This is a genomic window from Massilia sp. TWP1-3-3 (assembly GCF_049897805.1).
Taxonomy (GTDB): Bacteria; Pseudomonadota; Gammaproteobacteria; order Burkholderiales; family Burkholderiaceae_D; genus Telluria_A.
On record NZ_JAFCWX010000003.1, the window covers coordinates 228,295 to 284,927 of the forward strand.

The 56,633-nt window shown below is 63.5% G+C and carries 51 protein-coding genes (2 of these 51 only partly in view); 24 read left to right on the top strand and 27 right to left on the bottom strand.

The window, feature by feature from the left end:
* On the top strand, window positions 1-891 hold the 3' end of the coding sequence (locus ACP7D4_RS04295) for a prolyl oligopeptidase family serine peptidase (protein ID WP_426207877.1). Its footprint begins 1,170 nt before the window's first position; 891 of the gene's 2,061 nt are visible here — the last part of the coding sequence; the start codon falls outside the window, past its left edge; the stop codon is at window positions 889-891.
* On the opposite strand, the gene ACP7D4_RS04300 is transcribed toward ACP7D4_RS04295, so the two are convergent.
* Together ACP7D4_RS04300 and ACP7D4_RS04305 are read right to left on the bottom strand one after the other, a co-directional pair.
* On the bottom strand, window positions 888-1,214 hold the full coding sequence (locus ACP7D4_RS04300) for a hypothetical protein (RefSeq protein WP_426101204.1): 327 nt from the start codon (window positions 1,212-1,214) through the stop codon (window positions 888-890). The two genes, ACP7D4_RS04295 and ACP7D4_RS04300, sit on opposite strands and share 4 nt — an antisense overlap.
* Window positions 1,215-1,225: 11 nt before the next feature.
* Window positions 1,226-1,597, bottom strand: coding sequence for a hypothetical protein (locus ACP7D4_RS04305; protein ID WP_426207878.1), 372 nt, complete (start codon window positions 1,595-1,597; stop codon window positions 1,226-1,228).
* A gap of 159 nt (window positions 1,598-1,756) precedes the next feature.
* Here ACP7D4_RS04305 and ACP7D4_RS04310 point away from each other — a divergent pair, with 159 nt between their 5' ends.
* A complete protein-coding gene (locus tag ACP7D4_RS04310) occupies window positions 1,757-2,797 on the top strand; it encodes a hypothetical protein (RefSeq protein ID WP_426207879.1) in 1,041 nt (346 codons plus the stop codon).
* Window positions 2,798-2,844: 47 nt separating this feature from the next.
* On the opposite strand, the gene ACP7D4_RS04315 is transcribed toward ACP7D4_RS04310, so the two are convergent.
* Window positions 2,845-3,432 (bottom strand): acyl-homoserine-lactone synthase, encoded by a 588-nt coding sequence (locus ACP7D4_RS04315; protein WP_426101210.1) that lies wholly within the window; start codon window positions 3,430-3,432, stop codon window positions 2,845-2,847.
* A gap of 136 nt (window positions 3,433-3,568) precedes the next feature.
* Between ACP7D4_RS04315 and ACP7D4_RS04320 the strand changes: the two genes are divergently transcribed.
* Window positions 3,569-3,856 carry a helix-turn-helix domain-containing protein gene (locus ACP7D4_RS04320; RefSeq protein ID WP_426207880.1) on the top strand — a complete coding sequence of 96 codons (288 nt, stop codon included), beginning with the start codon at window positions 3,569-3,571 and terminating at the stop codon, window positions 3,854-3,856.
* On the opposite strand, the gene ACP7D4_RS04325 is transcribed toward ACP7D4_RS04320, so the two are convergent.
* Window positions 3,831-4,568 (bottom strand): autoinducer binding domain-containing protein, encoded by a 738-nt coding sequence (locus ACP7D4_RS04325; RefSeq protein ID WP_426101214.1) that lies wholly within the window; start codon window positions 4,566-4,568, stop codon window positions 3,831-3,833. The two genes, ACP7D4_RS04320 and ACP7D4_RS04325, sit on opposite strands and share 26 nt — an antisense overlap.
* Before the next feature lie 422 nt (window positions 4,569-4,990).
* On the opposite strand from ACP7D4_RS04325, the gene ACP7D4_RS04330 reads away from it, so the two are divergent.
* Window positions 4,991-6,838 (top strand): putative bifunctional diguanylate cyclase/phosphodiesterase, encoded by a 1,848-nt coding sequence (locus tag ACP7D4_RS04330; protein WP_426207881.1) that lies wholly within the window; start codon window positions 4,991-4,993, stop codon window positions 6,836-6,838.
* Between the two features lie 111 nt (window positions 6,839-6,949).
* Here the strand turns inward: ACP7D4_RS04330 and ACP7D4_RS04335 are convergent, their stop codons facing one another.
* Complete coding sequence (locus tag ACP7D4_RS04335) at window positions 6,950-7,573, bottom strand: glutathione S-transferase family protein (RefSeq protein ID WP_426207882.1); 624 nt, start codon at window positions 7,571-7,573, stop codon at window positions 6,950-6,952.
* 24 nt (window positions 7,574-7,597) lie between these two features.
* Window positions 7,598-8,302, bottom strand: coding sequence for a glutathione S-transferase family protein (locus ACP7D4_RS04340; RefSeq protein WP_426207883.1), 705 nt, complete (start codon window positions 8,300-8,302; stop codon window positions 7,598-7,600).
* Window positions 8,303-8,389: 87 nt separating this feature from the next.
* Here ACP7D4_RS04340 and ACP7D4_RS04345 point away from each other — a divergent pair, with 87 nt between their 5' ends.
* Both ACP7D4_RS04345 and ACP7D4_RS04350 read left to right on the top strand, forming a co-directional pair.
* Window positions 8,390-9,406, top strand: coding sequence for a type II secretion system F family protein (locus ACP7D4_RS04345; RefSeq protein ID WP_426207884.1), 1,017 nt, complete (start codon window positions 8,390-8,392; stop codon window positions 9,404-9,406).
* Window positions 9,403-10,092 (top strand): YceI family protein, encoded by a 690-nt coding sequence (locus tag ACP7D4_RS04350; protein WP_426101223.1) that lies wholly within the window; start codon window positions 9,403-9,405, stop codon window positions 10,090-10,092. Before ACP7D4_RS04345 ends, ACP7D4_RS04350 begins: the two co-directional genes overlap by 4 nt.
* Before the next feature lie 22 nt (window positions 10,093-10,114).
* On the opposite strand, the gene glpD is transcribed toward ACP7D4_RS04350, so the two are convergent.
* Together glpD and ACP7D4_RS04360 are read right to left on the bottom strand one after the other, a co-directional pair.
* Entirely contained in the window at window positions 10,115-11,605 is a 1,491-nt protein-coding gene (gene glpD / locus ACP7D4_RS04355; protein ID WP_426207934.1) for a glycerol-3-phosphate dehydrogenase, read from the bottom strand.
* 157 nt (window positions 11,606-11,762) lie between these two features.
* Complete coding sequence (locus tag ACP7D4_RS04360; protein WP_426207885.1) at window positions 11,763-12,677, bottom strand: sulfurtransferase; 915 nt, start codon at window positions 12,675-12,677, stop codon at window positions 11,763-11,765.
* A gap of 99 nt (window positions 12,678-12,776) precedes the next feature.
* Here ACP7D4_RS04360 and ACP7D4_RS04365 point away from each other — a divergent pair, with 99 nt between their 5' ends.
* Window positions 12,777-13,355 (top strand): phosphohydrolase, encoded by a 579-nt coding sequence (locus ACP7D4_RS04365; RefSeq protein WP_426101227.1) that lies wholly within the window; start codon window positions 12,777-12,779, stop codon window positions 13,353-13,355.
* A gap of 28 nt (window positions 13,356-13,383) precedes the next feature.
* On the opposite strand, the gene ACP7D4_RS04370 is transcribed toward ACP7D4_RS04365, so the two are convergent.
* Complete coding sequence (locus ACP7D4_RS04370; protein WP_426207886.1) at window positions 13,384-16,029, bottom strand: bifunctional diguanylate cyclase/phosphodiesterase; 2,646 nt, start codon at window positions 16,027-16,029, stop codon at window positions 13,384-13,386.
* Window positions 16,030-16,334: 305 nt separating this feature from the next.
* Here ACP7D4_RS04370 and ACP7D4_RS04375 point away from each other — a divergent pair, with 305 nt between their 5' ends.
* Window positions 16,335-17,249, top strand: a complete 915-nt coding sequence (locus ACP7D4_RS04375; protein WP_426207887.1) for a PAS domain-containing protein — start codon at window positions 16,335-16,337, stop codon at window positions 17,247-17,249.
* Window positions 17,250-17,361: 112 nt separating this feature from the next.
* Here the strand turns inward: ACP7D4_RS04375 and ACP7D4_RS04380 are convergent, their stop codons facing one another.
* Entirely contained in the window at window positions 17,362-19,452 is a 2,091-nt protein-coding gene (locus ACP7D4_RS04380) for an ATP-dependent helicase (protein WP_426101234.1), read from the bottom strand.
* Window positions 19,453-20,001: 549 nt separating this feature from the next.
* Window positions 20,002-20,229, bottom strand: coding sequence for a hypothetical protein (locus tag ACP7D4_RS04385; protein ID WP_426207888.1), 228 nt, complete (start codon window positions 20,227-20,229; stop codon window positions 20,002-20,004).
* A gap of 228 nt (window positions 20,230-20,457) precedes the next feature.
* Here ACP7D4_RS04385 and ACP7D4_RS04390 point away from each other — a divergent pair, with 228 nt between their 5' ends.
* From ACP7D4_RS04390 to fghA, 3 genes are all read left to right on the top strand, one after another.
* A complete protein-coding gene (locus ACP7D4_RS04390; protein WP_426101238.1) occupies window positions 20,458-20,634 on the top strand; it encodes a hypothetical protein in 177 nt (58 codons plus the stop codon).
* Between the two features lie 304 nt (window positions 20,635-20,938).
* A complete protein-coding gene (locus ACP7D4_RS04395; RefSeq protein WP_426207889.1) occupies window positions 20,939-21,496 on the top strand; it encodes a DUF1353 domain-containing protein in 558 nt (185 codons plus the stop codon).
* Between the two features lie 98 nt (window positions 21,497-21,594).
* Window positions 21,595-22,434 (top strand): S-formylglutathione hydrolase, encoded by an 840-nt coding sequence (gene fghA, locus ACP7D4_RS04400; RefSeq protein WP_426101406.1) that lies wholly within the window; start codon window positions 21,595-21,597, stop codon window positions 22,432-22,434.
* Between the two features lie 33 nt (window positions 22,435-22,467).
* Here fghA and ACP7D4_RS04405 read toward each other — a convergent pair whose 3' ends face one another.
* A complete protein-coding gene (locus tag ACP7D4_RS04405) occupies window positions 22,468-23,046 on the bottom strand; it encodes an HdeD family acid-resistance protein (RefSeq protein ID WP_426207890.1) in 579 nt (192 codons plus the stop codon).
* Window positions 23,047-23,286: 240 nt separating this feature from the next.
* On the opposite strand from ACP7D4_RS04405, the gene ACP7D4_RS04410 reads away from it, so the two are divergent.
* From ACP7D4_RS04410 to ACP7D4_RS04420, 3 genes are all read left to right on the top strand, one after another.
* A complete protein-coding gene (locus ACP7D4_RS04410; protein WP_426207891.1) occupies window positions 23,287-23,769 on the top strand; it encodes an Hsp20/alpha crystallin family protein in 483 nt (160 codons plus the stop codon).
* A gap of 106 nt (window positions 23,770-23,875) precedes the next feature.
* Window positions 23,876-24,553 carry a phosphoribosyltransferase gene (locus ACP7D4_RS04415; RefSeq protein ID WP_426101246.1) on the top strand — a complete coding sequence of 226 codons (678 nt, stop codon included), beginning with the start codon at window positions 23,876-23,878 and terminating at the stop codon, window positions 24,551-24,553.
* A 38-nt stretch (window positions 24,554-24,591) separates the two neighbouring features.
* A complete protein-coding gene (locus ACP7D4_RS04420; protein ID WP_426207892.1) occupies window positions 24,592-25,812 on the top strand; it encodes an SRPBCC family protein in 1,221 nt (406 codons plus the stop codon).
* Window positions 25,813-26,286: 474 nt separating this feature from the next.
* Here ACP7D4_RS04420 and ACP7D4_RS04425 read toward each other — a convergent pair whose 3' ends face one another.
* Window positions 26,287-26,625: a hypothetical protein gene (locus tag ACP7D4_RS04425; RefSeq protein WP_426101250.1), complete on the bottom strand. Its 339-nt coding sequence runs from the start codon at window positions 26,623-26,625 to the stop codon at window positions 26,287-26,289.
* Between the two features lie 109 nt (window positions 26,626-26,734).
* Between ACP7D4_RS04425 and ACP7D4_RS04430 the strand changes: the two genes are divergently transcribed.
* Entirely contained in the window at window positions 26,735-27,070 is a 336-nt protein-coding gene (locus ACP7D4_RS04430; protein ID WP_426207893.1) for a zinc ribbon domain-containing protein YjdM, read from the top strand.
* Between the two features lie 44 nt (window positions 27,071-27,114).
* Here the strand turns inward: ACP7D4_RS04430 and ACP7D4_RS04435 are convergent, their stop codons facing one another.
* The 9 genes from ACP7D4_RS04435 to ACP7D4_RS04475 all read right to left on the bottom strand — a co-directional run bounded on the left by ACP7D4_RS04435 (window position 27,115) and on the right by ACP7D4_RS04475 (window position 38,930).
* Window positions 27,115-29,808, bottom strand: a complete 2,694-nt coding sequence (locus tag ACP7D4_RS04435; RefSeq protein WP_426207894.1) for a molybdopterin-dependent oxidoreductase — start codon at window positions 29,806-29,808, stop codon at window positions 27,115-27,117.
* A 48-nt stretch (window positions 29,809-29,856) separates the two neighbouring features.
* Window positions 29,857-31,131, bottom strand: coding sequence for an NAD(P)/FAD-dependent oxidoreductase (locus ACP7D4_RS04440; RefSeq protein ID WP_426207935.1), 1,275 nt, complete (start codon window positions 31,129-31,131; stop codon window positions 29,857-29,859).
* 23 nt (window positions 31,132-31,154) lie between these two features.
* A complete protein-coding gene (nirD, locus tag ACP7D4_RS04445; protein WP_426101256.1) occupies window positions 31,155-31,502 on the bottom strand; it encodes a nitrite reductase small subunit NirD in 348 nt (115 codons plus the stop codon).
* Window positions 31,503-31,514: 12 nt separating this feature from the next.
* A complete protein-coding gene (nirB, locus tag ACP7D4_RS04450) occupies window positions 31,515-34,049 on the bottom strand; it encodes a nitrite reductase large subunit NirB (protein ID WP_426207895.1) in 2,535 nt (844 codons plus the stop codon).
* Window positions 34,046-35,386: an MFS transporter gene (locus ACP7D4_RS04455; protein WP_426207896.1), complete on the bottom strand. Its 1,341-nt coding sequence runs from the start codon at window positions 35,384-35,386 to the stop codon at window positions 34,046-34,048. The genes nirB and ACP7D4_RS04455 overlap by 4 nt, the downstream gene beginning before the upstream one ends.
* A 259-nt stretch (window positions 35,387-35,645) precedes the next feature.
* On the bottom strand, window positions 35,646-36,293 hold the full coding sequence (locus ACP7D4_RS04460; RefSeq protein WP_426101262.1) for an ANTAR domain-containing response regulator: 648 nt from the start codon (window positions 36,291-36,293) through the stop codon (window positions 35,646-35,648).
* A 103-nt stretch (window positions 36,294-36,396) separates the two neighbouring features.
* Complete coding sequence (locus tag ACP7D4_RS04465; RefSeq protein WP_426207897.1) at window positions 36,397-37,209, bottom strand: crotonase/enoyl-CoA hydratase family protein; 813 nt, start codon at window positions 37,207-37,209, stop codon at window positions 36,397-36,399.
* Between the two features lie 9 nt (window positions 37,210-37,218).
* Window positions 37,219-38,511, bottom strand: coding sequence for an LVIVD repeat-containing protein (locus ACP7D4_RS04470; RefSeq protein WP_426207898.1), 1,293 nt, complete (start codon window positions 38,509-38,511; stop codon window positions 37,219-37,221).
* On the bottom strand, window positions 38,508-38,930 hold the full coding sequence (locus ACP7D4_RS04475; RefSeq protein ID WP_426101270.1) for a hypothetical protein: 423 nt from the start codon (window positions 38,928-38,930) through the stop codon (window positions 38,508-38,510). The genes ACP7D4_RS04470 and ACP7D4_RS04475 overlap by 4 nt, the downstream gene beginning before the upstream one ends.
* Window positions 38,931-39,142: 212 nt before the next feature.
* Here ACP7D4_RS04475 and ACP7D4_RS04480 point away from each other — a divergent pair, with 212 nt between their 5' ends.
* Window positions 39,143-39,592 carry a YbaK/EbsC family protein gene (locus ACP7D4_RS04480; protein ID WP_426207936.1) on the top strand — a complete coding sequence of 150 codons (450 nt, stop codon included), beginning with the start codon at window positions 39,143-39,145 and terminating at the stop codon, window positions 39,590-39,592.
* Between the two features lie 173 nt (window positions 39,593-39,765).
* Here the strand turns inward: ACP7D4_RS04480 and ACP7D4_RS04485 are convergent, their stop codons facing one another.
* The 5 genes from ACP7D4_RS04485 to ACP7D4_RS04505 all read right to left on the bottom strand — a co-directional run bounded on the left by ACP7D4_RS04485 (window position 39,766) and on the right by ACP7D4_RS04505 (window position 46,740).
* Complete coding sequence (locus ACP7D4_RS04485; protein WP_426207899.1) at window positions 39,766-41,883, bottom strand: putative bifunctional diguanylate cyclase/phosphodiesterase; 2,118 nt, start codon at window positions 41,881-41,883, stop codon at window positions 39,766-39,768.
* On the bottom strand, window positions 41,880-42,317 hold the full coding sequence (locus ACP7D4_RS04490; RefSeq protein ID WP_426101274.1) for a response regulator: 438 nt from the start codon (window positions 42,315-42,317) through the stop codon (window positions 41,880-41,882). The genes ACP7D4_RS04485 and ACP7D4_RS04490 overlap by 4 nt, the downstream gene beginning before the upstream one ends.
* Complete coding sequence (locus ACP7D4_RS04495) at window positions 42,301-43,464, bottom strand: sensor histidine kinase (RefSeq protein WP_426207900.1); 1,164 nt, start codon at window positions 43,462-43,464, stop codon at window positions 42,301-42,303. Before ACP7D4_RS04495 ends, ACP7D4_RS04490 begins: the two co-directional genes overlap by 17 nt.
* A gap of 262 nt (window positions 43,465-43,726) precedes the next feature.
* Complete coding sequence (locus tag ACP7D4_RS04500; protein WP_426207901.1) at window positions 43,727-44,380, bottom strand: response regulator; 654 nt, start codon at window positions 44,378-44,380, stop codon at window positions 43,727-43,729.
* Window positions 44,380-46,740: a PAS domain S-box protein gene (locus tag ACP7D4_RS04505; protein ID WP_426207902.1), complete on the bottom strand. Its 2,361-nt coding sequence runs from the start codon at window positions 46,738-46,740 to the stop codon at window positions 44,380-44,382. The genes ACP7D4_RS04500 and ACP7D4_RS04505 overlap by 1 nt, the downstream gene beginning before the upstream one ends.
* A 299-nt stretch (window positions 46,741-47,039) precedes the next feature.
* Here ACP7D4_RS04505 and ACP7D4_RS04510 point away from each other — a divergent pair, with 299 nt between their 5' ends.
* The 8 genes from ACP7D4_RS04510 to eutC all read left to right on the top strand — a co-directional run.
* Window positions 47,040-47,579: a heme NO-binding domain-containing protein gene (locus ACP7D4_RS04510; protein WP_426207903.1), complete on the top strand. Its 540-nt coding sequence runs from the start codon at window positions 47,040-47,042 to the stop codon at window positions 47,577-47,579.
* A gap of 175 nt (window positions 47,580-47,754) precedes the next feature.
* A complete protein-coding gene (locus ACP7D4_RS04515; RefSeq protein WP_426207904.1) occupies window positions 47,755-49,569 on the top strand; it encodes a bifunctional diguanylate cyclase/phosphodiesterase in 1,815 nt (604 codons plus the stop codon).
* 432 nt (window positions 49,570-50,001) lie between these two features.
* Window positions 50,002-51,228 (top strand): metal-dependent hydrolase, encoded by a 1,227-nt coding sequence (locus ACP7D4_RS04520; RefSeq protein ID WP_426101286.1) that lies wholly within the window; start codon window positions 50,002-50,004, stop codon window positions 51,226-51,228.
* Window positions 51,229-51,366: 138 nt separating this feature from the next.
* Window positions 51,367-51,894, top strand: coding sequence for a porin family protein (locus ACP7D4_RS04525; RefSeq protein WP_426101288.1), 528 nt, complete (start codon window positions 51,367-51,369; stop codon window positions 51,892-51,894).
* Window positions 51,895-51,994: 100 nt separating this feature from the next.
* On the top strand, window positions 51,995-52,948 hold the full coding sequence (gene bla, locus ACP7D4_RS04530) for a subclass B3 metallo-beta-lactamase (RefSeq protein WP_426101290.1): 954 nt from the start codon (window positions 51,995-51,997) through the stop codon (window positions 52,946-52,948).
* Window positions 52,945-53,877 carry a cytochrome P450 gene (locus ACP7D4_RS04535; protein ID WP_426207905.1) on the top strand — a complete coding sequence of 311 codons (933 nt, stop codon included), beginning with the start codon at window positions 52,945-52,947 and terminating at the stop codon, window positions 53,875-53,877. Before bla ends, ACP7D4_RS04535 begins: the two co-directional genes overlap by 4 nt.
* 720 nt (window positions 53,878-54,597) lie before the next feature.
* Window positions 54,598-55,992 carry an ethanolamine ammonia-lyase subunit EutB gene (locus tag ACP7D4_RS04540; protein WP_426207906.1) on the top strand — a complete coding sequence of 465 codons (1,395 nt, stop codon included), beginning with the start codon at window positions 54,598-54,600 and terminating at the stop codon, window positions 55,990-55,992.
* On the top strand, window positions 55,989-56,633 hold the 5' portion of the coding sequence (eutC, locus tag ACP7D4_RS04545; protein WP_426207907.1) for an ethanolamine ammonia-lyase subunit EutC. 135 nt of this gene lie beyond the right edge of the window; only the first 645 of its 780 coding nucleotides appear in the window; it begins with the start codon at window positions 55,989-55,991; the stop codon falls past the right edge of the window. The genes ACP7D4_RS04540 and eutC overlap by 4 nt, the downstream gene beginning before the upstream one ends.

The window sequence follows — 56,633 nt, forward strand, 5'->3', positions numbered from 1 at the left end:
AATGACTTCCTGACGCCGACCAGCCTGTACCTGGGCCGCGCCGGCACCGATGAACGCGAGCTGCTCAAGGCCTTGCCGGCGCTGTTCGACGCCTCGCGCCTGACGGTCAGCCAGCAGCATGCCGCCTCGCGCGACGGCACACCGGTGCCGTATTTTCTGGTCATGGACAAGGACACGCTGCTTGACGGCAGCGATCCGACCCTGCTGTACGGCTACGGCGGCTTTGAAATTTCCCTGAAACCCAGTTACAGCGCCGTCACCGGCGCGGCGTGGCTGAGCGCAGGCGGCGTGTATGCGCTGGCCAACATTCGCGGCGGCGGGGAATTCGGCCCGCGCTGGCACCAGGGGGCGCTCAAGCAGCACCGGCAAAACGCCTTTGACGACTTCATCGCCGTGGCCGAAGACCTGGCCGCGCGCAAAGTCACCAGCGCGCGCCACCTGGGCATCATGGGCGGCAGCAATGGCGGCTTGCTGGTGGGCGCCGTCATGACCCAGCGCCCGGAACTGTTCCAAGCGGTCGTGTGCCAGGTGCCGCTGCTCGACATGCGGCGCTACCACCGGCTGCTGGCAGGCGCCTCATGGATGGGCGAATACGGCGACCCGGACCTGGACGCGGAATGGGACTACATCGCCCGCTATTCGCCCTACCATAACGTGGCGCCGGACAAGCGCTACCCGCGCGTGCTGTTTACCACGTCCACCCGCGACGATCGCGTGCACCCCGCCCACGCGCGCAAGATGGTGGCGCTGATGCAGCAGCAGGGCCACGACGTGCTGTACTGGGAAAACCTGGAGGGCGGCCATGCCGGCGCGGCCGACAACGCCCAACAGGCGCGCATGTGGGCGCTGACCTATGCGTTCCTGCAGGCCGAGCTAGGCCGTTTGCCCTAGTCCAACTGGGCACGCAGCACCGGATCGGACGCAATGACCTGGGCGATCCAGGGAAACACTTGCGCGCCCTCGCGCCGCAGCTCGGCGAACTGCCCGAACTCCATGTTGACCAGCGCGTCGGCGTAGATGCGGGCCAGCGCCTGGCGCGCCAGGACTGTGCGGCTGGAAGAGCGCGACAGCGCGCGGTACAGCCGGGCGCTGGCGTGCGGATCGGCGCCGCCCTGGCACAGCGCGCCGGGGTCGCACGTCTCGGCCCACTCGGCAAAAATGTCACGCAGCGGCGCGGGCACGCTGACCTCCAACCGCTCTTGCATGCGATTCATCGCGCTTCTCCTCAATCGTAGAATGGGGCGACCAGCGCCGGCCAGCCGGCGATGTCGATCTCGTCGTCGCCATCCTGGTCGCTGCCGTCGTCGTGATCCTGGTTCCGAGCCTCAGTTTGGGCCTGGGTCTGAGCTAGGCTCGGAGCCTGGTCGCCACTCGGGTCCAGATTCGGGCCGTGGGCCTGGCTTTGCTCCTGGCTCTCGCTCTGGCCGCCCTGGCTCTGGCCCAACGGCGGCGTCAGCTGCGCTGCGCTGTGCACCACGGCGGCCACCACCGCCGCCCCCAGCGCCGGGCTGCGTTCCTCGCCGCAAGCGCCCCATGCATGCCTGCGCAGCCAAGCGGCGGCGCGTTCCACGTCCCATTTGCTCTTCGGTGTCGCCATAGTTCCTCCATTGTTAGCTGTCAGACAACCCGGCCGCCGCGCCGTTCGGGCTCTAGCGTAGGTGCTTGATCCCGATCAAGAGCCGAAAAGCATCGTCACCTACTATCGATTTGCACAAGCTGCCGCTTGGCAAATATCACGACCGGACAGGAGAATGGCATGAGCAACAGCACAGCACAGCAGCCGCGCCAGGTGGGCGCCGCACGTCCGAGGGGCTTGCCGTTCGAAGGCCAGCCGGGCCCGGACGGCGCATTCTGGTGCGGGGCCATCGGCGCCGGCGCCTGCATCATGGTGGAGCTGGCGTTCCACGTCGACTTGCTCTCGCGCGCCATCGTGCGCCTGCCGGAAACGAGCGCGGTGGCGCGCCCCGCCGTCACCCGCTACCTGGCTACCGTCAAGACACTGGCGAGCAACTGGAGCCGGCACACCCGCCCCGCCCTGCTCGAGGCGGTCGAAGCGCTAACGCACGTGGGCGCCAGCCTGGCCCGGCCTTTCACCATGGAAGCGCTGGCCAACCGGCGCGTGGACGGCGGCCAGGCGGCCACGCGCGTGGTGCAGGCATTGCTGCGGCGCATGGGGGCGCCGGCCGCGTCGCTGCAAATGCTGGCCGCCGATCTGGATGAGCAGTTGGGGAACATGGCCGGCGCCACGCGCGAACTCGAGTCCGATACTTTGCTGCTGAGCGAACGCTTGCAAGCGGACCACGTGCATACCTTCCTGCTGTCGCAGCAAGCCAGCACGCTGCAAAGCAAGCTCGACGACGCCACCATGCGCCAGGACGCCTACTGGCTGCAAGGCCCCCACGCCGAGCAGATTCGCCAGGAAATCGCCTTGCACCGCAGCGCCCTTGAAGGCGTGCGGCGCCAGCTCGACTACCTGCAGGCAAAACAGGCGTCCAACCGTGGCGAAGCGCACTACCTGCAAAACTTGATGCCCTCGCTGTCCGGCTACCTGAATGCGCTGGAACGCATGGCGGGGGGCATTCGGGCCGCCCAGGCCGGCGCGGCCAGCATGCTCTACGAGCTGCACGAGCTGAAACGGGTGCTGGCCGAGGAGCCCAATGGCGTCGGCCCGGTCGAGGCCCAGCTGCGCACCGCCCTGACGCAATGGCGCGCGCTGGCGGCCAGCGCGGACAGGCTGCGCCCCGGCCAGGCGAATGCACCAGCAGGTGCACGGCAAGGCGCCAGGAAACGACGCTAAACCGGACGCAAAGACCGAACGCTAAAACCGGACGCCAAGACCGGACGCTAAGACGCGAGGCGGGTGTCGAACATGACGGCGTGGGTGGCGCCCACATCCACATACAGCGCGACGGCCTGCTCAACGCCAATTTGCAGCGGCGCCCCGAAGCGGCGCGTGACCACCCCGGCGCGGCGCAGCAGGCGCTCGATGGCCGTGGTAGTGACGGTCACGTACTGGTCGATGCCGGCGTGGTAGCCGTAACTGATGATTTCGCCGATCGATTCCATGGTGATCTGGGAAAAGCCGAAGCGGGCGTCGCCGCCGGTTTCGATGGCGAACCGGCTCAGCTCCCAGATGCGCTCGTCCTCGGGCGCGCCCTGGCCGTGCAGCAGCTGCGCAAACGAATCCTTGAGCATGTACGGGCCCAAAGTGGGCAACAGGCGCCAGCAACCGCGCAGCGTTCCACCGCCGGGTTCGCGGATCATCATGTACCACGGCTCCAGCGCGTCGTAGCCATCGATCTCCATGCCGCTCATGACCGGCACTTCCCAACCGAGCCGGTCTTTGAACACCTTGGCCCGCAAGGTGTGCATTTCCCACAAATCGCGGGATTTAAAGTCACGTCGTGGTGCAATTCGTATGTGCAGTGCCATAGTGAAGCTCCCCAGTTGAGTTATGCCGCCCGCATAAAGAATCATGCAAAAAGGATACGAGCATAACTAGCAGTGTTGCTAGGTGGCTGCAAATGGCGCTGGGTGGAATACTGCATTTTTGTTCGAGGGGAAATGTATGGCAAAGGACGATGACTTCACGTACCAGGCAATTGCCGGCGTCGACACGGCAGCGGCCAGCGGGCACGACAGCCAGGCTGCCTCGACGGCGTCGACCCTGCATGGGGACCTCAAGAAATTTCGCATCAGCAAACGCGAGAGCCAGGAAAAGTTTTGGGGCCGTTTTGGCGTGACCCAGTCGAGCGGCAGCCGTTTCGAGACCGGGCTGGGCATCCCGCCGCCGGTGGCGATCCTGGTCAAGCTGTACGTCAAGGGGCGCCTTAGCGATGGTGATCTTCCGGGGTAAGGATTCCCATGCTGATGGCCTTCACCAGGGCTTGCTGGCGGGTATTGACGTTGAACTTTTGCCGGATGTTCCCGATGTGAAAGTTCACCGTCGCCTCCGAGCAAACGGTGATCTTGGAAATTTCCCACGACGATTTACCCACCATGACCCAGTTGAGCACCTCCAACTCGCGCTTGGTCAGGCGCGGCGCCGGCTCGGCGCTGTTCTGGGCGTGAATGAACTTGAGCGACGATTCGAACGCATAGTCGCGGATCAGCGACAGCGCCGGCATCAGGTTGATCAGGTTGTCGTCGAAATCGGCGTTCGGCTTGGCGTCGGTGGCAAAACTGACCACCCCAAATTCTCCGCTTGGCCCATGAATGGGAAATGTGATGCCGCAGCGGATGCCATGGCCGCACGCTTCCTCATAGAGATTGCGCTGCGCCGGGGTGCAAAAGGTGTCGGGCTCCCACACAATAGGCACTGAACTTGCCAGGCAGTGCGCCACGGTCGGGTCGACATAGGCCAGCTTGTCGGCGTCATAGCGTTCGCGCCACGCGCTCGAATAATTGCTATGCAAAAAAGCATTTTCCAGCTTCGCATGTTTCGACGCCACGGCGCCGTACAGCACTTGGTCGAAGCCCTGGCTTTGCGCGAGCGAAAATAACGACGCTTGCCAAGCCGCTTCGGTACTACTCTTTAACAGCGTCGTCAGCTGACCTAGCTCAACCATACACCCATCCTTTTTACACTTTTCACAAATAAGTGATGTACTGAGACCAGATCGTAATTGCATTTACACCATAACTCAATAAATTATGACTAACAATCACGTTATCAATTGACCAAAACTACGCCACTTGAACAAGTAAGACGCCTATTGATCTTACAGCAAGTAAATGTTGGTCGTTCTCTCACTCATTCATTGACGTCGACGTTGGAATAGTGCAACGCAACATGCATGGCAAGCGTGCGTTAGGAAACTTAATTGGCAATATCCTCGGGCGAGGAGATCCTTGTTTCGCCAACCATCTTGCACGCAGTTTTTCCAAAATGCACTATTTATTACCGCATGGAAGCTGAAATGCGCGTCGGTGCTTGCCATCGTGATGTAACATTGTGATCCGCAACCCAACTTCAGCGATCCCATCCGCCGTGCATATTCCCAAAGTCCTTCTGGTCAATGACGATGCCGCGAGCCTGATGGCGCTCGAGAGCGTGCTGCTGGCTGCGGCCGAAGCCAGCCAGTACGCGTTGATCACGGCAACCTCGGGGCAGGAAGCGCTGCGCCAGGTCCTCAAGCATGAATTTGCCGTCATCTTGCTCGACGTGAACATGCCGGGCATGGACGGCTTCGAGACCGCCGACGCGATCCATTCGCGCGAACGCTCCAGTACGGTGCCCATCATTTTCATCACCGCCCATCATGCCGACGAGATGCACCGCCTCGAGGGCTACCGCAAGGGCGCGGCCGACTATCTGTTTACGCCGGTGATTGCGCAGGTGCTGCAGACCAAGGTGGCGGTGTTCGTCGAACTGACCAAGCGCAACCTGGAACTGCAGGCCAAGACCGACGAACTGTCGCGCCTGAACCAGGATCTGCGCGTGCAGCGCTTGCAAGACCTCGAACGCATCAATGGCGAGCTGCAGCAGGAAGTCGCCGTGCGCAAGACGGCCGAAGAACGCGCCCACGCGCTGTCGATCCGCGATCCGCTCACCAACCTGGTCAACCGGCGCTCGCTGATCCAGCAGCTCGAGCATGCAGTGGCCACCGCCGACCGCGGCAAGAGCGAGTTTGCCCTGCTGTTCCTGGACCTGGACAAGTTCAAGTCGATCAACGACACGCTGGGCCACGAAGTGGGCGACGAACTGCTGCGCCAGGTGGCCGCGCGCCTGCTGGCAGCGGTGCGCGTCTCGGACGTGGTGGCGCGCCTGGGCGGCGACGAATTCGTGGTGCTGCTGGCCGGCGCCGGCGCGGCCACCAATGCGGCGCGCGTGGCGCGCAAGATCGAACAGGCCCACCACCACCCGTTCGACATCAACGGCCACCGCGTGCACACCTCGACCAGCATCGGCATCGGCCTGTACCCGCAAGACGCGGGCAATGCCGCGCAGCTGATGAAAAACGCCGACACCGCGATGTACCACGCCAAGCAGAACCGGCGCGGCAGCATCGAGTTTTTCCGCGAGGAGCTCAACGCCCGCGAAATCGAGCGCGCGCGCTGGGTCAGCGAACTGCAGCTGGCGCTGGCCGGCGCCGAACTCGAACTGCACTACCAGCCGCGCGCCTGCCTGCCAGACGGCGCCCTGTGCGGCGTGGAAGCGCTGCTGCACTGGCGCCACCCGCAGCACGGCCTGCTCGCCGCAGGCGTATTCCTGCCTTTTATCACCGAGCGCGAATTGCTCGCCCAGGTCTGCGAATGGAGCATTGGCGCTGCCTGCGCCAAGTTCGGGCAATGGCATGCGGCCGGGCTGAATCTGGCCGGGCTGTCGATCTCGGTCGAACTGGCCGCGCCGGCCTTGTGCGCCGAGCTGGCGGCGCGCGTGCTGGCCCATCTGCGCACGTGCGCGCTGGACCCGGACTGGCTGGAATTGTCCATCCCCGAATCCTTGCTGGTGGGCGCGGGCGACGTCGGACCGGTGCTGCGCGAGCTCAAGGACGCCGGCGTGCGCCTGGCCGTCGACAATTTCGGCAGCGCCGGCACCTCGCTGGCCACCTTGCGCAACCTCTCGCTCGACCTGCTCAAGATCGATGCCGCGTTCATGGCCCAGAGCGGCGCTGACGGCGGCGCCGACATGCTGGCCGCGATCACCCACCTTGGCCGCGCGCTCGGCATGCGCGTGCTGGCCAAGGGCGTGCACCGGGCAGACCAGCTGAGCGTACTCACCGCGCTCGGCTGCGACCAGTACCAGGGCGAACTACTCAGCGCTCCCTTGCAGGCCGACGGCATGCTCGCGCTGCTGCAGGCGCACCACAATCTGCAAGGTCCCACTAGCACTTGAGAGACCGGCGGCACGCGATGTTTCCAACAGTAGGCCGCCACTAAGCGGCCACTAAGCGGCCACTAAGCGGCCACAAATGCGCGGCCACCAATGCGCGGCCAGGAATACGGCCTACTTCACCAACGCGGAAGGCCGCTCGGCAATCCGGTCGCGCCACGCCTGCAAATGGTGCAAGCCTTCGGCGCCCGGCTTGAACTTCATGAGTCCGCGCCCGAACTCCAGTGCGCAAAACGCCGTGATATCGGCCACGGTAAAGCGTTCGCCCGCAATATACGGCTGCGTGACCAGCTGCGCGTCGAGCCAGCGCGCATTCTCGCGCATCTTGTCGCCTTGCGAAACGCCAAAGTCGGCAAACTGCGGCTGCTCCAGGTGGGCCAGCGCCGGGTGCGTATGGCGCACGCAGTTGGCAATGCCGAGCAGCAGATTGAGCTCCGCCCGGCGGTCGGCCATCTCGATAAAAGCGCGCTCCTCGAAGCTTTCGCCCATCAGGTTAGGCTGCGGATAGAGCCCTTCCAGATAACCGCAGATCGCGCGCGACTCGGACAGTACGCGCCCGTCGTCGAGCTCCAGCGCGGGCGTGCGCGCCATCGGATTTTTGGCGCGGAAGCTGTCGCTCTTGTGTTCATTGGCGGCCAGATCGACGTGAATGCTCACGATGCCGGGAATGCCTTTTTCGGCGATGAACATCGCCACTCGACGCGGGTTCGGTGCGTAGTTGCTGACGTAAAGCTTCATGCGGTTCTCCTGTTATCGTTATTGTTATCGTTTGGCCGACTGGCCCGTTTCAAGCATGCTGCGCGCCTTTTCGGAAAATTCCCTAGCGGCCTCGCCTTCAGCTTTTTCGAGGTCGCGTTCAGAGGCCGGCATCAAAATCCCTTTTTGCACCGCCGGGCGGGCCCGGATCGCATCGACCCAGCGCTGCAGGCTGGGCAAGCCGTCAAGCGAGACGCCCGACCATTTATGGGTGCGCACCCAGGCCCAGTTGGCGATGTCGGCGATTGAATAGTCGCCCGCCAGGTATTCGTGCTCTTGCAAGCGCGCGTCAAGAACGCCAAACAGGCGCCGGCTCTCGCCCTGGTAGCGGTCGATGGCACTCTGGATTTTTTCCGGAAAATAGCGATAGAACACGTTGGCCTGTCCCATCATCGGGCCCACGCCACCCATCTGGAACATCAGCCACTGCAGCACCTGCGAGCGGCCCTTGGCGTCGGGCGGCATCAGGCGGCCGGTCTTTTCGGCCAGGTAGACCAGGATGGCGCCCGATTCGAAGACCGCGAAATTGTCCTCGGCGCGGTCGACGATGGCGGGAATGCGCCCGTTCGGGTTCAGCGCCAGGAACCAGGGCTCCTTCTGGGTACCCTGGAGCAGGTCGAGCGTGTGCAGCTGGTACGGCAGCGCCAATTCTTCCAGCGCAATCGAAATTTTGTGGCCGTTCGGTGTGGCCGCTGAATACAGGTCGATCATGGCATTCCTTTGCAGTTGGGTGCAGGAGCGAAATGCAATCTTAGCCGATTTTGGCCGGCTTGCCTGGCCTGTGCCACAATCGATGTCATGAGACGCTTTCCACCGCTTTCCTTGCCCGTTCGCGCCCTGCTGTTCCAGCACCTGGGGGCCATGGAAAAAGCGGGTATGCCGGCCGAGCGCGCCCATGCGCTGCTCGATTTGGGGCCTTCCCTGCGCGGGCGGGTCGAGGCGTTTCGCGACCTGTGCGGGCGCGGCGTGGACGTGCCGGGCGCCGGGTCGCGCAGCGGTTTGTTTACGCTATTTGAAACACGCTTGCTGCGCGCCGCCTTTGCCGCCGGCACCGCGCAAACCACCTACGAACGCCTCGCGCGCAGCCTGGCCGGCGCTGCCGCCCAACAGCGCGCGCTGCGCTCGCGCCTGATGCTGCCGGGCGCCGTGCTGGCCATCGCGCTGTTCGTGCAGCCGCTGCCCCAACTGTTTTCCGGTGCACTCAAGCCGGCGCTTTACCTGGCCAAGGCGCTGCTGCCGCTGGTCTTGCTGGCCACGGCCGGCATGCTTGTCATGCGCACCAGCGCCTGGTTTGCCAGCGGCGAGCCGGGCGTCGGGCGCGCCACGCTCGAACGCCTGCTGCTCGCACTGCCCATAGTCGGCAAAGTCCACCTGCGCCGCAATACGCGCGACTTTGTCGAGAGCCTGGCGCTGCTGCTGCAGGCCGGACTGTCGCTGTTCGAGGCGCTGCCGGTGGCCGTGGCCACGGTCGACAACCAGCTGGTGCGCCGCGACCTGCATGCACTGCTGCCGGCCGTGCAGTCGGGCGCGCCCCTGTCGTCGGCCGTGGCGGCCCTGCGCCTGGTCGACAAGGCGCAGCTGCATGCCATGGTCCACCTTGGTGAGGAAAGCGGCACGCTGGCCGCGATGCTGCAGCGCCATGCCGATGCCGAGAGCGTAGCGCTGGCGCAGATCCAGCGCGAGATGATGACGTGGCTGCCGCGCCTGTTGTACAGCATGGTGGCGCTATGGATGGCATTCCAGATCCTGGGCGGGACCAAGCTTGCGCAGGACAGCGCCGCCATTTCTGTCGCCGTGCCACAATGGCGCGGATGAAACCGATTCTACGCCCTGCATTGTATTGTTTGCTGCCCTTGCTGCTCGCCGCGTGCGCCATCGAGGCGCCGCCGGCGCCGGCGTTCGCCTCGGTGGAAACGGGCGCCGCCTGGTATCAGCAGGCGGCGCGCAGCGGCAAAAAAATCTACCAGATTGACGCGGCGCAGTCGCTCATCACCGTCACCGTCCGGCGCGGCGGCGCACTGGCGCGCTTTGGCCACGACCACGTCGTCGCCAGCCGCAGCGTGGCCGGCTTCGTGGCACCCGACGCCGGGCGCGCCGACTTCCACTTCCGGCTGGACCAGATGACGGTGGACGAAAGCGCCTTGCGCACCGAGGCGGGCCTGGACACCCAGCCATCGCTTGACGCGATCGAAGGCACGCGGGCGAACATGCTCACGCGTGTTCTGGAAGCGCAGCGTTATCCGCTGGTGCTGCTGCACGCCGAGCGCGTGCGCGGCAACGACAAGCTGCTGCGCCTGACCGTCACGCTGCACGGCGTGGCGCGCACGGTCGATGTGCCGGTCACGCTGACCCAGTCCAAGACCACGGTCAGCGCCAGCGGCGAGCTGCGCCTGCTGCAGAGCGACTTTGGCATCACGCCCATGTCGGTCATGGGCGGGGCCATGGTGGTGCAAGACGCGATGGCGCTGCGCTTTCATATTGTGGCCAGCGCGCGACCCTGAGCGCCAGCACGGCCTTAAAGCGCTAGCGCTCGGCGATCCAGGCGTCCAGCGCAGCGGCGCTGTCACCATCCAGGTGCAGCCCGAGCTTGGAACGGCGCCACAGGATGTCGGCAGCGCAGCACGCCCACTCGTATTTGATCAGGTAGTTCGCTTCCACGGCAAACAGGCCAGGCACGATTTCCCGGCCAAGGTCGGCCAGCGTAGTGCAGCCGGCCAGCATGGTTTGCACCCGCGTGCCGTAGGCGCGACCGTAGCGCGCCGCCAGTGGCGCCGGCAGCCACGGGTAAGTGCGCTGCACGCCGCTTAACCACTGGTCGAATTCGAGCACGCCGCGCTTGGAAGGTTTTTCGCCGAACAGGTCGCCCCCCGGCAGGCACGCCTTGGCCGTCCAGCCTGGGCTGGCGTTGCCCAGCACGGGGCCGATCCAGTCCACCGCCTCCTCGGCCAGCTTGCGAAAGGTCGTGAGCTTGCCACCCAAGACGGTGAGCAGCGGTGCGCCATCGGTATTGTGTTCGAGCCGGAAGTCGCGCGTGGCCGCGGCGGCCTCGCTTTCGCCGTCTTGCACGATCGGGCGTACGCCGGCGTAGCTCCACACCACGTCGGCGGGGCTGATGGGACGCTCGAAATAGCGATTCGACAGCGCGCATAAATACGCCACTTCCGCGTCGCTGATGGCCACCTGGTCCAGGTCACCTTTGAAATCGAGATCGGTGGTGCCGATCAGCGTGAACTTGCCTTCATAGGGAATCGCAAACACGATGCGCCCGTCCGGGTGCTGAAAGATGTAGGCGTAGGGATGCTCGAACAGGCGCGGCACCACGATGTGGCTGCCCTTGATCAGGCGCAGCGCGCGCGCGTGCGGCACGCCGGCCAGTTGCCCGGCCCAAGGTCCCGCCGCGTTGACCAGGCAGCGCGCGCTCACGTCGATGGTGGCGCCGCTTTCCTGCGTGAGGGTGGCGCGCCAGTGACCGCCCTCGCGCCGCAGGTCGCCGCACAGGGTGCGGGTCAGCACGCGCGCGCCGCGCTCGTGGGCGTCGATCGCGGCCAGCACCACCAGGCGCGCGTCGTCGACCCAGCCGTCCGAATAGGCAAAGCCGCGCGTAAAGGCGCGCTTGAGGGGACGCCCGGCGACGTGCGAGCGCAGCGCCAGCGCCTGCGAACCGGGCAAAAATTCGCGGCGCGCCAGGCTGTCGTACAAGTACAGGCCGACGCGGATCATCCATGCGGGACGCTGGCCGCGGTCATGCGGCATCACGAACCGCAGCGGCCACATGATGTGGGGCGCGCTGCGCAGCAGTACTTCGCGTTCGATCAGCGCCTTGCGCACCAGCGCGAATGCGTAGTGTTCGAGATAGCGCAAGCCACCGTGAATCAGCTTGCTCGAGGCTGACGAAGTGTGCGCGCCCAGGTCGTCCTTTTCACACAGGATGACGGACAGGCCGCGCCCGGCGGCGTCGCGCGCGATGCCGGCGCCGTTGATGCCCCCGCCGACCACCAGCACGTCGCATTCCATCGCGCATTGCGTTTTTTTCACAGCCGTCACCCTCTGCACTTCCTGTGGACCATGCGCCGATTGTGGCCCAAAAACGCGGTTCCGTTCAAGTTTTTTGCCCCGACGCTGGCGCAAACGCAAACTGCGGCAAGCCAGTGCAGCACCTCAGTGTGGCACGTCAGGCCGCGACGGCGTCGTTGATGCGCACGATAACCGGATTGGCGGGATCGAGACTCCATTCGAACCAGCCGCCGTCGTACACGCTGATCTGCTCCCAGCCCATCAGCCAGGCATAAAAGAAGGCGAGCGAGGCGCGCCAGCCGGTGCCGCAATAAAAGATGGCGGGCTGGCCGCGAACGATGCCGGCGCCATCCCACATGCGTTCGATGACGGCGGCCAGTCGCATGCGCGCGTCGCCGTGCTGGTATTCGCTCATGCTGTTGACGTCGCCCTCGCGCCCTGCCCGGCCCCAGCGCGCGCCGGCGATGTCGCCGCGGGCGGCGATGTAGCTGTAGCCGGAACTGGCGCCCGAGTATTCGCTCCGGGTGCGCACGCTGACCAGGGCGCCGCTGTTGCTGCGGGCGTCGTCCAGGCTGGTCATGAATTGCGGGCACAGGGGCAAGGCGGCGCCAAATGCGTGCACCGGGGTGAACGCGCGCCCGGATCCGCCGGCGCAGGGCATGCCGGCCGCGCACCAGTGGGCAAAGCCGCCGTCGAGCAAGCGCACGTCGGTCACGCCCGCGTACAGCATCAGGTGCGCGGCGCGGGCGGCGGCCAGCGTGTTGCGGCCGTACAAAATGACGGTCGTGCCGCAATCGATGCCGCAACGCAGCAGCAGCGCGAGCAAGGCGGCGTCGTCGATCCGGTTGAACAAGGGTGCGTGTTCCAGTTCGCTGGTGTCCAGGTAGGCGGCGCCGGGAATATGCGCGCCCGTAAACTGCCCAAACTGGCCGCAGCCCACTTCCAGCAGAACGGACGCGGGCAATTGCCCGAGCAAGGCTGCCAACTGCCAAGCATCGACAAGTCCGGTCCCGCGCGCCAGGCCGACGCGGGCGGGAAGGATGTGGCAACTGGGATGGTCGGATGCGTTCACGGCGCTATCTTGAGGCGAAATGCGCTATTTTATACGCTCGCCCGTGCGAATCGATGGTTTTGAATTATACTGTATGCCTATACAGTGAAAGAGTACACCATGTCCGACTCCTGCCCCAGTGAAATGATCACCACGCCCTATGTTTCCACGTACTTGGGTAACCGTTTTTATCCGCTGGTGCCGCGCATCGATCATGTGTGCATTGAAGATATTGCCCACGGCCTGGCGTACCAATGTCGTTTTAACGGGCAAACGCACGAGTTTTATTCCGTCGCCCAGCACAGCCTCGTCGTTGCCTCGCTGGTGCCGACCGACCTGCGCCTGGCGGCCTTGCTGCATGACGCGGCCGAAGCGTATCTCGGCGACATGGTCAAGCCGCTCAAGGTGCTGCTGCCCGCGTTTGCCGCGATCGAAGACCAGGTCAGCGCCATCATCGCGGCCGCGTTCGATGTCGATTTTTCCGATTATGCCCCCATCAAGCGCGCCGACCTGATCGCACTGGCCACCGAAAAGCGCGACCTGATGCCCCATTCGGTAGAACGCTGGGCTTACCTGGATGGTATCGGTGCGCTGCCGCAGCGCATCGTTCCCATGAGCCCGGGCGAGGCCAAGCGCGCGTTCCTCCAGGAATTCACGCGCCTGGGCGGAACGGCCGCGCGCCAGGCCAGCCTGGTGTAGTGCCGGGCGCCGCCGATGCGCGCGGCATTTACAGCAGCACCCCTTCGCGCGTCATCATGAAGCGCTTGGCCAGCAAGCCTGCCATGACCGGCCCCGGCACGGGTGGGCACATATAATAGCCCTGCACTTCTTTGCACCCCAACAATTGCAGCAAGTGTAGCTGCTCGATGGTTTCTACGCCTTCGGCCACCACCCCCATGTCGAGCGCGTCGGCCATCGAGACGATGGCGCGGAAAAACGTTTCCGCCTTCTTGGTGCGGCCCAGCTGAGCCGTGAAAGATTGGTCGATCTTGAGAATGTCGGTATCGAGCCGTTGCAGTTGCGACAGCGATGAAAAACCGGTGCCGAAGTCGTCCACCAGGCATTTGACGCCCATCTTGCGGATTGCCGCCAGCGCATTGACGGCGTCGCCTTTGTCGTCGACCAGCGTCGACTCGGTCAGTTCAATTTCCACTTCCTGCGGGTGAATGTGGTGGCGCTCGATGCATAGCGCGAGCTGGCCGCGCACGTCGCCATTGTTAAATTCAAACGCGGACACATTGAACGACACCGGCACCAGCGGCAACTTCATCTGCACCCATTGTTCGATCTGCGCGCAGACCATTTCCATGACCAATTTCCCCAGAGTCACGATCAGCCCGCTCGCCTCGGCCAGCGCGATGAATTCCTTGGGTGGGAGCAAGCCGCGCACTGGATGCTGCCAGCGTACCAGCGCTTCCATGCCGCAAATCTTGCCGCTGATGCTGGATAGACGCGGCTGGTAATACATTACGAACTGGTCGTTGCGCACCGCCGTTTCGAGCGCGCTCTGGGTTTCGACGCGCTCCAGGATCGACTGATATTGCTCGTGTTCAAAAAAGCAATAGCGCCCCTTGCCCGCGGCCTTGGCCGCGTACATGGCGATATCGGCGTGCCGCAGCAAGGTATCGACGTCCTCGCCGTCGCCGGGATACAGGCTAATGCCGATCGAACTGCCGACCACGGCCGTGCCAGTGCCGATCTCGATCGGACGGCGCAGCGCCTCGACGATGCGCTGCGCCACCAGCCGGGCGTCGCCGGCGTCGCCGATCTGCTCGAGGACCACGGTAAATTCGTCGCCCCCCAAGCGCGCCAAGCTATCGCCGGGCCGCAGCTCGGCCTTCAGGCGCATGGCGGCAACATGCAGCAATGCGTCGCCGGCGCCGTGGCCCAGCATGTCGTTGACTTGCTTGAAATTGTCGATATCGATGAAAAAAACGGCCAGCTGGTGGTGCTCCTGCCGGGCGCGCGCCAGCGCCAACGGCAGGAAAGCCATCAGCCAGTGACGGTTGGGCAGCTTGGTCAGTGCATCTTCGTGGGCCATGGCAAGCAAGTTTTTTTCATGCGCCTTGGCCGACGAAATATCGCGCAGCGTCACCGCCAGCCCACTGCCCACGCGCATGATTTTGCGGTGCAGCCACATGCCCCGGAAAGAACTCGATGGCGCAGCGGCCCATTCATCTTGCACCAGGCCTTCCTGCATGGCCCGGCGCCCGGTGGCGATCTGGGAAGGCATTTCGGCGGCGATCATGAAGTCACTGACCGAGGGCAAGGCGGACAGGCGCATGCCGAGCAGTTGCTCGCGCGCGACGCCGCCCAGCGCAGCGCCGGTCCGGTTGCAGTCTTCGATGAGAAAATCGACGATCGTGCCATCCCGGCCGTATACGGCGCGCAGGAAGAAAAAGCCCTCGTTGGCCCCTTCGGTGGCCAAGCGGTACGCGTCGCGAATTTCCTGGGCTTGATGCTTGCGGCGCACCAGCGTGAACGACGCCAGCGCCCCGCACAGCGCGAATATGGCAAGAAACCAAGTGGCAGCCCGAGCGCCGCGCGTGTAATTGACGGCCACGCTGCGGTACGGGGCGAGAGACTCTTCGACAGACAGGCCGACCACGACGAACAGTGGAAAGTTGCCAATCTGCTGCCAGGCCACCAGCCGAGGCTGGTCCGAACGGGGCCGGTCGCTATGGTCAACCAGGCGCGCCCCGGACGGTTCGGCCAGCGTGGGGCCGACGCGCAACAGTGGCTGGTGCACCTCGCGCCCGCCAAGGCTGGCCGCGTACAGTTCGCCGTGGACGCCACGAATGCCAAGGTAGCCGCTGTTGCCGAAACTGGCCCGGTCGTAAAAACTGGTCAGGTAGGACGGCTTTACGTTGAGCATCACCACGCCATTGAAGGCGCCGTCGGGCGCGTCCAGCCGGCGACTGAAGATGATGGCGTCGCCGCGATCTTGGGCGCTGCAATGGGTACAGACATGCAGCGCGCGCGAGCGGTTCTGCGCGTGCAAGCGAAAATACTCGTCGGCGGCCAGGTTTGGCAGCGCCCCTGCGCCCTGCATGCTGCTGACCACCTGGCCACTGCGATTGGCAACGCCGACAAAGCTGAGCCATGCGCGCGCAAATTCGGCGTCGTGAAAGAGCGCGTCGTCGCCGGGGTGGCTGGTGCGCTCCCAGTGTGTCTGTAGCGCTGCGCTCAGTTCGTCGACGTGGCTGACCGACAGCGAAATTCCCTTGGCGACGGCGCGGGCCAGGGCGGCAGTCTGGCCGAGCAAGGTGTGCTCCAGACGGCGCCGGTCGTTCTCGAGCTGAGAGAACATGCCGGCCCACAGCAGGCCGGCGAGAACAGCGCAAAAACAGGGCCACACCAGGATTTGCAGCATGTGGCGCGGTTTGAGAAGCCCACGCCAGAATCCTTTGCCGGTCGCGATATCAGCCATGAGCGCGTTGAGTCGGTCGTCGATGCTCGCCAGGCGCAGAACGACCGGGCGGGGAATCAGAGTAGACCGTCGCGGCGGCGACAAAGTTCCTGAAGTCAGGGGGAGCGCCCGCGCGTGGCGTCCCCCGCAATACTTTGGCGGCTACCGACCGGGCTACCGACCGGGCTACCGACCGGGCTACCGACCGGGCGCACCGGATGCACGGTATTTTCTTTGACAAAAAAGCCGCACTGTCATAGTGTGAGCCTATGCCTTCCATCCTTCCTGACGCCGACGCCGCCGCCGCCGGCGCCCTGCCGGTCCTGCACGACGACGACGCCAGGGACGCCGCCGGGCCTCAAGCGCCCGAAGCGCAGGACGAGGCGCCCTGGCGCATTTTGATTGTCGATGATGACGTGGATGTGCACGTGGTCACCAAGTTCGCCCTAAGCAACACCAACTTCCAGGGCCGGCGCCTGAGCTTTTTGCATGCCTACAGTGGCGCCGAGGCGCTGGCGGTGCTGCGCGCCATGCCCGATATCGCCCTGATACTGCTCGACGTGATTATGGAAACCCCGGACGCGGGCTTGCGCCTGGCGCGCCGCGTGCGCGAAGAACTGCGCAACGACCTGGTACGCATTGTGCTGCGCACCGGCCAGCCGGGACAGGCGCTGGAACACAGCATCATTGTCGACTATGACATCAACGATTTCTGGTGCAAGGCCGATCTGACCACGCGCAAGCTGTTCACCACGGTTGTGGCGTCGCTGCGCGCCTATGCCACGCTCAAGGCGGCGCAAGCCGAACGCGACGCCCTGGGCGCCGAACTGGCCAAGGCGCGCCGGCTGCAGACGCTACTGGACCAGCACGCGCTGGTGCTCACGCTCGACGCCCACGGCCGCATCCTGGAAGCGAACGCGTTTGCCTGCCGCCTGGCCGGCCTCGAACGCGCCCGGCTGCTGGGGCGCGACCTGCATGCGTTGCATCCCGCGCCCTTCCCCGAACCGATGGCCAGCGCGATTGTCGACGCCCTCGCGCGCGAATCGGGCTGGGCCGGCGACGTCGGCGCCACCGACCGCGACGGCGCGGCGCTGACGCTGCGCTGTGCGGCACTGGCGTTTCGCGACGAGGCCGGCACACCGCGCCAGTATGTGGTGGTCGGCTCGGTGCTTGAGCGGCATTAGGGAGCGGCATTATCGAGCGGTATTATTGAGCGGTCTTAGAGACGGCGATGAGTGAGCGGCACTAGCGAGCGGTACCAGCGCCCGGTACTAGTGTGGTAGTAATGCGCTGCGCTCACTTCCAGGTGCTGCGCGAGCGTTCGCGCACCAGCATGCGCACGCTGTCGGGCACCGGCTTCTTGACCACGGCAGTGTCCGCCGTCGCCCACACGCACTCTTCGTAGTGCTTGAGCATCAGCGGCGTGATGAAGCGGGTGCGCGCCGCGTACACGTGGCGGTCGCCCATCTGCGCCTGCTGCTTGATGAAAAAGCGGTTCGGCACCACCAGATGCAATTGTTCCTTGGCACGCGTCATGGCGACATATAACAGGCGCCGTTCTTCTTCGATATCGTCGGCATTGCCGGTGCTCATGTCTGACGGAATGCAGCCATCGACGACATTGAGCACGTGCACCGACTTCCATTCCTGCCCTTTGGACGAATGGATGGTCGACAGGATCACATAGTCTTCGTCCAGGTGCGGCACTCCGGCGCGGTCGCTGGTCGCCTCGGGTGGGTCGAGCGTAATTTCGGCCAAAAAAATTTCGCGCGAACCATAGCCGGACGCCAGGCGCGCCAACTGTTCCACGTCGGCGCAGCGCACCGTGGCGTCGTCATGCAAGCGCTCCAGGTGCGGCAGATACCAGTTCTTGACCAATTCGATGTCGGCCGGCCAGCGCAGTCCGGGTGCGCGCAACGCTTTGTAGAGCGCCACGAAAGGCAGCCAGTCGCCGCTGCTTTTGGATGGCGCGGCAAAATCTTCGACCGCGCGCACCGGCTCGGGCGCCTCGCCGACCGCATCGAGCAAGCGCGTGGCCGTCGCCGCACCTATGCCGGGAATCAATTGCACCACGCGAAAACCCGCCATGCGCCCGCTGGGATTCTGGGCAAAGCGCAACACCGCCAGCACATCCTTGATGTGCGATGCTTCCAGGAACTTGAGGCCGCCGAACTTGACGAAGGGAACGTTACGGCGCATCAGTTCCAGTTCCAGTGCGGCGCTGTGGCTGGCCGCGCGAAACAAGACCGCCTGCTGCGTCAGCGCCATGCCCGCTTCGCGTTGTTCCAGGATCCGGTTGCAGACCCAGCGCGCCTGCTCGGCTTCGTCGGGGATCAGCACCAGTTGCGGGCGCACCGTGGAGGTCTTGTCGGTCCACAAGGTCTTGGCGTGGCGCTCGAGGGCGGCGGCGATCAGCGCGTTTGACGCGTCCAGGATTGGCTGCGTGGAGCGGTAGTTGCGCTCGAGCGTGACGATGCGCGCCGGCTGCGCGAACTGCTTGGGGAAGTCGAGTATGTTACGCACCGTGGCGCCGCGGAAGGAATAAATCGACTGGGCGTCGTCGCCCACCACCATCACCCCCTGCCCGCCCGGCTTCATGCCCACCAAAATGGCCGCCTGCAAGCGGTTGGTGTCCTGGTATTCGTCCACCAGCACATGGTCGAACAGGGCGCCGATCTCCGGACCGAGCTCGGGATCGGCGGCCATCTCGGCCCAGAACAGCAGCAGGTCGTCATAGTCGAGCACGTTTTGCTCTTGCTTGGCGTCGACATAGGCGCCGAACAGGTTTTTCAGCTCTGGCTCCCATTCGCTACACCACGGGAAAGTACTCTGCAACACCAGGGCCAGTGGTTCCTGACTGTTGACCGCGCGCGAATAGATCGACAGGCATGTGCCTTTCAGGGGGAAGCGCTTCTGGGTTGTGGTCAGGCCGATCTCGTGGCGCACCATGCCCATCAAGTCTTCCGAGTCGCCGCGATCGTGAATGGTAAACGCGTCGTCCAGGCCAATGCGCCCGGCATAGTCGCGCAGCAGGCGCGCGCCAATGCTGTGGAAGGTGCCGGCCCACGGCAAACGCGTGGGCGCCTGGCCGGCGCCGAGCGCGAAGACGCGCTGCAGCACGCTGCCGGCGCGATTGGTCATTTCGGTGGCGGCGCGACGCGAAAACGTCAGCAGCAAGATGCGCTGGGGATCGGCGCCGCTCAGGATCAGGCGCGCCACCCGGTGCGCCAGCGTACTGGTTTTGCCCGAGCCGGCGCCCGCGATCACCAGCAAGGGCCGCGCGGTACCGTCGGCGGCGCCGATGTCGTGCTCGACAGCGGCGCGCTGCGCATCATTGAGGCTGGCGAAGGGATCGAGCGGGGCGGCGTCGACGGAAGCGGTGGGCATGGCGGGCAATCGGGCAAGAAAGAATACAACTGTACATTTACACAGTAGTCAAAAGCAAGGATAATAAAGAATGCGTACTGGCTTGTGCGCCGGGGGTGCCCCGCGGTGGTAAGCGGAAACTTGCCAGTCGATTAGCTTTTCAACGCTAAGTAGCCGTTTCTTAAGGGCTTTTTCAGATATCCACAATCGCTGTGGATAACTTTGTGGATAACCGCCCCTTGACAGCGCGCAAGCCTGCAACGATGCGGGTTTCAACAAAATGCCCGTTCAAAAGGCAAAATTTTATGCGTTTAAAATCAATGACTTGCAAAGTCAAGCTTGAACGGCCGAAAAAATATTAGGACATTTCCTACAAGACCCTTTTGTGCATAACCAGGCCTGGGCAGGCGGCTCAACCCCGCGCAAATCAATGCTGCTTTAACAACACCGTGTGCGCGGCGGCGCGCATGCGCAGCACTGCCGCACGCCGGTGCGATCCGACGCGGCGCAGGGACGCATGTGACAATTTCGTTGCAGATAATGTTGTTGCGTTAGCCACACGTGCGCAACTCAATGATAACTTTCAGCGCTGCGCTGCATCGGTTCGAGCAAGACGCGCGCAATCACAACCGCGTCGATATCGTTTGCCTTCAGATATTCGATGGCGGACACGGTATTGCTGCTTTCCTGCATGGAGATCGCCTGATTGACGATGGTGCGCCGGCGCATGTCCTGGCGCGTGTAGTCGGCGCGCTCGCGAGGAGCGCCGCCGCTGTCTTGCTGATGCTTGAGAGTCATTGCCGATCCTTGCTCGTGACTGTAACGGTCCACACGCACCGCATTGCTGCCCTGGATTGCTGCCCTGGATTGCTGCCCTGGAAGTATCCGCCAAACCATGATAATGTCAATGTCAGCTTCCTATCGAAGCGGCAATAAGTCCCGATCCTTTCTAGTTGGAATTGAACGTCACCCGCCCCCGCGCGCGCCTAGAATAGGTGTTCACTCCACTCCAACGGCGAGGCTAGCATGGCAATTCCAACTGATCCCATCCTCAATCCCGGCGACGAAGCAGCGCCCGGCACCCCAGGCGCGGCCGAAGACATTTGCGACCAGTGCAGCGGCAGCGGCAAGCAGGCCGGCGGAGCGCCGTGTCCCGAATGCGGGGGCACCGGGCGCGTAATGCGCGGCATCGGCGGCGGCTAGTTGCACATGGGGTCAGTTCCCCCATTACGACACGGCCTCGACCGTAGCCCGGGTTACGGTCGAGGCCGTGTCGTAATGGGGGAACTGACCCCGGCGGAGATTTGGTGCATGACTATTTTTCGCGGCGTCTCTGGCAGTATGGGCGCGGCGCCCGTTGGCGCGGTCGTGACGATGCTGGCAATTATGCTACCGTCCGTGAACTGCGCGCCGTGCGCGCGTTCAAACGGGGAATGGCTCCGGTGAGTGTACCGCTGCTGTCCTTGCAAGTCGTGTAATCGGTTTAACACCCAATTGGAGAAAAATAATGAGCTATGGTGCTTTTTCAGGTAATCCCAAAACCATGTGGCTGTCCGACCGCGGCGACGACCGCGACATGCAAGTGATCGAAGATTTCTGGTATCTCGACCAGGACGGGCGCCGCTGGGATGTTCCGGCCGGCACCGTCATCAATGGCGCCAGCATTCCGCGCACGCTATGGTCGTCCGTGGGTAGCCCGTACACCGGCAACTACCGGCGCGCAGCGCTCGTGCATGACGCCGCCGTCGGCCGCGAAGGCGTGCTGCGCGCCGAATCCGACGCCATGTTTTACTTTGCTTGCCTTGCAGGCGGTTGTTCGCAGCTGCAGGCCAAGATGCTCTACGCAGGCGTGCGCCTGGGAGCTTGGGCCAGCAATACGCACCTGTTGTCCATGGAAGCGGCGAGCGCAGTGCCGGACGCCACCCGCCTGCCCGGCGAGCAGACGCCGCGCGAACTGGAAATTCGCGCCCGTTATACGCTCATCGCCAATCAGCTCAAGGCCACCGGAAACGACTTTGCCGAGGTCGAGCAAGTGGTCGACCGTAACCTCGGCCGCGCCCACTGAGCAGGCCGGGGCTGGCAAGGGGTCGGGCAAAAAGGCATACTGGTGCATTGTCCTTGTCGGGACGCTTGATCTCTGAGAAAACCATGCCTGGAACATCTATGCTCGAACTGATCAGTGAACACGCCTGCTTTGGCGGTGTCCAGCGCTTTTATCGCCACGCATCAAGCGCGATCGGGCTGCCGATGCGTTTTTCGGTGTTCATCCCGCCTTCAACAGGTCCCGGTGCATTGCCGGCGCTGTTTTACCTGGCCGGCCTGACCTGCAACGAAGAAACCTTTATGACCAAGGCCGGCGCCCAGCGCGTGGCCGCGCGCAAAGGCTTGATGCTGATCGCGCCCGACACCAGCCCGCGCGGCGCTGGCATCGAAGGCGAAACGGCAGCGTGGGACTTTGGCGCCGGCGCTGGGTTTTACCTTGACGCCACCGAGCAACCGTGGGGCCGCCACTACCGCATGGACAGCTACATCACGGAGCTGCACGCGCTGGTCGTGGCCGAGCTGAACGCCGATGCCGCGCGCATCGGCGTGTTTGGCCACTCGATGGGCGGGCACGGCGCGTTGGTGCTGGCGCTGCGCCGGCCCGACCTATTTCGCTCGGTGTCGGCGTTTGCGCCGATTGCCGCGCCCATGCACTGTCCATGGGGCGAGAAAGCTTTCAGCAACTATTTGGGCGGAGACCACGCCGCGTGGCGCCAGTACGACGCCAGCGAACTAATGGCCAGCATGCAGGCGCCCTTCCCCCAGGGTATCTTGATTGACCAGGGCTTGGGCGACAAGTTCCTGGCCGAGCAATTGCACCCGGACAGGTTTGAAGCGGCTTGCCGCAAGGCCGGGCAAAAGCTGGAGCTGCGTCGCCACGCGGACTATGACCACGGTTACTATTTCATCTCGACGTTCATGGAAGACCATCTGGCATTTCACAGCGCTCAGTTAGGCTGAAGCAAGTCCGCGGAGGCGGCCAAGCGCCATGCCCTACACCGCCCCCGCCGGCCCACTGCTGCGCCCGCCGTTGAGGCGCAACCACGCGCGCACCTGCAGCGCCAGTGCAAGCAGCAATGCGCCCGTCACGATGGCATAGAAACCGGTCAACCACGCCAGCGCCAGCGCGCCGGCACCGGTGGGAAACAGCAGCACGACCATGCCGAACAGGATGGAGGCGATGCCGCTTAATATCAGCAGCAGTTCGCCCTTCATGAACTTGCGCACACGTACAGCGACAACGATGTCAAGCGTGCCGCTGACCAGTGCGTTGGCGCCCATCAGCAAGATCAGCGCCACCGTTGTCACGCCCGGATGCAGCGCGGCGATGATGCCGGCGCCCACGCTGAAGGCACCCAGCAGCAGCATGACGCACCAGCGCCGGTCGGCCTTGCGGTGCTGGACGGCGCCGAAGACCCAGACAGCGCCGGCCAACAGCGCAAAGGCGGCAAATAGCGCCGCCAGGGTGATCAGCGTGATCGCGGGCCATACGATGGCCGCAATGCCGAACAGCACGGCGATCATGCCGCGCAAGCCCAACAGCCACCAGGACCACAACAGGGTTTCACTCATGGCTTTTTCCTCCCGCAAGTTCGACAGCGCGCAAGCCAGTTATATCGGCGCCTACGCGTGTGGTTTGCGCTCGCTCAAAGACGCGCCATTATGCTCGCCACCTTGCGCGATGGCCCTTGAAACCGGGCCTGCCGCGACTTATAACGATGCTGCGGGAGCCAGTATTCCCCTGCGCCCCCCGTGCACTTGCCGTGCACTCTCCCCATGTTCCTGTCCATACGCTTACGAAAGGAGGTCATGATGAACAACATTATCCGGCGTACCCCGTCGGCAATGGCCGGCTATCGGCCGCGCGCGCTAGACGACCGGTTTGGGCAACTGGTCGAGAATATGTTCGAAGAAATGCTGGCGCCATTCGCGCACGGTGGCGCACTCGGGCAGTGGCCCGCCGAAGGAACGGTCAGTGCACGCCTGAACGTCAGCGAGACCGACCGGTCCTTTGAAGTGCAGGCCGAATTGCCAGGCGTGAAAAAGGAAGACGTGAAGGTCGCCATCGAGCACCAGCGCGTCACGATCGAAGGCGAGTCCAGGCGCGAGCAGGAGCAGCGTGAAGGCGAAAACGTGTTGTATACAGAGCGCGGCGCGAGCAAGTTCGTGCGCACCTTCATGCTGCCCGTGGAGGTCGATGAGGCCGGCACCCAAGCGCGCATGGAAAACGGCATTCTGACTCTCACGCTGCCCAAGAAGCAAGGTAGCGCGGCAACCCGCATCACCATCCAGTAATTGCCGCCCCGTTGACACCAGGCCCGCTCGGCATTTCTGCCCGGCGGGCCTTTTTATCATTGTCGATGCAACCGGTGTGCAGGCCCGCTGTCAAAGAAGCATGGCCATGATCAAACCGTTCCGGGACCGCGCACACGCGGGCAAGCAGCTTTCGCTTGCCCTGCATGAGCACGCAATCGATCCTGGCGCCATCGTGCTGGCGCTGCCGCGCGGCGGCGTGCCGGTCGGTTTCGCGGTCGCTCATGCGCTTGGGCTGGCGCTTGACATCCTGCTGGTGCGCAAGCTGGGCATGCCCGGCCAGGAAGAGTTCGCAATCGGCGCGGTCGCCAGTGGCGGCGTGCGCGTCGTGCAGCGTGGCGTGCTGCAGCATGCCGGCATCACACCTGCCATGCTTGAGGAAATGTGCACCCGCGAGCTCGCTGAAATCGACCGCCGGGAGCGCCGCTACCGGGGCGGTCGCCCTGCCCCTCCGTTGGCGGCGCGCACCGTCATCCTCGTCGACGACGGCCTGGCTACCGGTTCAAGCATGCGCGCCGCTATTGCGCTCGCCCGCGCCCAGGCTCCTGCCCGCCTGCTGGCGGCGGTCCCCGTGGGCGCCGCCGACACCTGCGCCGTTCTCGCCGCTGAGGTCGACGAACTTATTTGCCTGGTCCGCCCGCACCCGTTTCGCGCCGTCAGCCAGTGGTACCGCCAGTTCGACCAGACCACGGACGACGAGGTCATCGACCTGCTGGCACAAGCCTGGTGCGAGCAGGAACCGCGCGAGCGCGCCAGCCATTCATGAACAACACGCAAATCGACAATCACATCAAGGAGGAAACGATGAAACACGCGACCGACCAGGACCTGCAACTGGGCAAGTGGATAGCCGGAGCCGCCATTGGCGCCCTTGCCATGTATATACTCGACCCGGAGCGCGGCGCACCGCGTCGCGCCGAGTCGGGCGACAAGCTGCGCAGGCTCGGCCGCAAGACCGGCGACGCGCTCGACAAGGTGATGCATGGCGCCAGCAGGGCTGCCCGCCATGCCGCGCGCCGGGAGCCTGCTGCGCAGTTGACTGACGGCGTGTCGCAACGCGCAAGCGGCATGCTGCGCCAAGGCGCCGAGGCGTTGCAACGTGCTTTCGGCGCTGACACGCGCACCGAGGCGCAGCCGAACGGCCACTCCGATAACGCTCATGCCGCTGGCTATTCTGCTGGCTATTCCGCTGACCATTCAGATGACCATTCCAGGCCCCGTTCCGCTGACCATTCGGCTGCCCAAACCGATGCTCACTCCGATGCCCACTCAACCGATCCCCACGGCGCCCAGCGCACCCCAAAGTCCGCCTACCAATCCGAGAGGCGCCCCTACGCGGGCGGCGACACTTCAAGCAAGGCATCCGGCCGCGGCGCCATGCGCGGCAGCACGCTAGCGGGCGCCAGCGTGCTGGGCTTGGCGGGCCTGGTGGCGCCGCGCTCCCCGATCGGCATGGCCATGGGACTGGCCGGACTGGCGCTGCTGGTGCGCGCCACTGGCAAGCGGCCCTTGCTCAAGCTGGCGGCCGGCGCAGGCGGACAAAACGTCGAGGTGGAACAAACTATCCGCATTGACGCGCCGGTCGAGCAGGTGTTCGACCTGTTTGCCAACTACGAAAATTTCCCGCGCTTCATGTCAAACGTTATCGATGTGCAAGACCTGGGCGAAGGTCGCTCCCACTGGGTTGTCAAGGGTCCGGCCGGCAGTCAGTTTGCCTGGAACGCCGTGTTGACCGAACATAGCAGGCCGCGGCGGCTGGCTTGGGAGTGCGAGCCTGGCGCAGAAGTGCAGCAGTCGGGCGCCATCGGTTTCGAACCCATTCACGGTGGCACGCGGGTCACGGTGCGCATGGCGTACCGGCCGCCGGCCGGCGCACTGGGCCATGCACTGGCGTCGCTGCTGGGAAAAGACCCCAAACGCCAGATGGATGAAGACCTCACGCGCATGAAGTCGCTCGTCGAACGCGGCGCCATCATGCGGGCCGGGAGCAAGAACGCGGCGTCCACCAGCAAGTTCCTGCACTGAGGCGGGACCGCTTGTGAGACCGGGGCCATAGTCCAACACTTTTTGGCAAATGCGACGCAGGCCGCTGCCGGGAGGGCGAAGCGACGCTGTTGGCCGATCCGCCCTGCCGGGGATGTTGCCGAAGGGACGACAGTGCTGCAGAGCCACGTCGTCCTCGCACACGATTCTGGTGAGCCATTTTTTAGAACTGCTCGCGATGGCCCTACGGGGTGGTGGATCGGGCAGCGCTGCCAGACTGCGCGTTCGTTTATCCGCCCAACTGGGTGCGTCCCGGGCGGCGCGTGGCGGATTGCGCGTTCGCTTATCCGCCCTACCGTGCTGGATCAGGCTACGCAGAGAGGCCGCGCCGCGCTTTCCGGCAACGCTGGCGCGGCGACGGTCGCTCGGCAAAGCGGGCACTGCCACCGAGCCAGGCACGTCGCCAATGATGCTAATGTAGCGCCGCCACTGCCCCGCGAGCACCTTTGCCGGCGGCTACCGCAGGCTTGCCCGCGAAGCCGGGTCATCGATGGCGCGGGCGCCATGCTGCGCCAGGATCGCATCGGCCCGGCCGGCCAGCGCGGCGTCGGCCGCGGCCACCGTCATGATGCAGTGGACGTTGCGCGCCGGATTGGCATAATTGCGCTCGTAGGTATGACTATCGCTCTCAACTGGCGAATTGCCGACCGTGAAATTCCCATGCACCGGCCCCGCCTCATCATTGGCGACACTGACCAAGATGTCGCTCGCTTCAAAGCCTTCGGCCAGCAAGGCTTCGCGCGCGACTTGCGCACGTTCAAAAGCATCAAAAATCCTGACGACTGCGTTGACCATGTTCGTCCCCTCGGCTTGTCCAATCTGGTTCGACCATGGCGCGGCCAAATGATTCGCCGGCCCGCGCGAATCGAAGCGTATACTGGCGCCTTTGTCGAAGGATAGTCCGATGAGCACACTCCCACCCTGCCCCCAATGCAATGGCGCATTCACTTACGAGGATGGCGGCGGTTACGTGTGTCCCGAGTGCGGCCACGAATGGCAAGCCCAGGCGCTCGCCGCCGATGAAGCGAAGGTATATCGGGATGCGGCAGGCAATGTGCTGCAAGATGGCGACACCGTCACCGTCATCAAGGACCTCAAGCTCAAGGGTGGCGGCGGGACCGTCAAGATGGGCACCAAGGTCAAGAATATTCGCCTGGTCGACAGCGACCACGATATCGATTGCAAGATCGACGGCTTCGGCGCCATGAGCCTCAAGACGGAGTTCGTCAAAAAGGTTTGACGGAGCGACGGCCAACGGCCCCGGCGCTTGCAACAGCGCCGCCCTTACGCCGTCTCCCGCACCCGCGTTTCCACCAGAATCACCTTGATCTCGGGTACGCAGGAGCCGCAATTGCCACCCGCCTTTACGCAGGCAGTGACCTCGGCCACGGTTTTCAGGTCGTTCTTGATGATAGCGTCGCAGATCATGTTGCGGCCCACGCCAAAGCACGAGCATACGGTAGCGCCCGCGTCGGCGCGCATGCCCAGCGCCTGGCCCGACAACACGCCGGCGCGGTCGCCCGGCGTCAGCGTCCCCTTTGAAAACAATTCGGCCAGCCAGGCCCGCGCGGGCAAGTCCGGCCGCGGCGACAAAAAGATGCATTGCTCGATGCGCTCGCCGACCACGTGCACGGCCCGGTACACGCCACCGCTGCTGTCTTCGTAATCGAGCCAGTCGGCGTCGGCGTCCACCACGCCAAGCAGCTCGCGCGCCCACGCGCTACGCTCAAGCATAGCCTTGCGCCCTGCCAGTTCATAGCGCACAAAGCCGCGTCCCTGCACCCGCGTCCAGTGCGCCACACTGTCCAGATTGAGCTCGCTGCGGCTCAAGACAAAGGCATGCCAGTTGACGCCGAAGCGCTCCACGTTGACCGGCGTATGCTTGAATTCAGGCTCGCCCGACACCGGATCGACCGCCGGATTGACCAGCGTGCCCACCCGCGCATCCGACGCATTCTGCCCATTCCAGTGGATCGGCACGAACACGCCGCCGCGCGCGATGCCCTCGCCATGCTGCACGCGCACCACCATCGCGCCCCATTCGCTGCTCACGCGCGCCAGCTCGCCCTCGCGCACGCCGTAGCGCAGCGCATCTTGCGGATGCATGTCGATGAACGGCTCCGACGTATGCTCGGCCAGGCGCGGCGCGCGTCCCGTGCGCGACATGGTGTGCCACTGGTCGCGCACGCGGCCGGTATTGAGCACCAGCGGAAATTCAGGCGAGACGGCGTGGGCCGGGGCGCGCGGCGCCGTCGCCACAAAGCGCGCCTTGCCGTCCGGGTGCGCAAAGCGCCCATCCTGGAACAGGCGCGCAGTGCCCGCGCCCTCGGGGGTCACCGGCCACTGCACTGGCGCCAGCTGTTCGTACTGGCGAGCGTCCATGCCGGCCAGCCCGGCCAGGTTGAACACGCGCACCGTCGCGCCTTCGTTGCGGTGGATCGACAGGCGGGCGTGTTCGTCGAACACCTCGTGCGCCGATTCAAAGTCAAAGCCGCCAAAGCCCATACGCTGCGCCACATCGCACAGAATGCGCCAGTCGGCGCGCGCCTCGCCGGGTGCCGGCATGAAAGCGCGCTGGCGCGAAATGCAGCGCTCCGAGTTGGTGACCGTGCCGTCTTTTTCGCCCCAGCCCAAAGCGGGCAGCAGCACGTCGGCAAAGGCGCTGGTGTCGGTCGTGCCGACGATGTCGGACACCACCACCAGCTCGCATTTTTCCAGCGCGCGCTGGACCTGGTTGGCGTCCGGCAGGCTCACCATGGGGTTCGTTGCAATGATCCATACCGCCTTGACCGTGCCCTGCTCGATCGCGTGGAACAGGTCGACCGCTTTCAGGCCGGCCTTGCCGGCGATGCGGGGCGACTGCCAGAACTCCTGCACCATGGCGCGGTGCGCCGGGTTGGCCAGCTCCATGTGCGCGGCCAGCATGTTGGCCAGCCCACCCACTTCACGCCCGCCCATGGCATTGGGCTGCCCGGTCAGTGAAAACGGCCCCATGCCCGGTTTGCCGATGCGCCCCGTGACCAGGTGGCAGTTGATGATCGCGTTCACCTTGTCGGTGCCGGCCGAAGACTGGTTCACGCCTTGCGAAAACGCCGTCACGACCTTGGTGGTGGCCTCGAAATGGCGGTAGAACGCGAGCAGGTCGTGCGGATCGAGGCGGCAGGTGCGCGCCACGTCGAGCAGCTCGGTGTCCGCCGCGACCATCGCTTCGGCCATTCCGCTGGTATGCTGCTCGATGAAGCGCTCGTCGCAGGCATGGCTGCGCGCGAGGTAACTGAGCAGGCCATTGAACAGCCAGACATCGGTGCCCGGCTTGACCGGCAGGTGCAGGTCGGCGATCTCGCAGGTGGCGGTGCGGCGCGGGTCGATGACGACCACCTGCACCTCCGGGCGCGCCTCTTTCAGGCGCGCGATGCGCTGGAACAGGATCGGATGGCACCATGCGCTGTTGGCGCCCACCAGCACGATCATGTCGGCTTCGTCGAAGTCGTCGTAGCAGCCCGGCACCAGGTCCGCGCCAAACGCGCGCTTGTGCCCCGCCACCGACGACGACATGCACAGGCGCGAATTGGTGTCGATGTTGGCGCTGCCCACATACCCTTTCATCAGCTTGTTGGCGACGTAGTAGTCTTCCGTGAGCAACTGGCCCGACACGTACAGCGCCACCGCATCGGGTCCATGCTCGGCGATGATGTCCGCAAAACCGGTGGCCACGCGTTCGATGGCGTCGTCCCACGAGGCCTGGCGCAGCACGCCCTCGCTGTCCCGCAGCGCCGGATGCAGCAGCCGCCCGTCCAGGCTGAGCGTTTCGCCGAGTGCGGCGCCCTTGACGCACAATCGCCCGCGATTGGCCATGTGGCTGGCGTCGCCCGCGATGGCGATGGCGCCGTCCGGCAAGGGCGTGGCGGTGATGCCGCAACCCACGCCGCAGTACGGGCAGGTACTCTTGATGGCCAGGGGGATGGGGGATAGGTTCATGCAATGCTCCGGGGGCGGGGGGGACAGGTTATGCGGCAGCTGGGCTACTCAAGCGGCAGCTTGCGCGCAGAAGGCTTCGCCAAACAGCAGGCGGCTGCGCATGGCCGAGATATCGGTACGGTTCTGGATCAGGCCAAAGTACCAGGGTCCATCCTGCACGTCGCCGTACAACACGGCGCCGGCGATGCGGTTACCGGCCAGGACCAGCCGTTTGTAGACGCCGCGCCGCGGGTCGCGCAAGACCAGGTCCTCGCTGCCCTCGCCGCCAATGAAGTCGCCCACCGAATACAGGTCGACGCCGGTCACTTTGAGCCTGGTGGCGGTGACTGCCTGTACGTAGCGGCGGTGGCCTTTTTGGGCCAGGTGTTCAGCGCAGACTTTGGCCTGATCCCAGATCGGGGCCACCAGGCCAAAGATGGCGCTGCGGTGCTGCACGCATTCGCCCACCGCGTACACACGCGGGTCGTACGTTTGCAGCGTGTCGTCCACCACGATCGCGCGTTCGCAGTGCAGGCCGGCTTCCTGCGCCAGCGCGATATTGGGGCGCACGCCGGCGGCCATCACCACCAGGTCGGCCGCGATCTGGCTGCCGTCCTTGAAGCGCACGGCGCTCACGCGCTGGTCGCCGACAATTTCCGACGTGTGGGCCTCAAGCATGAAATGCAGGCCCTTCGCCTCCAGCGCATGGCGCAGCATGAGCGAGGCCGGTTTATCGAGCTGCATGTTCATCAGGCTGTCGGTCACGTGCACCACGGTCACGTGCATGCCGCGCCGCTGCAGGCCGTTGGCCGCCTCCAGCCCGAGCAGGCCGCCGCCGATGACCACCGCGCGCCCGCCGCTCCTGGACGCTGCGAGCATCGTGTCGACGTCATTGATGTCGCGGAAACCGATCACGCCGGCCAGCTTGTGCCCCGGCACCGGAATGATGAACGGGTTTGAGCCGGTCGCCATCAGGAGCCGGTCGTACCACACTTCGCGGCCCGACTTGGCGCGCACCAGGCGCCGGCGGCGGTCGATGTGGACGATCGGGTCGCCCGCATGCAATGCGATACCGTTTTCGGCATACCATGCCCGGGTATGTATCATGATGTCGTCCATGCTCTTGTCGCCGGCCAGCACCGGCGAAAGCAGGATGCGGTTGTAGTTCCCGTGCGGCTCGGCGCCGAAGACGGTGATGTCATACAGGTCCGGCGCCAGCTTGAGCAACTCCTCGACCGTGCGCATGCCGGCCATGCCGTTGCCGATCACGACCAGCGACTGACGCGCCGGCGCAGGGGTCTGGCGCGCCGCGTCGCGCTTCTGGGCCGCGGCCGCGCGCGGCAAGGCGACTTTCCCGGGCAGCCGGATCACGATGCGACCCACACCTTGCCGCCCTCGATCCGGGTGCGGTAGCTCGCCACCGAATGCTCCGGCGCTTCCAGGCATTCGCCGGTGGCCAGGTCGAAGTGCTGCTTGTAGATGGGCGAGGCGACGACGATCCGTTCGCCCAGGTTGCCGACCATGCCGCGCGAGAGCACCGAGGCGCCGCTGTTCGGATCAAAATTGCCGATCGCATAAAAGCGCTGCTCGCCGGCGGCCACGTTGAAGACCGCCACATGTTCGCCGCCGATCAGCGCGCACACGCCGGTGTTGGGCACGATGGCGTCCAGCGCACAGACGGCAGTCCAGTTGTCCATTTGAATATCGCGATGCATGTGATGCTCCAGTCAGGCTGTTTTGACGGCGATGGGAATGACGCGTTTGCGCTCTTCAATGGTGGCGGGGCGGATCTGGCCGCGCTCCGGCATGAAGACCACGTTCTGGTCTTCCTTGTCGCTGTTGACGAAGGTACGAAAGCGCGCGCGCGTGGCCGGATCCTCGACTGCCGCTTTCCATTCGCAGGCGTAGGTGTTGACCACGTGCTGCATGTCCGCTTCAAGCGAGGCGGCCAGGCCCAGCTTGTCGTTGATGATCACGTCTTTCAGGTATTCGAGCCCGCCTTCGAGGTTGTCGCGCCAGACGCTGGTGCGCTGCAGGCGGTCGGCGGTGCGCGTATAAAACATCAGGAAGCGGTCGATGTAGCGCACCACGCTCGCTTCATCCAGGTCCGACGCGATCAGCTCCGCGTGGCGCGGCTTCATGCCGCCATTGCCGCACACGTACAGGTTCCAGCCCTTCTCGGTGGCGATCAAGCCCACGTCCTTGCCCTGCGCTTCGGCGCACTCGCGGGTGCAGCCCGAGACGCCGAACTTGATCTTGTGGGGCGTGCGCAAGCCCTTGTAGCGGTTTTCCAGTGCAATCGCAAAGCCGACGCTGTCGGCCACGCCGTAGCGGCACCAGGTGGAACCCACGCACGATTTGACCGTGCGCAGCGACTTGCCATACGCATGGCCGGACTCGAAGCCGGCCGCGATCAGCTCTTCCCAGATCAGCGGCAGCTGCTCGACGCGCGCGCCGAACAGGTCGACCCGCTGCCCGCCCGTGATCTTGGTGTACAGGCCATATTTCTTGGCCACTGTGCCCACCGCAATCAGCCCGTCGGCCGTCACTTCGCCGCCCGCCATGCGCGGCACCACCGAATAGGTGCCATCTTTCTGGATATTGCCCAGGAAGTAGTCGTTCGAATCCTGCAGGCCCGCGTGCTCGGGTTTGAGCACAAAGTCGTTCCAAGTCGAGGCCAGCACGCTGGCCGCCACCGGTTTGCAGATGTCGCAACCCAGGCCCTTGCCATGCGCGGCCAGCAGGTCGCCGAAGGTCTTGATTTGGCCGACCTTCACCAGGTGAAAAATCTCCTGGCGCGAATACGGGAAGTGTTCGCACAGGTGGTTGTTGACCGCCATGCCCTGCTTTTTCATCTCGGCCTTCATCACCTGCGTGACCAGCGGCACGCAGCCGCCGCACGAGGTGCCGGCATTGGTACAGCTCTTGAGCGCGCCAATGGTCGTGGCGCCGCCGCACACGGCCGCGCAGATTGCGCCCTTGGAGACATCGTTGCACGAGCAGATCTGCGCGCTGTCGGGCAAGGCGTCCACGCCCAGGGCGGGCCTGGCCTTGCCGTCCGACGAAGGCAGAATCAGGAACTCGGGCGACTCCGGCAGCTCGATCTTGTTTAACATCATCTGCAGCAGCGTGCCGTATTCGGCGGCGTCGCCCACCATCACGCCGCCAAGCAGGTATTTGCCGCATTCGGAGACGACGATCTTCTTGTACACCTGCTTGCGCTCGTCCATGAACTGGTACGAGCGGCTGCCGGCAACGGCGCCGTGCGGGTCGCCAATGCTGGCCACGTCCACGCCCATCAGTTTGAGCTTGGTGCTCATGTCGGCGCCGGTGAACTGGGCTGCCTGCTCGCCGGCGATGTGGCGCGCCGCCACGCGCGCCATGTCGTAGCCGGGCGCCACCAGGCCGAACACCTGGCCGTTCCACAGCGCGCATTCGCCAATGGCATACACGTCCGGGTCGGACGTCAGGCAGCTGTTGTCGATCGCGATGCCGCCGCGCGCGCCGACCGCCAGGCCGCAGCCGCGCGCCAGCTGGTCGCGCGGGCGAATCCCGGCCGAGAACACGATCATGTCGGTGTCCAGATGCGTGCCGTCGGCAAAGCGCATGCGGTGCGTGCCCTCCTCGCCATCGACAATTTCCAGCGTGTTCTTGTGGGTGTGGACCGTCACGCCCAGGTCTTCGATCTTGGCGCGCAGCACGCGCGCGCCGCCGTCGTCGACCTGCACCGCCATCAGGCGCGGCGCAAATTCGACCACGTGGGTCTGCAATTGCATGTCGACCAGCGCCTTGGCGCATTCCAGGCCCAGCAGGCCCCCGCCAATCACCACGCCGGTCTTGGAGCGCTTGCCGCATTCGAGCATCTTCTCCAGGTCTTCAATGGTGCGATAGACGAAGCAGTCCTTGCGGTCCTTGCCGGCCAGCGGCGGCACGAATGGGTAAGAACCGGTGGCAAACACCAGCTTGTCGTATTCGAGCACTTCGCCGCTGCGCAGCGTGACGGTCTTGCTGGCGCGGTCCACTTCCACCGCGCGCGCATTGACCTTCAGCAGCATGTTGCCGTTGTCGAAAAACCCCGACGGCACCAGCGACAGGTCGTCTGCCGATTTACCGGCGAAAAATTCGGACAGGTGCACCCGGTCATAGGCCGCGCGCGGCTCTTCGCACAAGACCGTGACTTCAAGATCGGGCACGTTGCTGCTATTGAGCGACTCGAGAAATTTGTGGCCCACCATGCCGTGGCCGATGACGATGATTCTCATGCAAGTTTTCCTTGAGCGATGGCCGCTGTGGCACCAAGCTTGGCGTCAACCTTGGCGTCAACCTTGGCGTCGACCGCAGCCGTCAAGCGCACGGCGATGGCGCAAATGGCCGACAGCAGCACCATGAATGACAGGATGCCGAGCGTTTGCTGGATGTCGCCGGTACCTTTCATCAGAAAGCCCGCCGCCACCGCGCCCACGTTGCCGCCGGCGCCGATGATGCCGGCCACGCCGCCGAGTGCCTTGTTGTCGATGAACGGCACCAGTGCGTAGGTTGCGCCGCAAGCCATGTGGGTGAACAGGCCAAAGACCAGCATGGCGATGACGGCAAAGGTCACGCTGTCGGCTTTTGAAAACCACAACAGGCCCAGGCCTTCGCCGATCATCATCACGAACAGCAGCGTGACGCGGCTATTGAGGTTGCCGCGCAACGCCATCTTGTCGGACAGCCAGCCGCCCAGCGCGCGCGCAAACAGGGCCAGCAAACCGAAGCTGCCGGCAGCCAGGCCGGCCGACTTCAAGGACAGGCCGAAATGGTCGACGTAGTACACGGCCGCCACGTTGTGGATGAAGATCTCGATTCCGAAGCAGGCGCCGTAAGTGACGAACAGCAGCCACACGCGGTAGTTGGCGCTGGCCGCCTTGAAGCTGGACCAGCCGCCCTTCTTGCCGCCTTCGATCGGGATGCCGGCCTTGCGCATGGCGTCGTAGTTACCCAACGGGCAGTCCTGGGTGAAGTTCCAGTAGACGAAGGCCATGATGATCATCAGCACGCCCGGCACCACCAGCGCCACGCGCCAGCCGAGCGTACTGGAAACGCCCGCCATGACGAGCGCGCCCACCAGCAAAGGCATCAGCGCTTGCGCTGCGCCGCCGCCCGCGTTGCCCCAGCCGGCAGCGGCCGCGTTGGCCGTGCCCACCACTTTCGGGGCGAACATGACGGACGTGTGGTACTGCGTGATCACGAAACTTGCGCCCACCGCGCCAATCCCCAGACGGAAAAACAGGAAGCTCTCGTAGCTTTGCGAGGCGGCCACGCCGAGCACGGGAATGGCGCCTAACGCGAGCAGCGCGGTGTAGGCTTTGCGCGGACCGAAGCGGTCGCACATCGGGCCGATGATCAGGCGCACCAGGATAGTGATGGCGACGGCGGCGATATTGATGTTGGCCACCTGTCCCATGGTCAGGCCGAATTCGCCTTTGATGATGGGCATCAGCGGTGCGCAGGCGAACCAGGCGAAAAAGCAGACGAAAAACGCCATCCAGGTCAGGTGAAAGGCACGCATCTGCGGCGTGTTGAAAGTGAAAAGCGCAATACTGTTTGCTTTGGTGGCCATGATCTATCCCGTGTAGAAAACAAAATGGCGTCCGGCCAGGATCCGGTCATGAAAAACCGGAGCTGGTCGGACGCCGTTGTCCTGCCAATCCGTCGTTAGATCAGCGCAAATTATTCAGGGGATCGCCATTGATCCGATAAGCTATGGTTAGCAATCCGCGTGCCAGGGTAAGGCGGGGCATATTGACAGTACCTTTGCCCGCGGCGCTACATTGCGGTGCAACATAATCCCAAAATGGTGCACCGGGGCGTGCACCAGGTCAGCCGAGCAAGTCTTCCACGTCGAGGATGCGCTGGGCGATGTCAGCCAGCTTCATGTTCTTGTTCATCGCCATGCTGCGCAGCTTTTGGTACGCCTGCTCTTCGCTCAAGCGCGCGCTGTTCATCAGCAGTCCCTTGGCGCGGTCGATCACCTTGCGCTCGGCCAGCTTGTGGCGCGTGTCTTCCAGTTCGGCCAGCAGCTTTTGCTCTTGCCGAAAGCGCGCCAGCGCCACGTTGAGCACCGGCTTGATACGCTCGCTGTGCAGGCCGGCCACCACGTACGCCGAGACGCCCGCCGCCATCGCCGCATCCATGCTGCGCGTGGTGTCGTCGTCGGTAAACAGCACGATGGGGCGCCGCTCGTCGCGGCTGGCGATGACGATGTGTTCGAGGACGTCGCGCGCATCGGACTGCGCGTCGATGATGATCATGTCCGGCTGGAGCTGGGCGATCCGTTCGGGCAGGTACATGTCGGCCGGCAGCGAGGCGACGATATCGTAGCCCGACTCTAGCAGCCCGATGCGCAAGGCGTTGCCGCGCCGGACCTGGGCGGCCAGCGCGTGGTCTTGTTCGTCGCCGTCGAGAACGACCGTGTTGACGACGACGATGCGCAGTGTGCGCGGTGTTGGCGTCTGGCTTGTTGGCATTATTGCAATTCTAAAGTGAGGCGCGAGAATGCGCTTTCCCTTGTCATTAGCAATTTACGCGCCAGACGCAGTGCTGCAGCCGCGCAGCCCCGCAGCCGCCACTTTAGTCGCGAAACTCGGCCGCCTGCCCACTCATGTTCGCCATCATTGCCTTTTGCAGGTCTTCGGACATCAGCATCGCCGCATTCCAGGTGGCGACATAATTCAAGCCGTCGGCCACCGTATGGTCGCGCGCATAGCTGATCATCTCCTTGGTGCCGCGGATCGCCAGCGGCGAGCGGGCCGCGATCGCCGCGGCGATCTCGCGCACGCCCGCGCCCAGTTCCTCGCGCGTGCCGAACACGCGGTTGACCAGGCCGATCTCGCGCGCTTCTGGCGCCTCCACGCGGCGCGCCGTGTAGGCCAGTTCGCGCGTGATGCCCTCGCCGATCAGGCGCGGCAAGCGCTGCAAGGTGCCGACGTCGGCGACCATGCCGATATCGATTTCCTTGATCGAAAAATACGCGTCGGCCGAGCAGTAGCGCATGTCGGCGCAGGTGATCAGATCGATACCTCCGCCGATGCAGGCGCCGTGCACGGCCGCCAGCACCGGCTTGCGGCAGCGTTCCAGGCTGCTCAAGGTGTCCTGCAAGTCGACGATCACGGCGCGCAGCGCTTCGCGCATGCGCCCTTCGCACTGGTCCTCGATCTGCGCGCCCAGGCCCATCATCATCTTCAGGTCGATCCCAGAGGTGAAGCACTTGCCTTCGCCTTCGAGGATCGCCACGCGCGCCTGGGGCGTCGCATCGACCCATTTGAAGGCCGAGCGGATGTCGTGCCACATCGCCAGGTTCATGGCGTTCGCTTTCTCGGGGCGGTTCAGGGCAATGGTGGCGATGTGGCCGTCGAGGCTGACGGCGAGTGTTTCAAATTGCATGCGGCGCTTTCAAGGTGTGATGCTGATCAGGTGGAAACCGGTTTCGATATCGCTGCACGTGAGCAGCGGCAGTCCGGGAAATTTATAGACGCCCCAGCAGCCGCTGTAGCCGGGGCCCGCCAGCGCGCTGGTATCGACCCGCATCACCACCTTGGGCACGGCGGGGTTGGACAGGTCGACCGCCACTGCGCCTTCGGTGTAGTGGCTCAGGTAAGCCATATTACCCTCCATGATCACGTTGTGCGGCGTGCCGGTGCCCACCTTGAACGTCGAGAGCTGGGTCGGCGCGGCTGCGCCATTCAAGCGCCAGACCCGTGCCGGCAGGCCGGCGGGCACTTCCTCGGTCGTCACCACAAAAGTGCCGTCGCCGCTCGGCCAGATGTTGTGCGCGAAGTTACCCGGCGTGCCCACCCAGCGCACCGAGAGCCTGGGTGCGGCGGGCGTCGTCAGGTCCCAGATCGACCAGCTGTTGGCCGTGCCCTCGGCCACGTACACCAGGTTGCCGACGGCGGTCATGTCGTGCACCGACTTGTTCAGGTTGAAGGTGGTGATGTAGCGCGGGTTTTCAGGATCGGTCTTGAGGTCCCACACTTCAACCGAACCGTCGCTCGGGCCGCCATGTTCATGTTCGCCCTCGGTGTGGGCCGCCGCCATGGCGCCGCCGAACACTGCTGGCGCGGGCGCATCGAGCAGCGGCGCGCTGATGGGCGCTGGCGCTGGAGGCGCGACGCTGACGGGCCGCTGAAGGTACGCCAGGCCGCGCGCAGTATCGATGTCGATCGTGTGCGCGCGCAGCGTGCCGTCGCGCGGGGCGAAGCTTTTCACGAAGCGCACCGAGGCCGGCAGCGCCGACAAATCGAGGATCATGACCCCGCCGCGCACATTGTCCTGCTCCGAGACGATGTAGGCATGGGTGCCGTAGACGCGCATCTCGCGCCAGTAAACGCCGGGCGACGGCGTATTGGTCGGGCCGTCGATCTCGTCGACCACGCGCACGTTGGCACTGTCGCGCAGGTCGAGCACCAGGATGCCCTTGGCGGTGCCCATCAGTGCATAGCGCGCGCCGTCCGGCGCGGTGTAGCCCCAGTTGCCGGCCACGCCAGTGCGCGCCACGCTCGCCAGCTGCTTGCCGCCAAAGTCGCCCGGAGAACCCGGCTGCACCACCACCGGTGGCGGCGGCAAAGTTGCCCCACCCCCGCCCCCACCACCACCGCCGCAGCCGCTCAAACCAACGATGCACAGCGCCAGCAAGGCGCCGATGGCAGACCGGCTGGGCGCCGGGAATGGACGAATATGCTTCATGTAGTCTCCTCAATGCTGGTCAATGGTGTGGGAAAAGCGCCGGGCGCGGCGACCTGGCAGCGGTTGCGCCCCTTCTTCCTTGGCACGATCAGCGCCGCATAGCCGCCCATCACCAGCGTCAGAACGACAAAGTCGCGCAGGCGGAATTGGAAAAGGCCGTGAATGGCCAGCGTCATGCTCGGATCGGCCAGGCGCAAATTGACGCTGGTCTTGATGGCGGCAAAAAAGAAGGCGTTCAAGGCCAGCACGATGGCGGCATACGTCAGCACGACCGGCATGGCAAAATAGCCGAGGTACCAGTAGATGACGACCAGGGCCAGCGTAAACAAATAAGAGACCGCGCCCAGGACCAGCCGGCGCAAGCGCAGCGCCTGCTGTTTGCGGATGTCGCCGCGCCCGCTTCGGGAGTCGATCTTCATCGGGACGGAGAAACCATGGTGTGCCGCCTTGGAAAGGGTGGTGCCGGTGTCACGGCAAGCTTACCGTTAACCGTGTGCATGCCGCAACCACCCATTGTTTACTGTGCCCCCTGTTGCATAATGAAACTTAAACTGTCGACGAGGAGAAAAATTTGAATAACGACATAACGCTTCCTGACAGCGTGCAGCGCGTTGCCGCCCTGCTGGGCGCCATGCAGCATGACAAGCCCATCGTGATGCTGCCCGAATCGGGTAAAACGTCGGCGGAAGCGGCGCGCAGCCTGGGTTGTGACGTGGCCGAGATCGCCAAGGCGATCGTGTTCCGGCGCCTGGCCGACGACGTGGCCGTCATGATTCTCGCCAGCGGGGCCGACCGGGTGGACGAAGCCAAGGTCGCGGCGCTGGTGGGACCGATCGGCAAGGCAAACGCCCGCTTCGTCAAGGAAAAGACCGGCTACGCGATTGGCGGCGTATGCCCCATCGGGCACCCGACCGCGTCGCTGGTGCTGATTGACCGCAAGCTGTTCAATTACCCCAGCGTGTGGGCCGCAGCCGGCCATCCGCACGCCGTTTTCAACCTCACGGCGGTCCAGCTGCAGGCGATGACGGGCGCGCGCACGGCCGACGCCAGCGTTACCCCACCTGCGCTGTCATTCGCATGAGGCGGCTACACCGTCTTGCGGGATCAGCGTACGACGGCGCTTGCTTCCTGGCGCTCTCGCACCGCTCGTGGTTTTCATCATCATGAGCGATGCCCGACATATTGCCTTGGGCACGCTCGCATCTTATAACTGGCGTTAACTGTCTTGGCCGATCGGGCAAGGTCGACCTGGTCTTAGCCTGCACATGGTTCATGGAAAGCCACTGTCTCAGCTGTGAAGCGGCCATAGTTCAGTTTAGCCAGCGGTTCGGGGCGTCCAAATAGATATCCCTGGAGCCGCGTGCAACCACTGCGCAAGAGGAAGTCACGCTGCGCAAGGGTTTCCACGCCCTCGGCGATCACTTCGATGCCAAAATTGTGGGCCAAGTCGATAATCGAGAGCACGATCACAGCGTCGTTGGCGTTATCAATCACGTCCTGGACGAACGACCGGTCAATCTTGATCTCGTATAGCGGCAAGCGTTTCAGATAAGACAGTGAAGAAAAACCTGTGCCGAAATCATCCAGAGAAAAGCGAATACCGTGCTGACGCAGTGCGACCATCTTGCCGATTGAACTCTCCAACTGATCCAATAACAAGCTTTCCGTCAGCTCGAGTATGAGTCGATGCGGGTTGGCGCCGCTGTGATCAACGATGTCGAGTACGCGCTCGACAAAATTGATATCGCGAAATTGACGCGCGCTGACGTTCACGGCGATGGTCAGTTGGGCGCGTGCACAATCATGCGACCAGTCGACCAATTGGGCGCAGGCAGTTTCCAGTGTCCAATAGCCCAAATCGCAAATAAGGCCGGTTTCTTCGGCCAGGCCGATGAATGTTGCCGGCAGGACCAATCCTCTTTCTGGGTGTTGTAGGCGCAACAAAGCTTCCACTCCGAAAAGTTCTCCGGCGCTATCGACTTGCGCTTGATAGTAAAGCAAAAAGTGACGTCGCTTGAGGCCCTGGCGAAGATCTGCTTCCAGCGCGTTGCGCGTCGCAATGCGCGTTTGCATCGCGGGATCGAACATCATTTGGGTGTTGCGCCCGTTTGCCTTGGCGCTGTACATCGCAATGTCGGCGCGCTTCATCAATTCCTCGGGTGAACAACGGGTGTCGCAAAACAGGGTGATGCCAATGCTTGCAGAGATGCTGTACTCGCCACCATTGAGCACGTACGGTGTATTGATCAAGCCGATGATCTTGCACGCGATGGCATATACCTCGTTGGCGGCGACGTCCTCCATGCAGCTCAAGCGCTCGATAATGATAACGAATTCGTCACCGCCTGCGCGGGCGACGGTGTCGTGCGCCCGCATGGCCGAGCCCAGCCGAGCGGCAGTCTGCTTCAAGATCTGATCACCAGCGTCGTGCCCAAGCGTGTCGTTGAGTGTTTTAAAATTGTCCAGGTCCAGGAACAGCAGCGCACCATACTGTGTGCTGCGCTCGGTCAGTGCCAAGGCGTGGGAAAGCCGGTCTTGCATCAAGCGCCGGTTCGGCAATCCTGTCAAGGGATCGAGAAAGACGAGCTTGTGGATCGTCTCTTCCGACGCCTTGAGCGCGGTCACGTCGGTTGAAAATTCCCCAAGCAAACGCTGTCCTGACGCGCCGACAAAGGGAAATCGGGTACGTTTCCAGTAAGACATCTCCATATCGGGCTGGTGAAACTCGTCAATGGTTTCAGTGATGGCGCCGTCTGCCAGCACCTGTTCGTCACGCACGCCCGACATGACGCCGCTACCAGGCTGCGCGGACGCATCCGTCCGGCCGATCCACAGTTCGCTCGCCACCCCGTAAGCCGTACTCCATCCCTTGTTCATGTAAAGATAGCGGCCATCATGATCCTTGATCGATGCGACGAAAGGACTCGCATCCATGAACGCGTGAAAGCGTTTTTCACTATCGATCAGGTCCAACTGCGCGCGGCGCAGGCTGGCACGCGCGCTGGCATCGTCCAGTTCGCGCAGCAAGGCTGGTCCCAGGCGTGCCAAATTGTGCTTCATGACGTAATCATTGGCGCCCGCCTTCATGACCGCGACCGCCATTTCCTCGCCGACGGTGCCGGAAACGAGGATGAATGGGATGTCGCCATGCAGCGTTCGGCACAGGTTCAGTGCCTCCAAGCTACTGTAGCCAGGCATGGAAAAATCCGAAAGAACCGCATCCCATGGATCGGCGAGTGCTTCGGCAAGCGCTGCGCCGTCGTGCACGCGCTGCGCGCTCAGGTCAAAGCCCGCCTTGTTGAGCGCGCGCATGACCAGTGCGGCGTCGTCTTCCGAGTCCTCCACAAGTAACACCTTGAGCGCTCGCCTCATGCGCGGACCTGCGCTGGCGCGTTGTGATTCAAAGTCAGCCAATAGCTTGTAATGGCGATCATCATCTCGACAAATTGCGAAAAAGCGATGGGCTTGACCAGGTAGCTGTTCGCACCCAGCGTGTAGCACGCCACCACGTCGTCGTCGAGCATCGACGAGGTCAGGATCAACACCGGGACCAGACGGGTACGGGCGTCGGCGCGGATCGCTTTGAGCACCTCGATGCCGCCGAGACCGACCAGTTTCAGGTCCAGCACAACCAGCTTGGGCAAGGCTTGCTGGCCGCAGCCGAACAAATAGTTGAGCGCTTCACCGCCGTCATGCACCACAATTACCGGATGGGTCATTTTGGCCAGGCGGAATGCGCGCAAGGTCAACGCCACGTCATCGAGATTGTCCTCGACCAACAGCAGCACGTCAGGATGCTGTGCCATGCTCAACCTCTTTGGTGGAAAAATAGAACGTCGCGCCATGGCCCACCTCGGCCTCGGGCCAGATGCGGCCACCATGGCGCTGAATAATGCGATTGACCAGCGCTAGGCCAATGCCGGTGCCAGGAAAGTCGGCCGTATGGTGAAGGCGTTGAAAAGCACCGAACAGTTTTGGCGCATTTCGCATGTCGAATCCAGCACCATTGTCGGCCACAAAGTACACCCCCCCGCCTGGCTGCGCGGTGCTGCCGATACGAATCACAGGCTTGGCCACCTTGGCAGTAAATTTCCACGCATTCTCGATCAGGTTTTGCAGCACGATCCGCAACAGCGCTTTGTCGCCGTGCATGTGCATGCCTGGTTCGATCACCCATTCGAGCTGGCGCTTTGGATGTTCCGCAGTCAGCTCGGCGGCGATACCGGTGCATAGCGCGCTCAAGTCGAGGTCCGCAAGTTTGAGCTCGACACGCCCCACATCGGATAGGCGTAGCAAGTCGTCAATCAACTGCCCCATGCGTTGGCTGGCATTCCGGATTCGCTGCAGGGCGTCCTTGCCGCTTGCATCGAGCTGCTGATCGTAATCCTCGAGCAGCGCAAGTGAAAAACCGTCCATGCTGCGCAGTGGTGCACGCAAATCGTGCGACACGGAATAGCTAAACGCCTTGAGCTCGTCGTTCAGCGCGCTCAGTTCAAGGTTCTTTTGACTGAGCATCGACTCGATGCGGATGCGGTCTTCGATTTCCAGTCGCAGCTGTTCGTTGCTGGCGCTCAGCGCCGAGGGACTGGGCAGCGCAAGCGCGAAGGGTATCAACTTGACCAGCAAAATAGCGGTGGGAATCGATGCCAGTGCCGTGATTGCCTTGATTGCCCCCGAGAGCCAGTATGCGGGATGCCATACGGTCCAGACCTCCATCACGTGACTGGTGCCACAGGCGAGGATGAAAACGGCAAAGCACACGAATATCCAGTTAAATTGCAAATCTTTGCGGCGACGAACAAAGTAGATCAATGTCAACGGAATAGTAAAGTAGGCAAGTGCAATCAGCGTATCGGAGCCCACATGCAGCCAGAGTAAAACTGGTTCCCACAAGTAGCAATGGCCGTGCGGCATAAAATCTTCTGTCGATAAATACCGTATTAAATCGTCCATGAAAGTCCTTTGTGGGCGGTGTAACGTGACCGGTGCACGTCGACGCCGGCGCGAGGGACGGCGCCCCTATGTCAACCAGGCTGACACATCAGAGCAGCTTGGGCGATCCGTTTAAAACGCTAGCTGGTCTAGGCCATGGGGCATACCGCCGTCACTGAGCTGTTATTATCAATTAAAGTTTCCACGCGGAATTAAGGTTAATTCTTGGGTACAACAAGGATTTTTCTCGCCGGCCCACGTGTCCTACCTGATAACGCGGGCCTTAGCCCTCGGCGTCTGCCAGCCCGTTCTTGACCGCGAGCAGTACCAAGCTGACGACGTCCCGTACACCAAGTCGCTCCATCAATTGGGAGCGATGCGCCGCCACGGTCTTCTCGCTCAAGTCGAGGTCAAAAGCAATCTCCTTGGTGCTTTTCCGGGCAACGACCAATTTAAGGATTTGCAATTGGCGAGCCGTCAGCGACTGGAATTGCTTCTTCTCGCCCGTTGGGGCCAAGACAAATCGCTCGATCATTTTGGTCGATACGGCCGGGCTCAAATATTTGGTGCGGCGTACAATCGCATTGAGCGCAATTTCCAGTTCAGCCGGCGCGGATTCCTTCAACAGGTAGGCCGATGCGCCTTGCCGCAACGCTTCCGTCACCATTTCCTCAGACGCATGCATGCTTAGAATAATCGTAGCCACTTGGGGGAACTGCTGCTTGAGCACGCGTATCAGGTCGAGGCCGCTGTGCTCGCCCATCGTGATGTCGGTCACCACAATATCGGGAATCTGGCGGGCCACGCGCCGCATGGCTTCGTCCGGCTCTGAGGCCTCGGCGATCACGACATAGTCGTCTAGCTGATCAATCAGGCTGCGAATGCCCGCCCGCACCAAGACGTGATCGTCAACCAGCAAAATGGTCGTCTTGGGCATCAGCACGCTTGCAACGGGAAAACAACGATGACGCGGGTGCCGCCGCTGGCCGACGATTCAACATTGAACGTGCCACCTAGCAGTTCAACTCGCTCATGCATGCCGCGCAGACCACCGCGGCTGCCATCGGCACGCTGTACTTGGGTCCCTGCGTGATGAGCGAAGCCAACGCCATTGTCGCGAATAATCAGTTCAAGCTCACGTCCGGCTTCGCCGCCGTTCACTTCCACCACAACGCAGGTCGCATTGGCATGGCGTACGACGTTGGTAATACTTTCCTGCACAATGCGATAGACGGCGATTTCAATAGGCGGCGCGAGCTTGGCCGGCAAGCCCGCATATTCAAAGATATAGCCGCAGTCGCCTGTTGCAAATTGGCGCTTCAACAACTGCTCCAGCGCAGATTCAAGGCCGAGGTAATCGAGCGCCGGTGGTCGCAAGGACACCGAGATGACCCGAATCTGGGCGATCAAGGTCAGCACGGCCGCGTCGAGTACTGCCCAGGCCGCGTGCGCATCGGGCTCGAACAGAAAGCGGCGCAGGTGGTGCAGGTTAATTTTTAGCAGCGCCAGGCGCTGGCCCAGTTCGTCGTGCAGTTCGCGCGCCAGGCTGATGCGTTCCTGCTCCTGCGCATGCAATAGCTGGCTCGACATTTTTTCCAGGTTAGCATTCAAACTAAGAATTTTCGTCGCGGATTTTCTTTGCTCGGTAATGTCCTCGCCGATACTTGCGGTGCCGATCACCTTGCCATTGTGATCATGTAGCACAGAGCTGTTCCAGCAGATCAGGCGCCGCTCACCATTTTCCCTGAGGATTTCATCTTCATAGCGCAGCGTTGTTGGACTATCTGACAGCAAGTCGAGAAAGTGCTTCCTTGCCTCAGCATGATCGGCAGCCATGAAGATAGAGAACCAATCGCCGCCGATGACGGCATCGAGCCGGCGGCTGGTCAGGCGCAGCAAGGCTTCATTGCAAAATGTGACCTTGCCCTCGAGGTCGAGCATCACCGATAGTAAGCTCGAGTTATTCAACAACTCGTGGAAGCGGTGTTCGCTCTCGCGCAAATCATGCCCCGCCTCCCTGCTTTCCGTAATGTCCTGTGCCACTCCCGCAATACGGGTAACAATGCCGCCGGCGTCCAGGATCGAGAACACCTTGATGAAAATCCAGCGCACTTTCTGATCCGGGCGCCGGATTTGAAAGAAACAATCAAAGCGTGCGTTCGTGCTTTTACGATGTGTGGTGTAGGCAGTGGCGATACGTGCACAGTCATCCGGCAACATCGCGCTGGTCCATGAATGCGAATCGGCATACAAGCTGGCGCAGCTACGCCCGATAATTTCTTCGTAAGCCGAACTGACATAGAGAACCCGCCACGTTGTGGCATCAAAAAGAAAAAAGACATCGCGAATGTTGTCGGCCATTTGGCGGAACTGCGCTTCGCTGGCGCGCAACGACTGTTCGGCGCGGTACTTTTGAGTCACCTCCATATGCATGACGACCGCGCCCTCTGCACCGTCGCCGAGGGGCGAGACCGTCATCATGAACCAGCGCTGCTGTTGCTCGGTATGGCAAGGGTATTCAATCGAAAAATCATGCGCTGCGCCACTGAGCACCGCTCGGATGCCGCAGGCCGCATCCAGGCTCCGATCCTCCTCAGACAGACCTGCGAGCTCGCAGATGGCGAGATAGTCGCTCCCAACGCCAAAATTACACCTTGGGGCCATCCCGTTAAGATCGGCAAAGTTACGCCAGGCCTGGTTAACGGAAACGACAATGCCCTGCCGGTCGAGCAAGGCGACGGTGACCGGCAGCGCATCGAGAATGGCAACTTGCCGCGCTCCGTTGCTTAATCGATCCGCCCCGGCAGGGTTAAGCGCGCCCGCGCGCGCTGGCCTCAGCACTAACGCCTCTCCATCCACAGGGAGAAACGCTTTTTCGGTCAACCGCAACAGATTGCGTACCTGAAGGCGCAGTTCATCAGCGCTTAGTGGCTGCATCAGGAAAACATCGGCACCCGCTTTCAGCGCGTTCACGCAGGCGCCAGAATGCGCGTGGGAGTTCACCACCAGCACAGGAATCTGTACGGTTGCCAGATTTGCTTTAAGCGATCGCACCCACGCATAGCCGTTCGCTTCGCCTGACGCCAAATCGAGAACGATCAGGCTGGGGGAGCACAAGGAGATGGCCGCCGAAGCAGCGTCTACGTCGGTTGCGCCGATCAAGCCATAGCCTTCTTCACGCAAGACTGACTCGATCGGCGCAGCCACGCCGCTGCCACTGATGCCAACGAGCAGCAACTGGAGCTGCGGATTGATGCCAGCTTGTGGCCGCTCATCCAACATCGCCGCGTCAACCACGGAAAAATCTCATCGTGTTCATGCATTCATTGTGCAGCATTTCCCGGCTTGTCGCGCACGATTGGCAGCTTGCGCCTCCCAGTGGAGCATCTGCACCCCGGGCGTCAACGTTGTCATCGGCGTGTCAATTCCATTGCATTGCCGTTCCTGCGGCGCGGCCTTGCAGTGATCGCATCCGACGTGGTCAACCTGGCGCAGCGCAACGCCGCTTGCCAACGCGGGGGGACAACTAGAAACAATTTCAATCATAGTTTCTCAAATGCTATATGATTACTTTGGTCATCACACCAGAGGCTACGATGAAAGGTGTCATTTTCAATCTGCTTGAGCAAGCCGTCAGCACGGAGTTCGGCGCAGCGACCTGGGACAAGCTGCTCGATGACGCTAAACTGTCGGGCGCCTACACTTCGCTCGGCAGCTACGCGGACGCCGAGATCATCGCCCTGGTCGATGTTGCCTCGAGGGCGCTCAAGCTGCCGCCCCCCGATGTGCTGCGCTGGTTTGGCCACCGCGCCATGCCCTTGCTGTTTGCCCGTCATCCCGATTTTTTCAGCAAGCATGCCGCTACGCGCAGCTTCCTGCTTACCTTGAACGACATCATTCACCCAGAAGTGCACAAACTGTATCCGGGTGCGATCACGCCGGTGTTCGATTTCGGGGTCAGCGAGGATGGCGACTTGGTGATCGGTTATAGCTCGCCGCGCAAATTGTGCGCATTGGCAGAAGGTTTCATCAAAGGCTCCGCCGAGCATTTCCATGAGCAGGCCGACATCGAGCATCAACAATGCATGCATGAAGGCGCCGTCAAGTGTGTGTTCCATGTCCGAATACATCGATGACACGGCGGCGCTCAACGCCGAAATCACCCGCCTGAACCGGCGCCTGCTGCGCGCGACGACAGCGCGCCTTGAAGCCGAAGCGATCGCCGAACGCGGTCTGCGCGACCTGTTTCAAAGACAGCAGGAAATTGCCCTGCTACAAACGATTGCTACGGCAGCGAACCAGGCTACCAGCGTGGAAGACGCGATGTGCCACGCTCTGGCGGCAGTATGCAAATTTGCGTTCTGGCCACTGGGCCATTTGCTGCTGTCCGATGACGGCATCGACCGTCCGCTTCACTCGACGAGCACTTGGCATGACGAAAGCGCAGGCAAGTACGACGGCCTGCGTGCGCTCACTGAATCGATCGCATTCGGCACTGGCATCGGCCTTCCTGGTCGGGTCGCTGAAAGCGGTGCGCCGGCGTGGATCAATGTCGGCTCTGATGATGCAGATGCCTATCCGCGCCTGCCGGAAGCGATGCGCGCAGGCCTGAGCTCACTGTTTGCGTTTCCTGTGATGATCGGCACCGATGTCGTCGCTGTGCTCGAATTTTTCAGCATGAAGCTCCAGACGCCTGATGAAGCACTGCTGCGGTTGATGGCCCAAATCGGCATTCAACTCGGACGCGTCGTCGAACGCAACCGCACCAAGACCAAGCTGATGCACGATGCGCATCACGATTCGCTGACCCAACTGGGAAACCGTACGCTATTTCTCGCTCGCCTGCAGCATGCTCAGCGACGCGCCACGCGTGTGCCAGGCTACAAGTTCAGCGTACTATTCGTTGATCTGGACCGTTTTAAAGCGGTAAACGACGGCTTGGGGCACCAGGCAGGCGACCAATTGATCATCGCCACGGCCAACCGCTTGTCTTCCGCGCTGCGCCAGACCGATCTGATAACGCGCGGTGATGCAGATGATGGTGGCGCCGATATCGTGGCCCGCATTGGCGGCGACGAATTCATTATTCTGCTCGACAATATCAGCAGCGAGCAAGTTCCGGTGCGCGTTGCAGAAAGGCTGATCAGCGTCATGGCGCAGCCCTTCATGCTCGATGAGCAGCAGGTCATCGTGACGGCCAGTATCGGCATTGCCCAAAGCGCCAGCGGCTACGACGACGTGAAGAACATGGTGCGCGACGCCGATATTGCCATGTACTACGCCAAGCAGCAGGGCCGGGCGCGCTGGGTCATGTTCGACACCATCATGCAGCAGAAAGCCTTGCGTCGGTTGCGGCTGGAGTCGGAACTGCGTCTGGCGCAGGACCGGGGTCAATTGTGGCTGGCCTACCAGCCCGTTGTCACCCCCGGCGACGGCCTGATTCGCGGCTTCGAAGCGCTGCTACGCTGGAACCACCCCGTGTACGGTGCGGTCGGCCCGACCGAATTCATCCCGGTTGCCGAAGAGATCGGCTTGATCAGCGCGATGGGTTCCTGGATCCTGCAGCATGCATGCCGCCAGCTGCGCACTTGGCAGCATGAGAGCGGACGGTCGATGACGATGAGTGTGAATCTATCGGCCCTGCAACTGTCGCACGAAGGCCTGGTCGCGCTCGTTGAACAGACCTTGAACGAGAGTGGCATCATTGCCGGCACCCTGAGACTGGAATTGACGGAAAGCGCGATCATGGCTGCCCCTGAGCGCGCGCTGAGCATATTGCTGCAGTTAAAGCAACTGGGCGTCAAGCTGTCACTCGACGATTTCGGTACCGGCTATTCTTCACTGAGCCAATTGCGGCGCCTGCCGATCGACACCTTGAAGATCGATCGTTCCTTCGTCAGCCAGATGGACCTGCACGATGACAAGCGCCAGATTGCCGAAGTGGTCATGATGCTTGCGCACATATTGGGTATGGAGGTCGTAGCCGAGGGGGCGGAAACAGCCGCCGAGGTTGAGTTATTACGCGAAATGGGCGCCGATTTTGTACAAGGCTACTACTACTTCAAGCCAATGCGGGCAGATGCAGCCGACGCAGCTTGGCGCGAGCAAGATGCAATGTGGATATAAGCATGTCCAGGTTTCAGCATTCGCGATATGCTAGTGTCACTCGCATTACACCTCGAGCGCATCGCGCTGTCACGAGGCAGAACCAGCGCCGTGTTGCGGCGATTGCTGACCGAGTACGACCGGTGTCGTACGCGCTTGCACGGCGCCTAACGCGCTGGAGCGCTCCCCAGCGCTCCCCGTGCAATCCGTAGCTCAGGTCGCGGCGCATGACGATCGCACGGCCCGCCGGTCTATCATGCGGTATGCGGCCAGTATGCGCTTATGCGACCAAACAGCGGCTCATGCAGTCTAGTGCCGCCGACTCCAGACAATTGGCGAAGCCGCCTTCCGACATCGACCAACGGTGGCAGACAGAGCGCCAAGCAAGGAAGGGTTTTAGTTGCAGGTCTGATAACCGCTCGACCCACACACCTACAACAATAGCTCAGCATCATGGATAACATCAGTCACTCACTGTCGGGCCTTGCCGTCGCCGAACTGCTGCACCGCAGTCTGGCGCCGGAGCCGCACGCGCAGGCCCAATCGCTGCGCCGCCGCATGGTGCTGGTCGCTGGCGCTGTGGCGGCCAACCTGCCCGATCTCGATCTCGTGCTTACCGGCCTGTTGCCGGCGCCGCTCGGCTACCTGCTGCATCACCGCGGCCACACCCATACGCTGCTGTACGCGGCGCCGCAGGCGCTGCTGCTCATTGCGCTGGTCTGGCTGCTGTGGCCTTCGGCCCGCCTTTTGCTGCGCACAAGCGCGAACGCCCGCGCCGCTCTGGTGGGCGCCACCGTCATCGGCCTGGGCCTGCACCTGCTGATGGATTATGCTAATTCGTATGGCGTGCATCCCTTTTACCCGTTCGACGCACGCTGGCTGTATGGCGACATGGTGTTCATCGTCGAACCAGTTTTCTGGATCGGCTTCGGGGTGCCGCTGGCGATGATGCTGCCGGCGCGGCCCCTGCGCTTTGCGCTGGGCGCGCTACTGGCCGGCGTGCTGGCCTGGACCTGCGTTGCCGGCTTTCTGCATTGGGCCTCACTGCTGGCGCTGGGACTGGCCGCAGCGTCGATCGCCTTGCTGCAAGGACGTGCCGGCGCGACCGGGCGCGCCGGCCTGGCAACAGGCGTGCTCGTGGCGGGCGCCTTTGTCGCCTTGCAGGGCGTCGCTTCGCATGTGGGCCGCGAGCATGTGGCGCAGCGCCTGCACGCCCTGGCCCCGACCGCTCGCCTGCTTGACGCGGCAATGACGCCGTTGCCGGCCAACCCCGCGTGCTGGTCGTTCGTCACGGTCGAGCGCTTTGACGACGCCGGCACGTATCGCATTCGGCGCGGGCTCCTCAGCCTCGCCCCGGCCCTGCTGCCGGTGCAGGCGTGTCCGGCCGCCTTTTTACCCGTGCTCGCAACGCTGGATGCGGAAATCGGCCTGGCTACGCCGACGGACGCCAGCTTGGCCTCACTGCGCGGCCTGGCCGCGAACTGCCACTTTCACGCCTGGATGCGCTTTGCGCGCGCGCCGCTGCTGGCCGGCGCCGTTGCCAGCGACGCGCGCTTCGCGCGGGGCGCCGGGGCAAATTTTTCGACTTTCGATCCGGCCGCGTTCGCGCATGTGCCATGCCCGGCCAACGTGCCCGCCTGGGCCTTGCCACGTCAGGATCTGCTCGATCCAGCCGGCTAAAAGGTACTGCGATTCGGGCGGAAAAGTACCGCAGAACAGAACCTTGCGAATAGGCAATTATTACAATTCGTCCAATGTTACCTTTGCGGCCTCGCAATTTATTGTGAATTGCGAACCAATGAATCAAGGATCACAACGATGAAAAAATACCTGTTCGCCTGCCTCATTGGCGCGGCGCTGAGCGCGCCCGCTTACGCCGCAGGTCCGTACGTGGGGCTGGGCATTCACGCCTACGACGGTGGCGTTTCGAAGGGCAACGAAGGCGCACTCAAGCTGTTCGGCGGCTATGACTTTACCAACACCTGGGGGGTGGAAGCAGGCTTGCCCGGCACGCCCGACTACAATGCCCAGGACGCGTCTTTCAGGCCGCTCGGTACGGCCAAGGGCAACCTGGTGTACATCGCGGGCAAAGCTACCATGGCCATCAGCGATCGATGGTCACTGGTGACCAAACTCGGGCTGGCCCACTCCCGCCTGCATTTTGACGGACCACGGGGCGGCCACGAATCGACGACCGGCCTGTACGCCGGCATCGGCATCAAATATGCCATGACGCAGAAAGTGACGGTGACGCTGGAATTGGAGCGCTTTGGACGCCAGCCCCAGCATAGCTATGGCGGCCCCAAGCGTGAGTCGGTTTCGCTCAACATCGGCTACAGCTTTTGACCTGCGCGCCGGCGCCAGAAAGGCCGTGCCTCAACACTTGGCGCCGGCTGCCCAAGCTTGTCATATAATCATGTTTTTACAAACATGGGGAGCGGCGACCTTGAATTTTGCATACCGGAACACAGCGACAAGGGCGCGCGCGCTGGCCTGCACCTTGCTGCTGGCCGCCTTCGGACCGGCGCTCGCCCAGGAAGCAACCACGTGCCCCAAGTGCGCGGCCTGGAACCAGCCGCAGGCGCCGTTTAACATCTATGGCAATACCTGGTACGTGGGCACGCGCGAATTGTCGGCGTTGCTCATCACCAGTGCCAACGGCCACATCCTGCTCGACGGCGCCTTGCCGCAATCGGCGGCGCAAATCGCGCGCAATATCGTGAGCCTGGGCTTTCGAATCGAAGACGTCAAGCTGATCGCCAACTCGCACGCGCATGCCGACCATGCGGGCGGCATTGCCGCCTTGCAGCGCGCCAGCGGCGCCCAAGTGCTTGCCAGCGCCTCGGGCGCACAAGTGCTCAAAGCAGGTACGCCAGGGCGGGACGACCCGCAGTATTCGCCCGGCGGATCTTCGCCCATTCCCGTGCCGGCCGCCGTGCGCACAGTGGCCGACGGCGAAACCGTCAGCACCGGCCTGCTTGCCATCACGGCCCACCTGACGCCCGGGCATACCCCGGGCGGGACCACCTGGAGCTGGAAATCCTGCGAAGGCAAGCGCTGCCTGGACGTGGTGTATGTCGACAGCCTCAATCCCGTCTCGAGCGAGGGCTTTCACTTTACCGGCGACAGCGCGCGGGCCGACTTGACGCGCGCGTTCCGGGCCAGTATCGCCAAGGTTGCCGCCTTGCCGTGCGATGTGGTGGTGTCGGTGCACCCGGACTTTACCGGGACGCTTGAAAAAGCCGGCAAGCGCAGCGCCGCGCGCAACGCCTTTATCGACCCCGCCGGCTGCCGCACCTACGCCAAGGATGCCGGCAAGCGCCTGGACAAGCGGGTCGCGCGCGAAGCGCTTGAAGCGCTGGACGCAGCGCGCGCCGCCAAGCGGAGCGACCCCTCATGACAGCCTCCTTGCAAAGCGGCGAGCCGGGCGCCGTCGGGCGCCGCATCGACGAGCTGCCCGGGCCGCGCGCGCTGCCGCTGGTGGGCAATATGCTGCAGATCGACCGGCTGCGCGTGCACCAGACAATGGAACGCTGGAGCGGCCAGTTCGGCCCCATTTTCCGGGTGCGCTTTGGCCGCGGCAATGTGTTGGTCGTGGCCGACGGCGCGGCGGTGAGCGCGATTTTGCGCGACCGTCCGGATGGATTCCGGCGGCCCGCCGTCACCGCGCTGGTGTCGGAAGAAATGGGCGGGCGGCACGGCCTGGTGACGTCCGAAGGCGAAGCGTGGCGCAGCCAGCGCCGCATGGTGATGGCCGCTTTTGCGCCGCAGGCCGTCAAGGCGTATTTTCCTTCGCTCGTGAAGGTGGTGCTGCGCCTGCAGCGGCGCTGGGAAACGGCGGCGCGCGACGGCACGCCGATCGCGCTCGGGCCCGACCTCAAGCGCTATACGGTTGACATCATCGCGGGACTGGCGTTTGGCACCGACGTCAACACCATCGAGGGCGGCGACGACGTGATCCAGCGCGACCTCGACCTGCTGCTGCCGGCGCTGGCGCGCCGCAGCGTGGCCCTGATACCGTACTGGCGCTGGTTCAAGCTGCCGCAAGACCGCAGGCTCGAACGCAGCGTTGCCGCCATCGGCTCAGCGGGCAATCAATTGATCATCGTCGCGCGGGCGCGCCTGCAGGCAGAGCCGGCCCGGCGCGAGCAGCCGGGCAATCTGCTCGAAGCCATGCTGGCGGCGGCCGACCGCAGCGACAGCGGCGTGGATGACGACATTGTCGCCGGCAATGTATCGACCATGCTGCTGGCGGGTGAGGATACGACCGCCAACAGCATCGCCTGGCTGCTGTACCAGCTCGCGCGCAACCCGGACGGCCAGTGGTAAGTCAAGGTGCCGATCCCGTAGGGCCCCGATGACGGGGCAAAGCCGAACACGGGGACCAGCACGGGCAGTAGAACAGCGATTGCGAGCGCGAGCAAACCGGTCCAGAGGGCGGTTTCCCCAAGCGCAGAGAAAGGTCGTGTCCCAGCCACGGCCGCGCCGGCGCCACTGAAGTGGAGGAGCAAGCGAAGCAAAAAAAACACAATCGTCAGCAAATAAGCAGGGGCCATTTGCCAGCGCGGACCCTCTGCTAGCACTTGCGCCACTGCAATTACCAACGCAAGGACGGACGCATGGCGAATCAAAAACCACGTCCGCATCCGCACCAACGCCAAGAAGCAGAAAGCGAGAAAATCGGCCGCCAATAACATAAGCTCAAGGCTTCTCATCGATCGTCAAATCCAAATGGGGTGAGGAAATGCAAGCGCAACGCCGGCGTCGATGTACCAGCCCGAAGGTTTCGAAAAATGGGGCAAGAAGGCTGCAAATGATCGATGCCGAATATATCTAAAAACACAGTCATCAACACGAACACCGGCTTGCCCGACCCGGATTCTACTGCAGGACAGGGCCGTATTGCCGCCATTGCTGAACGCTCACGGCGCCGTTGTGGAGGGAAAATGAATTGGCGGCCCCTTTTTTTCCCCCGAACAAGCGGGCATCTTTGGCTATTCCCGGAGCCGCCATGCTATCCTGCCTCTACCGGGCAAAACGGATTTGATGATGACCACACACCAGTTTTCGCACATGGTCGGTCCCAGAACCTACCTGTTTCGCGACCTGAAAGATCTGCTGGCGAAGGCGTCGCCGCTGCGCTCGGGCGACCAACTCGCCGGCCTGGCCGCGCAGTCGGCCCAAGAGCGCGTGGCCGCCCAGATGGCGCTGGCCGAACTTCCCTTGCACGTCTTTTTGCAGCACCACGTCATTCCCTACGCCGACGATGAAGTCACGCGCCTGATCATCGACAGCCACGACACGGCCGCCTTTGCTTTCATCAGCCACCTCACCGTGGGCGACTTGCGCAACTGGCTGCTGGGCGACCAAGCCGACAGCGCCGCATTGGCGCGCGCAGCGGCCGGCATCACGCCGGAGATGGCGGCCGCCGTGTCCAAGATCATGCGCATCCAGGACTTGGTACTGGTGGCAAAAAAGTGCCGCGTGGTGAGCCGCTTTCGCAATACGCTCGGCCTGGAAGGCCGCATGGCCACGCGCTTGCAGCCGAACCACCCGCTTGATGACGCCAGCGGCATTGCCGCCAGCATCGTCGATGGTCTGCTGTACGGCAGCGGCGACGCCGTTATCGGCATCAACCCGGCCACCGACAATGTCGACCAGGTGATTGCGCTGGTCACCATGCTCGACGCGATCATCGACCAATACGCCATTCCCACCCAGTCGTGCGTGCTGACCCACGTGACCAACACGCTCGCCGCGATCGAGCGCGGCGCGCCGGTCGACCTGGTGTTCCAGTCGATCGCCGGCACCCAGGCGGCCAACGCCGCTTTCGGCATCGACCTGGCGCTATTGGCGCAGGCGCACAGCGCCGCGCTCTCGCTCGGGCGCGGTACGGTGGGCGACAATGTAATGTACTTCGAGACCGGCCAGGGCAGCGCGCTGTCGGCCAACGCCCATCACGGCGTAGACCAGCAAACCTGCGAAGCGCGCGCCTATGGGGTGGCGCGCCGCTTCGCGCCGCTGCTGGTCAATTCGGTGGTCGGCTTCATCGGGCCGGAGTATCTGTACGACGGCAAGCAGATCATCCGCGCCGGCTTGGAAGACCACTTTTGCGCCAAGCTGCTTGGCCTGCCGATGGGCTGCGACGTGTGCTACACCAATCACGCCGAAGCTGACCAGGACGACATGGACGTGCTGCTGACCATGCTGGGGGCCGCCGGCTGCAATTTCGTGATGGGCGTGCCCGGGTCGGACGACATCATGCTCAATTACCAGAGCACCTCGTTTCACGATGCCTTGTACGCGCGCCAGGTGCTGGGCCTGCGCGCCGCGCCCGAGTTCGAAGCCTGGCTGCACCAGGCGGGCATCTTTACCGGCGCCGGTCCCGCGCAGCTTGGCGACACCGTTGCCGCGCCGTTCGCGCAAGCGCTGCTGCGGCTATGAGCACGCCCGTCACGCCCAATCCCTGGGGCGAGCTGCGCGCGCTGACGCAGGCGCGCATTGCGCTCGGCCGCGCAGGCGTGAGCATGCCGACCGGCGCGCAGCTCGCGTTCCAGCTGGCGCACGCGCGCGCGCGCGACGCGGTGCACATGGCGCTCGATGTGCCCGCGCTGCACGCTGCGCTGGCACGCCCTGGCCGCGTGGTGCTGGCGGCCCACAGCGCCTGCGCCGACCGGGCGACCTACCTGCAAAGACCCGACCTGGGGCGCCAGCTCGACGCGCCATCGTGCGCGGCGCTGGCCGCCGCCGCGCCGGCGGCGTGCGAACTGGCGCTGGTGGTGGCCGACGGCCTGTCGGCGCCGGCGGTGGCGCAGCACGCGGCGCCTTTCATCGATGCGCTGCAAGAGCGCCTGGCGCCGGACGGCTGGGGGACGGCGCCGATCGTGATCGTGCAGCAGGCGCGCGTGGCCATTGGCGACCAGGTTGGCGCGATCCTCAACGCGCGCTGCGTGGTGGTGCTGATCGGCGAGCGGCCGGGTTTGAGTTCGCCCGACAGCATGGGCTTGTACATGACGTGGCAGCCCGGACCGGGGTTGACCGATGCGCACCGTAACTGCATCTCGAATGTCCGCGCCGCGGGCGTG

What these genes read in the sequence shown, in the direction of transcription:
- ACP7D4_RS04500 (WP_426207901.1), bottom strand. Translation starts at nt 44,380, where the DNA reads ATGCCCAAGACGACCATTTTGCTGGTTGACGATCACGTCTTGGTGCGG.
- nirB (WP_426207895.1), bottom strand. Translation starts at nt 34,049, where the DNA reads ATGAGAATCATCGTCATCGGCCACGGCATGGTGGGCCACAAATTTCTC.
- ACP7D4_RS04415 (WP_426101246.1), top strand. Translation starts at nt 23,876, where the DNA reads ATGATCAAACCGTTCCGGGACCGCGCACACGCGGGCAAGCAGCTTTCG.
- fghA (WP_426101406.1), top strand. Translation starts at nt 21,595, where the DNA reads ATGCTCGAACTGATCAGTGAACACGCCTGCTTTGGCGGTGTCCAGCGC.
- ACP7D4_RS04460 (WP_426101262.1), bottom strand. Translation starts at nt 36,293, where the DNA reads ATGCCAACAAGCCAGACGCCAACACCGCGCACACTGCGCATCGTCGTC.
- ACP7D4_RS04420 (WP_426207892.1), top strand. Translation starts at nt 24,592, where the DNA reads ATGAAACACGCGACCGACCAGGACCTGCAACTGGGCAAGTGGATAGCC.
- ACP7D4_RS04435 (WP_426207894.1), bottom strand. Translation starts at nt 29,808, where the DNA reads ATGAACCTATCCCCCATCCCCCTGGCCATCAAGAGTACCTGCCCGTAC.
- ACP7D4_RS04480 (WP_426207936.1), top strand. Translation starts at nt 39,143, where the DNA reads ATGCAGCATGACAAGCCCATCGTGATGCTGCCCGAATCGGGTAAAACG.
- ACP7D4_RS04395 (WP_426207889.1), top strand. Translation starts at nt 20,939, where the DNA reads ATGAGCTATGGTGCTTTTTCAGGTAATCCCAAAACCATGTGGCTGTCC.
- ACP7D4_RS04310 (WP_426207879.1), top strand. Translation starts at nt 1,757, where the DNA reads ATGAGCAACAGCACAGCACAGCAGCCGCGCCAGGTGGGCGCCGCACGT.
- ACP7D4_RS04490 (WP_426101274.1), bottom strand. Translation starts at nt 42,317, where the DNA reads ATGGCACAGCATCCTGACGTGCTGCTGTTGGTCGAGGACAATCTCGAT.
- ACP7D4_RS04370 (WP_426207886.1), bottom strand. Translation starts at nt 16,029, where the DNA reads ATGCTGCAAATCCTGGTGTGGCCCTGTTTTTGCGCTGTTCTCGCCGGC.
- ACP7D4_RS04385 (WP_426207888.1), bottom strand. Translation starts at nt 20,229, where the DNA reads ATGACTCTCAAGCATCAGCAAGACAGCGGCGGCGCTCCTCGCGAGCGC.
- ACP7D4_RS04375 (WP_426207887.1), top strand. Translation starts at nt 16,335, where the DNA reads ATGCCTTCCATCCTTCCTGACGCCGACGCCGCCGCCGCCGGCGCCCTG.
- glpD (WP_426207934.1), bottom strand. Translation starts at nt 11,605, where the DNA reads ATGGAATGCGACGTGCTGGTGGTCGGCGGGGGCATCAACGGCGCCGGC.
- ACP7D4_RS04345 (WP_426207884.1), top strand. Translation starts at nt 8,390, where the DNA reads ATGAGACGCTTTCCACCGCTTTCCTTGCCCGTTCGCGCCCTGCTGTTC.
- ACP7D4_RS04465 (WP_426207897.1), bottom strand. Translation starts at nt 37,209, where the DNA reads ATGCAATTTGAAACACTCGCCGTCAGCCTCGACGGCCACATCGCCACC.
- ACP7D4_RS04485 (WP_426207899.1), bottom strand. Translation starts at nt 41,883, where the DNA reads ATGAGGCGAGCGCTCAAGGTGTTACTTGTGGAGGACTCGGAAGACGAC.
- ACP7D4_RS04320 (WP_426207880.1), top strand. Translation starts at nt 3,569, where the DNA reads ATGGCAAAGGACGATGACTTCACGTACCAGGCAATTGCCGGCGTCGAC.
- ACP7D4_RS04525 (WP_426101288.1), top strand. Translation starts at nt 51,367, where the DNA reads ATGAAAAAATACCTGTTCGCCTGCCTCATTGGCGCGGCGCTGAGCGCG.
- ACP7D4_RS04405 (WP_426207890.1), bottom strand. Translation starts at nt 23,046, where the DNA reads ATGAGTGAAACCCTGTTGTGGTCCTGGTGGCTGTTGGGCTTGCGCGGC.
- ACP7D4_RS04315 (WP_426101210.1), bottom strand. Translation starts at nt 3,432, where the DNA reads ATGGCACTGCACATACGAATTGCACCACGACGTGACTTTAAATCCCGC.
- ACP7D4_RS04390 (WP_426101238.1), top strand. Translation starts at nt 20,458, where the DNA reads ATGGCAATTCCAACTGATCCCATCCTCAATCCCGGCGACGAAGCAGCG.
- ACP7D4_RS04335 (WP_426207882.1), bottom strand. Translation starts at nt 7,573, where the DNA reads ATGAAGCTTTACGTCAGCAACTACGCACCGAACCCGCGTCGAGTGGCG.
- ACP7D4_RS04540 (WP_426207906.1), top strand. Translation starts at nt 54,598, where the DNA reads ATGACCACACACCAGTTTTCGCACATGGTCGGTCCCAGAACCTACCTG.
- nirD (WP_426101256.1), bottom strand. Translation starts at nt 31,502, where the DNA reads ATGCATCGCGATATTCAAATGGACAACTGGACTGCCGTCTGTGCGCTG.
- ACP7D4_RS04325 (WP_426101214.1), bottom strand. Translation starts at nt 4,568, where the DNA reads ATGGTTGAGCTAGGTCAGCTGACGACGCTGTTAAAGAGTAGTACCGAA.
- ACP7D4_RS04430 (WP_426207893.1), top strand. Translation starts at nt 26,735, where the DNA reads ATGAGCACACTCCCACCCTGCCCCCAATGCAATGGCGCATTCACTTAC.
- ACP7D4_RS04475 (WP_426101270.1), bottom strand. Translation starts at nt 38,930, where the DNA reads ATGAAGATCGACTCCCGAAGCGGGCGCGGCGACATCCGCAAACAGCAG.
- ACP7D4_RS04470 (WP_426207898.1), bottom strand. Translation starts at nt 38,511, where the DNA reads ATGAAGCATATTCGTCCATTCCCGGCGCCCAGCCGGTCTGCCATCGGC.
- ACP7D4_RS04365 (WP_426101227.1), top strand. Translation starts at nt 12,777, where the DNA reads ATGTCCGACTCCTGCCCCAGTGAAATGATCACCACGCCCTATGTTTCC.
- ACP7D4_RS04380 (WP_426101234.1), bottom strand. Translation starts at nt 19,452, where the DNA reads ATGCCCACCGCTTCCGTCGACGCCGCCCCGCTCGATCCCTTCGCCAGC.
- ACP7D4_RS04425 (WP_426101250.1), bottom strand. Translation starts at nt 26,625, where the DNA reads ATGGTCAACGCAGTCGTCAGGATTTTTGATGCTTTTGAACGTGCGCAA.
- ACP7D4_RS04535 (WP_426207905.1), top strand. Translation starts at nt 52,945, where the DNA reads ATGACAGCCTCCTTGCAAAGCGGCGAGCCGGGCGCCGTCGGGCGCCGC.
- ACP7D4_RS04455 (WP_426207896.1), bottom strand. Translation starts at nt 35,386, where the DNA reads ATGGCCACCAAAGCAAACAGTATTGCGCTTTTCACTTTCAACACGCCG.
- ACP7D4_RS04495 (WP_426207900.1), bottom strand. Translation starts at nt 43,464, where the DNA reads ATGGACGATTTAATACGGTATTTATCGACAGAAGATTTTATGCCGCAC.
- ACP7D4_RS04350 (WP_426101223.1), top strand. Translation starts at nt 9,403, where the DNA reads ATGAAACCGATTCTACGCCCTGCATTGTATTGTTTGCTGCCCTTGCTG.
- ACP7D4_RS04305 (WP_426207878.1), bottom strand. Translation starts at nt 1,597, where the DNA reads ATGGCGACACCGAAGAGCAAATGGGACGTGGAACGCGCCGCCGCTTGG.
- ACP7D4_RS04340 (WP_426207883.1), bottom strand. Translation starts at nt 8,302, where the DNA reads ATGATCGACCTGTATTCAGCGGCCACACCGAACGGCCACAAAATTTCG.
- ACP7D4_RS04520 (WP_426101286.1), top strand. Translation starts at nt 50,002, where the DNA reads ATGGATAACATCAGTCACTCACTGTCGGGCCTTGCCGTCGCCGAACTG.
- ACP7D4_RS04410 (WP_426207891.1), top strand. Translation starts at nt 23,287, where the DNA reads ATGAACAACATTATCCGGCGTACCCCGTCGGCAATGGCCGGCTATCGG.
- ACP7D4_RS04300 (WP_426101204.1), bottom strand. Translation starts at nt 1,214, where the DNA reads ATGAATCGCATGCAAGAGCGGTTGGAGGTCAGCGTGCCCGCGCCGCTG.
- ACP7D4_RS04510 (WP_426207903.1), top strand. Translation starts at nt 47,040, where the DNA reads ATGAAAGGTGTCATTTTCAATCTGCTTGAGCAAGCCGTCAGCACGGAG.